Origin of the sequence: Parasphingorhabdus sp., from assembly GCF_048267785.1 — a bacterium.
In the GTDB taxonomy this organism is placed as follows: Bacteria; Pseudomonadota; Alphaproteobacteria; order Sphingomonadales; family Sphingomonadaceae; genus Parasphingorhabdus.
Genome location: NZ_JBLWWU010000001.1, coordinates 1 through 57,671, shown reverse-complemented (window position 1 = coordinate 57,671; position 57,671 = coordinate 1). Strand labels below are relative to the sequence as shown.

The window sequence follows — 57,671 nt, the reverse complement described above, 5'->3', positions numbered from 1 at the left end:
GAATGCCGATGGCTTCATTGCCGTCTATCTCGACAATCTTGAGGACGGTAACTTTGGGGATACCGCCCATTTTGTGGAATGCCCGTCCCGGTGTGCTGTCGATCAGGCCTTCATCGGCCATGTCCTTAAGCAGCGCTTTCAGCGCAATTTTGTCCGATCCCCGTAAACCGAAGGCTTTCGCGATTTCCCGCTTGCCGACCTGCTGATCGGACCGCTCGATAAAATCCAGTATCTGTTTGCGTGTGGGAACCTGCTTCGGTTTGTGGGGTTTTCTCGGACCTGCCATCAATATGCTTTGCCGATGATGATCCGCTCTACTGCTGGTTCACCCGTGAAAATACAGGATCCATTCGCCGGCTCGGCATCCATCGGAACATTGCGGAAAGTCAGCTTCAGTTTTTTCAGGCGCTCTTCGATCGCTTCGAGTTCCTCGCCAGTTGCCTTGCACCACTGGACTTCCAGCCAGCCGGGATATTTCTTATTCTCTTTGTAGAAACGCTCGACATCCGACCAATGTTCGACACCGCGCGTGATATTGCCCTCAAGCCGCTGCCTGGCTTCGGCGTGCAATGCCGACTGGATCTCGGACAGAAGCGCCGGAATTTCCGGAATGAAATCCGCCTTGGCCAGAAATTTCGTGTCGAGCTTGCCACTGTCTTGATAAAGCGCATCCCGCCGGATCATCGCGACCTTGTCGTCGGCCATGTCGCGGGGTCCGATTTCCAGTATGATCGGAGCGCCTTTCTTGATCCATGACCAGCGTTTGGTCTGGGTTTTGGCGCCGCTGATATCCAGCTTCACCCGGACCGGTTCGTCAAAAGCCTTGAGCTTGGCTATGTCCTTGGCGAGCGCCTTGCAATAGTCCAGCACCTGCTCGTCTTCCGGTTTGTCGCGCAGCATCGGCACGATCACCACCTGATAGGGCGCAATCAGAGGCGGGACGCGCATGCCGTCATCATCGCCGTGGGTCATGATGACACCGCCGATCATCCGTGTCGATGTGCCCCAGCTGGTCGTATAGGCAAATTGAAATTCGCCATCCTTGTCCTGATAGCGGATGTTCTGCGCCTTGCTGAAGGTCTGGCCGAGGAAGTGGCTGGTGCCGGCCTGCAGAGCCTTGCCGTCCTGCATCATTGCTTCGATCGAATAGGTCGCGTCGGCACCTGGGAAACGTTCATTTTCCGGCTTCTCTCCGGCGACCACTGGCATCGCCAGCACATCTTCCGCGAATTCCCGGTACATTTCCAGCGCGTTCAGCGTTTCTTCCATTGCCTCGGCTTTGGTGGCGTGGGCCGTGTGGCCTTCCTGCCAGAGAAATTCGGTGGTCCGCAGAAACATCCGGGTGCGCATTTCCCAGCGCACGACATTCGCCCACTGGTTGATCATCACCGGAAGATCGCGCCAGCTTTGCACCCAGCGGGCAAAGGCCGTTCCGATCACGGTTTCCGAGGTCGGCCGTACGACCAGCGGTTCTTCGAGCTTTGCATCCGGATCGACAACCAGTCCGCCATCATCGCCCTTGATCAGTCGATGATGCGTGACAACCGCCATTTCCTTGGCAAAGCCGTCAACATGCTCGGCCTCTTTCGAGAAATAGCTGAGCGGAATGAACAGCGGGAAATAACAGTTCTCATGACCGGATGCCTTGATCCGCTGATCCATCAGATATTGCACCCGCTCCCAGATGCCATAACCCCAGGGGCGCATGATCATGCTGCCGCGCACGCCGGATTCTTCGGCCATGTCGGCTTCTGTAATTACCTGTTGATACCATCCCGCAAAATCCTTTTCACGGGTGATGGATAGGGCATTTTTCTTCACTGAATTTTCCTGCGGATTAAGGGGCCGATGATCAGTTGTCGATCTTGTCAATTTTGGACTGAATATCCGCCAACTGTTTTTTCAGCTCCATAATTTCAATATCCTTGTCGGACAATTGATTTTCCGCTTCACCATCGTTCTGCGTCCGGTCACTCGGGCCGATACTAAATGCCTTTTCGAAAACACCGGCCAGCGGGCTGGCCTTCAGGGCATTTTCAATCGCTTCCTGAAACTGTTTCTGGTTTTTGACCGCCATCTGACCCAGCGGGTTTTTGTTGAGCGCTCCTTCGACCGCTTCCTGAAACTGCTTTTGATTCTTGCGAAAATTATCCATCGAGGCTTCGAGATAGGACGGCATCAACGACTGCATGCTGTTGCCATACATGGATATCAGCTGACGCAGGAATTTGACCGGCAGCATCTGTTTGCCGCTGCTTTCCTCATCGACGATGATCTGGGTCAACACATTATGGGTGATATCGTCTCCCGTTTTCGCATCAACAACGATAAAATCTTCGTCATTGCGGGTCATCTCGGCGAGGAAGTCGAGGGTGATATAATTAGATGTCTGGGTGTTATAGAGACGGCGATTGGCATATTTTTTTATAATTATCGGTCCGTCCTGAATCTTCTTTTTCGACTTGGCCATATAAGCTCCCGACAGGTTAGAAATATTGAAAGTTTCCGAGTTTTCCAACCATCCTTTATTTGCATGTTGCATCAGCACTAAACCTATTTGTGCATTGCCGCAACTTCTGTTGTTATGCAGCATTTTTGCGCAGCATTTATGTTTTGTGCAACTGCGTTGAACTATCGGATTCTAACGCGTCAAGTCCACTGTCTCGTCAGTCGATTGCCGAGTCCGGTAATCAGTTCATATTGCGAAAGGCCCGACTGTGCAGAGGCAACGCCAAGATCATATTCACAATCTACCAGGCTCCCTTCTGTCAGGTCAGGCGCATCAGCAAGATCTATAGCAATCAGATCCATCGAGACGCGGCCAAGTACCGCTAGCCTTTGCCCTTTGTGCAGAAAGCCCCCGCTATTGGAAAAGCCCCGCAAATATCCATCGGCATAGCCCATCGCCAATATCGCAATATCATGGGAGTGTTCTGCAACATATTGTGCGTTATAGCCAAGCTTGTCACCGGCACGGAGCGAGCGGATCTGAATGACTTCTGCTCGCGGGACGGCCACCTGTTTGATGAGGCCTGCCAGCTCGGCACGCTGAACACCGCCATAAAGCGAGATGCCGGGGCGAGTGACATCAAAATGAAAATCGCTGCCCAATGCGATACCGGCGCTGTTGGCCAGACTCGTCCGCTTGCCCGGCACCAATTCCAGTGCCGCCTTGTAACATTTCAACTGATCGCCATTCTGTGGTCCATCGGCGTCGGCGGACGCCAGATGGCTCATCGCAATATCAATGATCATTCCCGCAAATAGATCGTGGTGGAGGTCTTCCAGATCGATCCCCAAACGGTTCATGCCGCTGTTGATCATGATATCGCATGGTCTGCCCGATGACCGCCAGCGAACAAGCTGATCGAGACTGTTAATGACCGGCTTCGCCGCAGATTGCCGTGCAAAAGGCATGTCCAGAGCCCTGACGCCGTTGAGCACGGATACCGATGCTTTGCCCGCGGTGATATCTTCAATTTCCTGCGCTTCCTGCCAATTGGCGACAAAAAAATCGACGCAGCCTGCTGCCATCAGTTTTTGCACGACAGGCCGCACGCCGAGCCCATAGGCATTTGCCTTTACCGCTGCTCCTGCCCTGGCTTTTCCCGACAGCCGGTCGAGCGCGAGCCAGTTCGAGACGAGCGCGTCAGAATCGAGTCTTACGGTCGCAGTAGGCGGGATGATCGGTTTTGCGTCACTCATGAGCCGAGCGATACGGCCTTTATTGCGCTTCGTCGAGAGCCGCTTCGGGATCATTGGGAATGCCCCACCACGCAACGATTACTCCGAACGCGACGACAGCCCACGTGTACCAGAGGCCAGCATAGATATCACCGGACCGGGCCACGATATATCCGGCAATCAACGGCAGGAAACCACCAAGATAACCCGCACCGATATGATAGGGTATGGACATGGAGCTATAGCGGATCTTGGCCGGGAACATTTCCGACAACAACGCAGCAACCGACCCGTAGGTCAGCGCGCTTAGCGCGCCCAGTACCAGGAGGATCGCGACAATGCCCAATATCCTGACCATGCCTGGCTGCTGCTTGGAAAAATCATAGCCATAGGCGGCAAGCGCGTCGCGAATACCGCTGCTGCGGGCGGCGCCGTCTGCCATCCAGTCCGGATTGATCGGAATGCTGCTATTGCCGGCACTGAGTTTCAGCTCGCTGGCGTCGACCAGCGTATAGGAAACGCCTGCGGAGGTCAGCGTTTCCAGTATCTTGCCGCAGTCGCTCTGTTCGCGGCTGAACAGTTCGGCAAAGGGATCGGTGCTGCATGCACTACCCTCGACCCGGACGGGGCTCGCCTGTGCGGCTTCGGTCAGGCCGGGATTGGCGAGCTGGCCCAGCCCCCAGAAGGCGGGGAACAGCAACAGAAGCGAGAGCAGAGCGCCGACGATGATCGGCTTCTTGCGCCCGACCCGGTCCGACCATTTGCCGACCACCAGATAGAATGACATGGCGATCAGGCCGGAGACGAACAATATGATATCGACGGTACGCGCCTCCATGTTCATCGGTCCGCGCAGGAAGGACATGCCGGAGAAAAAGGCCGTGTACCAGATCGTCGTCAACACACCGGTGATGCCGAACAAGGCGACGAAGATACGTTTCTTGTTGCCCGGATAGGTGAAGCTTTCGACAAAAGGATTGCCTGCGGTTTCACCCGCGGCCTTCATCGCCTGGAACACCGGGCTCTCGTTGAGCTTCAGTCGCATCCACAGCGATATCGCCAGCAGGATGATCGACAGCAGAAACGGCACCCGCCAGCCCCAGTCATTAAATTCCTGCTCGGGGATCAGGAAGCGGCAGGCCAATATGACGCCGATCGACAGGACAAAGCCGCCGGCAACGCTGGCCTGGATATAGCTGGTATAATAGCCGCGTTTGTTGGTCGGCGCATGTTCCGCGACATAAATGGCCGCGCCGCCATATTCCCCGCCAAGGGCCAGGCCTTGCAATATCCGCAGGAAAATAACGATCAGAGGTGCCGCCAGTCCGATCATCTCGGCGCTGGGGATCAAACCGACGCCGGCAGTGGCAATGCCCATCAGGGTGACGGTGACAAGGAATGTGTATTTGCGCCCCAGCTTGTCGCCGAGAAAGCCGAAGAGAATGGCACCCACCGGACGGAAACCGAAGCCGATAGCGAAAGTCGCCCATACCATCAGGATCTCGAGCGTCGGATTCCCGCTCGGGAAGAAGGTCGGCCCAATGATGTAGAACAAGGTGCCGTAGATGAAAAAATCATACCATTCGAAAATGGTACCGGCGGAAGATGCTGCTATGACCAGACGGATTTCCTTGATCGTCGGTTCCCGATGGCCGACGATAGCGGCTTCACTGGCCATAGAATGCCCTCCCCTTGGCGATAATTATTCCAGTTCGAGTATCACAGCATCAACGGCAAGACTATCGCCTTGTGCGGCTTCCAGCGATTTTACCACACCATTTTTCTCGGCGCGAAGAATATTCTCCATCTTCATCGCTTCAACGACAGCAAGCGGCTGCCCCTCGACAACCGTCTCGCCTTTTTCGACGTGCAGCGCGACCAGCAGGCCGGGCATCGGGCAGAGCAGGAATTTTGAAAGATCGGGCGGGATTTTCTCGATCATGTGGACAGCATGTTGCGCAACATGGACCGGCAATATCCGCGCTTTATGCGTTGCTCCGTGGCTGTTGAGCGCGAAACCGTCAGCGGTCTTCGCAATCTTCACTGAAAGAGGCTTGCCCCCGATTTCTGCAAGGATCAGACTATCGCCCGGCGTATATTCGGTCGACAGATCGACTTCGGCACCGTCCACCGTGATTTCTTCTTCGGAAACCGACACGGCCATGATCTTGTCGCCGATTTTCACTTCCCATTCGGATGGCGGATCAAGCCGCTTTCCAAGCTGGTTATCGACACGGCGCGCACGATCGGCATGGGCCGTTGCGGCAAAGGCACCGATAGCGGCAAGATTGGCCAGCAGTTCGTCGGATGCCGGCGCGCCGTGAAAACCGTCTGGATATTCCTCGGCAATGAAATTGGTGGTGATATTGCCTTCGCGGAAACGCTCGTGCTGCATCAGCGCCGAGAGAAAATCGATATTATGGCCGGGACCAACCAGCTCGAACCGGTTCAGCGCATCGATCTGGCGGTCAATCGCCTCGATGCGGGTTTCTCCATAAGTAATCAGCTTGGCGATCATCGGATCGTAGAAGATCGAGACCTCGCCGCCTTCGGCTACGCCATCGTCAACGCGGATGCCCTCTTCCGCTGCAGGTGGCCGATATTTCACCAGACGACCTGTCGATGGCAGAAAACCGCGATAGGGATCTTCGGCATAAACACGGTTTTCGACCGCCCAGCCTGTGAGCTTGACCTCATCCTGGGTCAGCGGCAGTTTCTCGCCATAGGCGACGCGGATCATCTGTTCGACCAGATCGAGACCGGTGATATATTCGGTGACCGGATGCTCGACCTGAAGCCTTGTGTTCATTTCGAGGAAATAGAAGCTCTTGTCCGCTCCTACGATCAGCTCGACCGTACCGGCGCTATAATAGCCCACAGCCTGCGACAAAGCGACGGCCTGCTCGCCCATTTTCTTGCGCATTTCCGGATCGACGAAGGGCGATGGTGCTTCCTCGACGACCTTCTGGTGGCGGCGCTGGATCGAGCATTCCCGCTCGCCGAGATAGATGACATTGCCATGCTTGTCGCCAAGCACCTGGATTTCGATATGGCGCGGCTGTTCGATGAATTTCTCGATGAACACGCGGTCGTCGCCAAAGCTGGCCAGACCTTCGCGTTTGGTCGCTTCAAAGCCTTCGCGGACATCATTCTCGTTCCATGCGAGCCGCATACCCTTGCCACCACCGCCAGCGCTGGCTTTCATCATTACCGGATAGCCAATTTCGGTGGAGATTTTTACCGCATGCTCGGTATCGTCAATCTCGCCAATATGACCGGGAACCACACTGACCCCCGCCTTTTCGGCCAGTTTCTTCGATTCGATCTTGTCGCCCATCGCCGCGATGGCATTGGGTGGCGGTCCGATGAAGGCGATATCATTATCCGCCAGTTCCTGTGCGAAACTTGTCCGCTCGGAGAGAAAACCATAACCCGGATGGACCGCTTCGGCGCCGGTATCCTTGCAGGCCTGGATGATCTTGTCGGCGATCAGGTAGGATTCCGCTGCCGGCGAAGGACCGATATGCACCGCTTCATCCGCCAGTTTGACATGGGGGCTGCGCGCATCCGCGTCGGAATAGACGGCGACCGTCTTGATTCCCATTTTCTGGGCAGTGCGAATGACACGGCAGGCGATTTCGCCACGGTTTGCGATCAGGATTTTCTTAAACAAAATATGACTCCAGTAGTTCGTCACCCTGAACTTGTTTCAGGGTCCATCGTGCGAAAAGCACGGACGGTGATTGTTGATAGGTCGATGCTGAAACAAGTTCAGCATGACGAAAATATAAGCTCACTCCGCCGCCTCCAGCTTGCATTCCCGCTGCTCGGCTTCCATCGGAACCAGACCCAGTTTAGCGAACAACGTCTCGTCCGCATCGTCACCGGCATTGCCGGTGGTCAGCAGTTTGTCGCCGGTGAAAATGCTGTTCGCGCCGGCGAGGAAACACAATGCCTGCGTGCTTTCGCTCATGCTTTCGCGGCCAGCGGACAGGCGGACCATCGAGGCGGGCATGGTGATCCGGGCGACCGCAATGGTGCGGACAAATTCGATATCGTCGATCTTCGCCAGCGGCGTGTCGGCAAGCATATCGCCGAGCACCGTGCCCTTGACGGGGACCAACGTGTTGACCGGAACGCTTTCCGGATGTTTCGGCAAAGTCGCCAGCGCGTGAACAAAACCGACCCGGTCTTCGCGGGCCTCGCCCATGCCGACGATGCCGCCGGAACAGACGTTTATGCCGCTGTTGCGGACATTCTCGAGCGTTTCGAGCCGGTCACCAAAGGTGCGCGTAGTGATCACCTTCTCATAATGTTCCGGCGAAGTATCGATATTGTGATTATAATAATCGAGGCCCGCTTCGGACAGCATTTCGGACTGTTCCTTGGTCAGCATGCCCAGCGTCATGCAGGTTTCCATGCCCATCTGCCGGACGCCCTTGATCATCTCGATGATTGCCGGCATGTCGCGGTCCTTGGGGTTGCGCCAGGCGGCGCCCATGCAGAAGCGCGAGGAACCGCGGTCCTTGGCCTGCGCCGCCGATTGCAGCACGGTGCGAACGTCGAGCAGTTTCTCTGCTTTCAGGCCGGATTTCGCGCCCGCCGACTGGTTGCAATAGCCGCAATCCTCGGGGCAGCCGCCGGTCTTGATCGAGAGCAAGGTCGAAAGCTGGACTTCGCCGGGCTTATGATTGGTGCGGTGGACGGTTGCCGCCTGAAAGACCAGCTCGTCGAACGGCAGATCGAACAGCGCCGCGATCTCTTCGCGCGTCCAGTCGTTGCGGACTGTGTTCCCTGCCGTAGGGCAGGGTCCAGAACTGTCCCGAGCAATCGTCTGGGCCCCGCCCTGCGGCGGGGAACTGATATTTTCGTCTAAACTCATTCCGCAGCTTCCTCTTCGGGGGGCATATTATGCCCCAGCAGTCTCAAGATGTCCGCGGCACATTCCACAATATTGCTGCCCGGTCCATAGATTCCGACAACGCCGCTCTTGCGAAGGAATTCATAGTCCTTGGCCGGGATAACGCCGCCGGCAAAAACCTTGATATCGCCGCGCCCGGACTCCTTCAGCAGATTGATCAGCTCAGGGATCAATGTCTTGTGGCCTGCGGCAAGGCTGGACGCGCCGACCGCGTCGACATTTTCCGCCAGAGCCAGATCGCGGGTTTCGCCGGGCGTCTGGAACAGCGGCCCGGAAATCACATCAAAGCCCATATCGGTAAAGGCGCTGGAGACAACATTGGCACCGCGGTCATGACCGTCCTGCCCCATTTTCGCGACCAGAATTTTCGGCTTGCGACCAAGCCGCTGCGAGACCGCGTCAACACCTTCGATCACCATCGCATAGCGGGCATCGCCTTCATAGGCCTTGCCGTAAATGCCCTTCACCGGGGTCGGCTGGGTTTCATAACGGCCAAAGACCGCTTCCATCGCGTCGGATATTTCGCCGAGCGAAGCGCGTTTGCGCGCTGCATCGACGGCCAGCGCCAGTACATTACCGCCGCCTTTTGCGCCATCGGTCAGCGCCTTGAGCGCTGCCTGGCAAGCTGCTTCATCCCGATCGGCGCGCATTTTTTCGAGCCGCGCGATCTGACCCTGGCGAACCTTGGCATTGTCGATGTCCAGCGTTTCCATCGCGTCTTCTTCGGGCAGGCGATATTTATTGACGCCGACGATCACCGCATCACCCTTGTCGACTGCGGCCTGACGACCGGCAGCGGCTTCTTCAATCATCGCTTTCGGCCAGCCATCGGCAACCGCTTTCGCCATACCGCCTTCGGAACCGACGCGTTCGATAATTTCCCATGCTCTATCGACCAGTTCCTCGGTCAGCGCCTCGACATAATAGCTTCCACCAAGCGGATCGACGACCTTGGTAATCCCGGCCTCTTCCTGCAACACGATCTGGGTGTTGCGGGCAATACGGGCGGAAAAATCGGTCGGCAATGCAATGGCTTCGTCTAGCGCGTTGGTGTGCAGCGACTGGGTTCCGCCCAAGGTCGCGGCCATCGCCTCAATCGTCGTGCGGATCACGTTATTATACGGATCCTGCTCGGTCAGCGACACGCCAGACGTCTGGCAATGGGTGCGCAGCATTTTCGACCGTTCGGATTGCGCGCCGAGATCGGTCATCACGCGGTGCCACAGGGTTCGCGCCGCCCGGAGCTTCGCGACTTCCATGAAGAAATTCATGCCGATGCCAAAGAAGAAACTCAGACGACCTGCAAAAGCATCGATATCCAGCCCCGTCGCCATCGCCTGTTTTGCATATTCGCGGCCGTCGGCAATGGTGAAGGCCAGTTCCTGCACCGCCGTCGCGCCGGCTTCGTGCATATGATAGCCGCTGATCGAAATGCTGTTGAACTTCGGCATATGTTCGGACGTATAACCGATAATGTCGGAGATGATCCGCATCGAGGGAGCGGGCGGATAGATATAGGTATTCCGCACCATGAACTCTTTGAGGATATCATTCTGGATCGTGCCGGAAAGTTTGTCCTGAGAAACCCCCTGCTCTTCCGCCGCAATGATATAGAAAGCCAGGCACGGAATCACTGCGCCGTTCATTGTCATCGATACCGACATTTCGTCGAGCGGAATCTGGTCGAACAGGATTTTCATATCCTCGACGCTGTCTATTGCCACACCCGCCTTGCCGACATCGCCAACAACACGCGGATGGTCGCTGTCATAACCGCGGTGGGTGGCAAGATCAAAAGCTACCGAAAGACCTTTTTGTCCCGCCGCCAGATTGCGGCGATAAAATGCGTTGGATTCCTCGGCGGTCGAGAAACCGGCATATTGACGGATGGTCCAGGGCCGTCCGGCATACATTGAAGCTTTGACCCCACGGGTAAACGGACCAAAGCCGGGCAGACCCGGATCGCCGGCATCTTCCGCTGTGTACAACGGTTTGACGGGGATACCCTCGGGTGTTTCCCATGTCAGGTCACGGCCTTTGACTTCCTTGTCGGCCAGTTCCTGCCAGTCTTTGATTGTTGGTTTGTCGGTCATATCTGCCCTGTTTATAAATATTCCAATATTTGAGCCGTTAGTGGCGAGTCCGTTGAACGGCACCACTCGGATGAGTAGTGCCCTTCCACCAGATCAGAGCCAACGGTCTTCATTCACCCTTAAAATCCGTTTTACGTTTTTGCAGAAATGCAATTGCTCCTTCTCGTGCATCCTTGCTGTCGCCAGCGATCCGTTGTCCTTCGGCTTCGCGCACCAGCGCCGAAGCATAGTCACTTTCGAGCGCAGCTACCAAATTCTGACGCATGACACCCAAGGCTACGGTCGGACCATCCGCAAGGCGTTTGGCGAGCAGGTTCGCTTCATCAAGCAACGCAGCATCTTCAACACATTTATAGATCAGACCCCAGTCAGCTGCTTTTTCACCATATATTTTTTCGCCGAGCAGCATCATTTCTGTCGCGCGGGCCTTGCCAACAAGCCGCGTCAACATCCACGAAGCGCCACCGTCTGGCACGAGCCCGATGTTTACGAAGGCCTGCAGAAAATAAGATGATTTTCCCGCAATTGCGAAATCGCTGGCCAATGCGATCGAGCAGCCAATCCCTGCCGCCGGTCCGTTTACGGCCGTAATCGTCGGGATATTCAGCTTGGCAAGCTTCAACATCAGCGGATTATAATGCTTCAGAAGCGCGGCATAGCTGCCCTGCCCACCGGACAAAACGCTATCTTTCTTAGCCTGCAGATCGGCCCCCGCACAAAAGGCGCGGCCTTCGCCCGTAATAACCAGTGCACGCGCGCCATCGAGCTTATCCAGTGCGATGAAGATATCATCCGCCATGCCAAGAGAACAGGCGTTGAGTCGCTCTGGCCGGTTAAGTGTGATCGTTGCTATCTGGTTGGTGATGTCCAGCTTGATATTTTCGAATTCCATATTTGATCCTTTTGAACTGAAACGTCATCCTGAACTTGTTTCAGGAGGTCCTGAAACAAGTTCAGGATGACGATCATTTACCTAATGTCCTTTGGGCGTTTCCATGATCTCGGTTAGCATCCCGCCCATATCCTTGGGATGGACAAAAAAGATAAGCGTGCCGTGCGCGCCAATGCGCGGTTCGCCCAGCACGCGTTTGCCCATCGCTTCGAACTCGGCCTTGGCGGCATGAATATCCGGCACTTCAAAACAGATATGATGCTGGCCGCCGAGCGGGTTTTTCTCCAACCATTTGCCTACTGCGCTATCGGTTTGCGTGGGTTGCAGTAATTCGATCTGGGTACCGACAGTTCCACCATCACCCGGCGTATTGACGAAACAGACGCGCACTTTCTGTGACTCCAGCACGAAGGGCTCGGTTATGTCGGTTGCACCCATCACATCGCGGAAAAAAGCGATCGAGGCGTCGAGATCAGGCGTGGCAACGCCGATATGGTTAAACTTTCCGAGTTTCATTTCAACTTTCCTATTTCGTCCTTCCAGCGAACGCTGGAACCCAATTCAAGCTCCGCGCCACTCTCAATATTGGTGCAGGCCCCAGCCTTCGCCGGAGCGACCCAACGGTCGAGTGAGAAAAGCACAATCAATGTCCTTCTCCATGCGGGATAAACCTGTGCACCAGCGGCGCAATTCCTGCGCCCACAAGGACGCCCAATATGCCCGACAAGAGGGCAAAGGCGATGCCGCCGACCATCAGCTTGGCCGAGGCGGGGAACAGGCCCAGCAAAGGATGCGACAGCCAGTCGATCAGATGTTCCGGACCATGCCAGCCGAGCGCAGCGATATTGTGTACGAGCAATCCGCCACCGACCCAGGCCATGGCCAGGGTGCCGATGATTGAAAGGGCGGCTAGCAGTTTCGGCATCAGCCGCACCAGACCGCAACCAAAAGACCGCAACGCGCCATCATTATTCTGCGCGATATGCAGACCGATATCGTCCATCTTCACGATCAGTGCGACCGCGCCATAGACCGCCACGGTAATCGCTATGCCGATGATCGCCAATATGATCGCCTGCTCCCACCAGACCTGGTCGGTCAGTTCCGACAAGGCAATCGCCATGATCTCGCCGGAAAGGATCAGGTCGGTGCGTATCGCGCCCGAGACCATGTCCTTCTCCCGTCCCGGCCCCTCGATAATGGCGGGCTGCTCATGTTTGGTGGATTCGTCCACGTGGAAAAATTCCAGCACCTTCTCGGCGGCTTCATAACAGAGGAACAATCCGCCGAAAATCAGGATGATCGGTATCAAAAAGGGCGCAAATTGTCCCAAAAGGACCGCTGCCGGTAGCAAAAAGACCAGTTTGTTCTTGAACGATCCCTTGGTGATTTTCCAGATCATCGGCAATTCGCGCGACGGATCGAAACCGGTCACGTAGGTCGGGGTCACCGCCGCATCGTCGATCACCACGCCAGCGGATTTGGTCCCGGCGCGCGCTGCAGCGGCACCGATATCGTCAACCGACGCGGCAGCCACTTTCGCAATGGCTGCGACGTCGTCGAGAAGGGCTACTAATCCGGTGGGCACAATCTATCCCCTACAACGGAATATTGTCATGCTTCTTCCACGGGTTCTCCAGCTGCTTGTTACGCAGTTTCCGTAATCCGAGAGCCACCCGGCGACGGGTCGAATGCGGCATGATCACCTCGTCGACAAAGCCCTTTTGCGCCGCGACAAAAGGATTTGCAAACCGCGCTTCATATTCCGCAGTACGCTCGGCAATTTCTTCCGGGGTCTTGCCGCGGAAGATGATCTCGACCGCACCTTTTGCGCCCATCACGGCGATTTCGGCGGTCGGCCAGGCATAGTTGAGGTCGCCGCGCAGATGCTTGGAGGCCATCACGTCATAGGCGCCGCCATAGGCTTTGCGGGTGATGATGGTGATCTTCGGCACCGTCGCTTCGGCATAGGCGAAGAGCAGCTTGGCGCCATGCTTGATGATGCCGTTATGCTCCTGTGAAGTGCCGGGCAGGAAGCCGGGAACATCGACAAGCGTGACAATCGGAATATTGAACGCATCGCAATAGCGGACAAAGCGTGCCGCTTTCTTGGATGCATTGATGTCGAGACAGCCAGCGAGCACCATCGGCTGGTTGGCGACAACACCGACGGTCGCACCTTCCATCCGGCCAAAGCCGCAGATGATATTGCCCGCATGGGCGGGCTGGACTTCAAAGAAATCTCCTTCGTCGACCATCTTGCGGATGACTTCATGCATGTCATAAGGCTGGTTGGCATTGTCGGGTATCAGCGTATCAAGGCTTTCTTCCAAACGATCCCATGGATCGGCGGTTGGGCGCTCCGGCACCTCTTCGCGATTGGACAATGGCATGAAGTCGATAAAATCGCGCGCTGCAAGCAACGCTTCAATATCGTTTTCATAAGCGACATCGGCGACGCTGGTCTTGGTCGTGTGCGTTACCGCTCCGCCGAGTTCTTCCTGTGTCACGATTTCGTTGGTCACGGTCTTGACCACATCGGGGCCGGTGACGAACATATAGCTGCTATCTTTCACCATGAAGATGAAGTCGGTCATCGCCGGCGAATAGACCGCGCCACCCGCACAAGGCCCCATGATCAGGCTGAGCTGCGGAATGACGCCACTGGCCAGCACATTCTTCTGGAACACGTCGGCATAGCCACCGAGTGAAGCCACGCCTTCCTGGATACGCGCGCCGCCGCTGTCGTTGAGACCGATGACCGGAGCGCCGACTTTCATGGCGTTATCGAGAACCTTGCAGATTTTCTCGGCATGGCGTTCAGATAACGAACCGCCAAAGACCGTAAAATCCTGCGAGAAGACAAAAACCAGTCGTCCATTGATCGTGCCGGAACCCGTAACCACACCGTCGCCGGGAATATGCTGCTGATCCATCCCAAAATCGACGCAATTATGTTCGACATACATGTCGATTTCCTCGAACGAATCCTCGTCGAGCAATATATCAATGCGTTCGCGGGCGGTCAGCTTGCCCTTGGCATGCTGGCTGTCGATCCGCTTTTGTCCGCCACCAAGCATGGCTTCAGCGCGCTTGGCTTCCAATTGTGCAATAATGTCTGACATTCAACCCCCGGCTGTGAATCACTAGATGCGATAAGCCCTAGCCAATGCACAGCCGATTAGGCAATCGTCAATAGTAATTAATCGTACGATTAAATTCCATCTTTGACCGAGCATGCCGTAACGTTTTCTATTTAAACAGGACCAACTCCTCGGCCATGCTGGGATGCAGGGCGACCGTATCATCAAATGCCCGCTTGGTTAAACCGGCTTTCACTGCAATCGCCGCTGCCTGCAAAATTTCCGGCGCGTCGGGACCAATCATATGCAAACCGAGAATTTTTTCGGTTGGATGCTCAACGATCATTTTATAAAGGCTGCGTTCGGGCCGGTCGGCAAAAACATTCCGCATCGCCCGGAAATCAGACGAATAAACCTTGATATTGCCATATTGTTTTCGCGCTTCGCTTTCGGTCAATCCTACTGATGCAATGGGGGGCTGTGAGAATACAGCTGACGGAATATTATCATAATCGACGGTGCTTGGCTTGTCGCCGAAGACGCTGTCGGCAAAGGCCTGCCCCTCGCGAATGGCAATTGGAGTCAGTTGGACGCGATCGGTCACATCGCCGACAGCATAGATATTTTCTATATTGGTCCGGTTATTTTCATCGACCTTTATGGCGCTACGCTCGTTGATTTCAACACCAGCATTTTCCAGGCCAAGACCGTCAATCTTGGGTCGGCGACCGGTCGCTGCCAACACCACATCAGCCTGCACGGGCGCACTCTTCCCGTCCATATAGACGTCGAGAGCGCCATCATCACGCTTTTCGATCTTGTCGAACGTGCAGTTGAATTTGTAATTGATCCCTTTGGCGAGCGAGATTTGGATCAGCCGGTCGCGGACGCTTTCATCGTAGCCGCGCAAGATGATGTCCGAACGGTTCACGATGGTGACGTCGCTGCCCAGACCGTTGAAGATACCGGCAAATTCATTGGCAATATATCCGCCGCCCGCGATAATTATGGTTTCCGGCAATTCGTCGAGATGAAACATGTCGTTCGATGTCGACATATGCTCGCTGCCCGGGAAGTCGGCCACAGCGGGCCATGCGCCAACAGCGATCAGAATATATTTCGCGGTCACGGTCTTGCCGCCAGACAGTTTTATCTCATGCGGCCCGGTCAACTCGGCGTGCTCGAGAATAATGTCGACACCGTGATTTTTCAGCGTATCGGTATAGGCGTTATTGAGGCGGTCAACGTCCTTGAGTACATGGTCGCGGAGAGTTGGCCAGTGGAATTTGGCATTTTCCCAAGTCCAGCCAAAATTCTTGCCGTCTTCCAGTTCTTCTGAAAAATGAGAACCATAGACAAGCAGCTTTTTTGGTACGCAGCCGCGGATGACACAGGTACCGCCAACGCGATATTCCTCTGCCACAGCAACTTTCGCACCGTAAGAAGCAGACACGCGTGCAGCGCGCGTTCCGCCGGAACCTGCGCCGATAACGAACAGGTCATAATCATATTCTGCCATGCAATTTTCCTTATATCAGGTTCCGAATGCCCGCTTTTTCAGTTCTTCGGTCGAAACGTCCAATTGGTTACCATCGTCGCCCGCGAGATCGTTTGCCATTTGTTTGCCCAGTTCCACGCCAAACTGATCGAACGGATTGATATTTAACAACGCTGCATTCACAAATGTCCGATGCTCGTAAAAAGCGAGCAGCGCACCCACTGAACGTGCTTCCAAATCTTCCAATAAGAGGGTGAGCGATGGTCTGTCACCTGGATAGTTTCGATCACTGTCATCGGATTTTTTTCCCGCCATCAAAGCCGCACCTTGGGCGAAGCAATTGAGTAGCAGGCCGTTGTGATGAGCAGGATTGAGCGAATCGCCCGGCTCGATAACTGCAAGGAACTCGACCGGTACCAGATGAGTTCCCTGATGGAGCAACTGGAAAACCGCGTGTTGGGCATCCGTGCCGACACCACCCCAGACGATCGGACTCGACTCAAGTTCGAGCGGCGCGCCATCCAGCGTCACCGATTTGCCGTTGCTCTCCATCTCGAGTTGCTGGAGATAGTCGGGAAGTAGGCTCAAACGCTCGTCATAGGCAAAGACGGCCCGCGTCTCACATCCTCGGACCTGTGTATAATATTGATCGGAAAAGGCCGCAAGTACCGGAATATTCCGATCCCATGGAGTGTCCATAAAATGCTCGTCCATTGCGGCGGCACCGGCCAGCAAGTCTTCAAATACCTCATATCCCAGCGTCAGCGCCACACTGAAACTGATCGACGACCACAGGGAATAGCGCCCGCCAACGGTTTCAGAGAAAGGCAATATCCGGGTTTCATCGATACCCCATTCAACAGCCTGTTCGGGACTGGCGGTCAGGGCAATGACTTGGCCCAACGGATCGGACACGCCCTGTTCGCGCATCCACTCCAGTACCGAGTTAGCGTTGAGCAAAGTTTCGGCGGTAGTGAAAGTTTTGGAGGCAATGACGAGTAATGTTTTCGCTGCATCAAATCGTTCCATCACCGGTTCAAGCGCTACGCCATCGATATTGGACACGACCGCAAGTTCATATTTTTCGTCACCCAGCTTGAGTGCTTGATGCAGCATTTTGGGCCCGAGTGCCGAGCCGCCTATGCCGAGATGAATGATCTGGGTAAAATTGCCGAGAACGCCTGCATCAATCACCTCGATCAGGCTTTTCATACGCTGGTGTAGCGCCTGGGCATTGGCGACGCTCGCCGGATTGCCGGTACCGCGTTCCGCACAATGTTCTGCCGCCCGGCCTTCGCTAACATTGATCGCCTCGCCCGACAGAAACGCAGTCACTTTCGAGGACAATTCCATATCGTCCGCCAATTTTTGAAACGCGTTAACCGCACCCGCGTCGAGATGGGTCTTCGAGAAATCAAAATAGATACCCGACTGCTCCAATCCGAATTTTGCGACTCGCTGGTCATCTTCATCGAAAAGACTGGTCAGGGAAATGTGCGGGAGGGCTTTGATGGTTCGCCACTGGTGTGAAGTCATGCAATCATCCGATCTCTTGATACTCAAGTGCGTGCGGCCGTTGACCTGACCCTGCCCTATCTGCCCGATTAGCCCGTCTCAAGTTGAAAATTTGACTCCTGAGGAAAACGCAAGAAATCTTGACGCAATTGCCAATGTCGGCGAAGGGGCGCCATGGTGCGAAAGAAAGCAGAAAAATCTGAAACGCGGGACTTTGTCGCGTTCCTTGTAAAACTTGCAATATTCATTTTGATTTTGCGTAGTTTCATCATTTCACCGTTCAATATTCCTTCGGAATCGATGCAACCGCGTCTGGTCGTCGGAGACTATTTACTGGTCGCAAAATGGCCATACGGCTTTTCCAAATACAGTCTGCCGTTTAGCGTGCCGCTCATACCTGGTCGGATATTGCCCCATTCGCCAGAACCCGGTGATGTGGTTGTGTTCAAGGCGCCTCCAAGCGCGCGTGATGATTATATCAAGCGGGTCATTGCCCTGTCGGGGGACATAGTCCAGGTCACCAACGGTGTTGTTTCGATCAATGGTGTCGCCGTCGAACGCAAGAGAGTCGAAGATTTCGAACAGCCCGTCACCCCCAATAGCCCCTGCTATCGCGACGAATTTCAATCGCCGGGAGCAAATGGTATCACCATCTGTCGCTATCCACAATTTCAGGAAACCTTGCCTAACGGAGTGACTTATCGCGTTTTGGACATTTATGAAGATTCAGAAGGTGATAATACGCAGGCATTCATCGTACCGGATGGTCATATGTTTCTGATGGGTGACAATAGGGACCGCAGCGCAGACAGTCGCTTTCCTGCTGAAGAAGGTCAGGCCATCGGCATGGTGCCAGAAGAAAATCTGGTCGGTCGCGCCTTGGTTGTGGTATTCTCGACCGATGGGTCCGCGGAATGGATCAAGCCGTGGACATGGTTCACCGCGGCACGATGGGATCGGATTGGAGGAGGGTTTTGAGCCGTCCGGACTTTCTTGAATGGATAACCGAGATCATCGGCAAACCGCCCCTGTCACCAGAATTATATCGAAGAGCCGCAACACACGGGAGCCACGGTGAAAAGGATTATCAGCGACTGGAGTTTCTGGGTGACCGGGTCTTAGGGCTGGTCATCGCCGACCATCTCTACCACCAGTTTCCAAATGAACCGGAAGGACGATTGTCGCAACGTCTCAATGGTCTGGTCTCCGGTCCGGTGTGCGGCGCAGTCGCCAAGCAAATAGGCGTTAGCGATCATATATTGCTTGGAAAACAGGCGCGGGATGATGGTGCGCGCCAAAGTGTGAAGGTTTTGGGCGATGTGATGGAATCGTTAATCGGAGCGGTCTACATTGATCATGGGATGGAAGCCGCGCGAGCCTTTATTCTGCGCCATTGGGAAAACCGGTTTTCGGCCACTATCGCCGACATCCGGCACCCGAAATCCGCTTTGCAGGAATGGGCCGCGGCTCATAATCGAAAGGTTCCCCAATATGAACTGGTCGACAAAAGCGGCCCTCATCATGATTTGAAGTTCACCGTCCGGCTGAGCGTTCGCCATGTCGGCGAGGTTACGGCTACGGCTTCTGCCATTCAAGCCGCTGAAACGGAAGCGGCAAAGAAGTTTTTGGAAAAATTCACATGACACAAAAATGCGGCGTTGTAGCTTTGATTGGTGCGCCCAATGCAGGGAAATCAACCCTGATCAATGCGCTGGTCGGGCAGAAGGTTGCTATCACCAGCTCCAAACCGCAGACCACCCGGACAAGACTGTTGGGCATTGCGATTGAAGAGGATACCCAGCTTCTGCTCGTCGATACTCCGGGTATTTTCGAACCGCATCGTCGCCTTGACAGAGCAATGGTGTCAGCGGCTTGGGAAGGTGCCGAAGATGCCGATATCATCGTGCTTCTGGTCGATGCCCGGGCGGGTCTAGGAACGAAGGTTACCTCGATTGTCGAACGGATCAAGCACCGGTCAGAAAAGACCATTCTGGTAATGAACAAGGTCGATATTGCCGCTAAAGACAAGATGCTCGGCCATGTCGTCAAGCTGCATGAACTCGCCGATTTCGACGAAACCTTTTTTGTCAGTGCCAAGACTGGAGATGGACTGGAAGAATTGAGATCCTATCTGGTAAATGAGATGCCAGAAGGCTCGTGGCATTTTCCCGCCGATCAGGTTTCGGATGCCAGCGAACGCATTCTTGCAGCAGAAATTACCCGTGAACAGGTTTTCCGGCAATTGCATGCTGAACTGCCCTATGCGACAGCCATCGCAATGGAGCAATATAAGGAACGGCCCGACGGGTCGGTCGAGATTCATCAGCAAATTCTCGTTGAGAAAGCCAGTCAGAAAGCGATTATTCTCGGCAAAGGTGGTCACCAGATCAAGGATATTGGCGCCAAAGCCCGCGCTGAGCTTTCCGGAATTTTGGGCAAACCTGTTCATCTCTATCTTCACGTCAAAGTCAGCGCCAACTGGGATGAAGACAAAAGCCTCTATCAGGATATGGGACTGGATTGGGTTAAGTAGACGGTTTCCATCCGGCCGGTGACGCAATCCCATGCAAAGCAGTACGTAGATTCCCTGATATGCGAGCGGAGAGCTTGCGAATAACTGCAAACCCAAGAGGCGGTGGATCGGTTGGCCAATTCGGGTCTAACCCAGCGTAGCTTTAAGAAAATGATTTAATCGCACAAAGGGAATGTAGATGAGCCACGTATTGCACGATCTTCATGCCGAATTTCCAGATGACGGAGACACACTCCATCAGTTGAAGGTTTCAGATCCACATTTCCGCGCGATTTCGGACCGCTATCACGAGATCAACAAGAAGATTCATCGCATTGAAGCGGAAGTTGATGTGGCGTCTGACGAACGAAGCGAGGAACTAAAAAAGCAGCGCCTGCTTATACTCGACGAAGTTGCTGCGATAATTTCGAAAGCCAAAGCGGCTTGAATGCACGCGGGTTCAGCTAGCGATAAATTCGCCATCTGAGGCGTTGAAATAGATTCGCGCCCATATCGGCTCGGGGAAGGATAGGTTTTGGCACCCTTCCCAGCCTGACATATCGATAGCCTATTCGGCTTTCGCTTTTGCTGGTGTTTTCGGTGTCTTTTTTCCCACAGGCTTTTTCTTTGCCGCAGGCTTCTTCTTGGCGGCTGGTTTTTTCTTTGGAGCAGCCTTTTTCTTTGCCCGCTTTTTTGCGGGCCCCTTGGCTGCGCGATCATCGATCAACTGAGCCGCTTCTTCAAGAGTAAGCTGATCCTTGTCCACCGTCTTGGGCAAAGACGCATTGGTCGTTCCGTCGGTGACATAGGGACCATAACGGCCGTCCATCAATTTGATTTCTTCATCGGTCCGCGGATGTTTGCCCATGATCTTTAGGGGCTCCATCTTGCCGCGACCGCGACCACCTCCATTTTTGGCAGCATCGGCCAATTTGGCTACCGCAGCATTCATTCCAATTTCGAAGACTTCCTGCGTATTCTCCAGACGGGCTGATTTCCCGTTATGGCTCAGATAGGGCCCATAGCGTCCGATTTGTGCGGTGACCGGTTCACCGGTTTCTGGATGGATACCGACTTCGCGCGGAAGCGACAGCAGCTTGACCGCCCATTCAAGTCCGAAATCTTCTGCCGGGATATCTTTGGGAATAGATGACCGTTTGGCATCCTTGCCCTCGCCTTTTTCGACATAGGGTCCGAAACGGCCGACCTTTTTGGTGATTTTTTCTTCGCTGTCCGGATCAATACCCAGTTCCTGCGGCCCTTCATCTTCATCACCATTGGTTCCGCCGCCCTGCGCAAAGCGCCGGGTGAATTTGCATTCCGGATAATTTGAACAGGCAACAAAGGCGCCGAAACGTCCACCACGCAAGGCGAGCTTTCCCTCGTTGCAACGCGGGCATAGCCGCGGATCACTGCCATCTTCCTTTTCCGGAAAAAGATAGTCGCTCAGGAAGGTGTCCAGTTCTGCTGTAACTTCCGATGGCAGTTTTTCCATGACTTCAACGGTCTTGGGTTTAAAGTCATGCCAGAAGGCTTCAAGTATGGCCTGCCATTGTGCCCGCCCACCGCTGACTTCGTCGAGTTCGTCTTCGAGCCCGGCGGTATAATCATAGGCAACATAGCGCTCAAAAAACCGCTCGAGGAAACCGATCAGCAGCCGCCCGCTTTCCTCTGCAAAGAACCGGTTCTTCTCAATTCGGACATAGGCGCGATCTTTCAGGGTCTTGATGATCGACGCGTAGGTTGACGGGCGTCCAATCCCCAATTCTTCCATTTTCTTGACCAGACTGGCTTCGCTGTAGCGCGGTGGCGGCTGGGTGAAATGCTGGAGTGCTTCCACGGATTTCTTGGCCGGACTGTCACCCTTGGACATTGCTGGCAGCAAACCGCTGTCCTCGTCCTTGTCGTCATCCCGCCCTTCTTCGTAAAGCGCGAGGAAACCCGGGAATTTAACAACCTGTCCATTGGCCCTGAGACCTGTTTTCCCGGTTCCGTCAAGCATTTCCACGGTAGTGCGTTCTAGCCGGGCGGAAGCCATTTGACTGGCCATCGCGCGTTTCAATATCAGATCATATAATTTGGCATGGTCGCCACTACCCACGGTGCGCGTAGTAAAACTCGTCGGCCGGATTGCTTCATGCGCTTCCTGCGCGTTTTTTGCCTTGGTTTTGTAGATACGCGGATTGTCCGGAACATAACTAGCGTCATAACGATCCGCGATCGCCTTGCGCGCCGCAGAAATGGCACTGCCATCCATCTGGACACCGTCGGTACGCATATAGGTAATTGCACCATCTTCATAAAGCTGCTGGGCAATCCGCATGGTGTGACTGGCAGAATAGCCCAGTTTGCGCGCCGCTTCCTGTTGTAAGGTTGACGTGGTAAAGGGCGGCGGCGGATTGCGGGTAAGCGGCTTGGTTTCGATCGATTCGACCGTGAACAGACCGTTTTCGACCGCGGCCTTGGCCAGCATCGCCTGGCTTTCATTGGCCAGATCCATCTTGCCCAGTTTTTTGCCATCGTGGACCGTCAGCCGCGCAACGAAGGCTTGCCCATCCTGTTCCATCTGCGCGCTAACTGACCAATATTCCTGCGGGACAAATGCCTCGATTTCCCGTTCACGTTCGACGATCAACTTGAGCGAGACCGATTGCACACGGCCAGCAGATTTCGCGCCCGGCAACTTACGCCACAAGACCGGAGACAAGGTAAAGCCGACCAGATAATCGAGCGCCCGCCGCGCACGATAGGCGTCGATCAGATCCTCATCCAGCGCCCGCGGATGAGCCATGGCGTCGGTAACAGCAGCCTTGGTAATCGCATTGAACGTAACCCGGTCGACTTTTTCGGGAAGTGCCTTTTTCTTTCGCAACACTTCCAGAACGTGCCAGCTTATCGCCTCGCCCTCACGATCAGGGTCAGTGGCAAGGATCAGGCGCGTGGCTTTTTTCGATTCGTCCGTAATTGCTTTCAGCTGCTTGGTCTTGTCGGAATAATTCTGCCAGGTCATGGCAAAGCCATCATCCGGATCGACTGAGCCATCCTTGGGCGGTAGATCCCGAATATGGCCGTAGGACGCCAATACCTTGAAATCCGATCCCAGATATTTTTCGATGGTTTTGGCTTTGGCGGGGGACTCGACAATAACTAGCTGCATATGTTCCGATTTTCTTTGTTCTCACGTATACGCGCGAGGCTGTGACAGGGATTGGCTGTAGGTCAAGGCCCTGAATGAAGATTTTTGTCAATGGCGATATAAATTAGTCCGGTGCGCGCCACCTAGTTTCTCAAGCTTACACGAGCGCCGGCATGACGCACGAGTCGTCCTGCGAGTTCCAGTTCAAGCAGCGCAAATTGCACCGAAGACGGGGGAAGGCCCGATTGCCGGACAAGTTCGTCAATAGGCACTGGCGTCACGCTCAGAAAATTTACGAGTGGCGTACGATCAAGCTTCTCAACACTGAAATTGTCGGTTTCGCGGATTGTGGAGATTTTACATTTTTTGGGCATTTCATTGCTGGCATTCATATTTTCCGCCCGATCATCAAAATGACGGATCAGTTCCAGTATGTCATCGGCAGACTGGATCAGCATTGCTCCCTCCCGGATCAGCATATTGCATCCTCTTGATCGTGGATCGATTGGAGATCCCGGCACCGCCATCACCTGACGCCCTGACTCCGCCGCTAATCTAGCTGTGATCAGCGAACCGGAACGTGGAGCTGCTTCGACCACCAGAGTACCTCTTGCCAGTCCAGCGATGATCCGGTTGCGATAAGGAAAATGACGCGCGCGCGGTTCGGTTCTCGGTGGCTGCTCCGCCAGCAGAAGGCCCTGTTCCGCTATCGACCGCTGGATACCCTCATTCTCCGGTGGATAATATACATCCAGTCCGCCAGCAATTACGCCGATCGTTGCTTTCTCCAGCGAACCTTGATGGGCGGCGGTATCGATGCCTCGTGCCAAGCCCGAAACGACAGACACACCTGCCTCAACCAGATCATTGGCCAGATCACGGGCAAAGCGACAAGCCGCAGCCGAGGCGTTTCGTGCACCGACTATCGCAACCACAGGCTTGTCCAGCAGTTCTAATCGGCCTTGCCAAAGTAGCGCCGGTGGAGGATTGCCCAACTCCGCCAACAAGGCTGGATAGCCATGATCACCGAGAAAGAGAAAACGGGCCCCCAAATCGCGTGCCGCTTTGATTTCACGATCGATCTGCTCCTTGTCGGCAATATGGGGCGCCCTTCCACCGCCACGTGCAGCCATTTCGGGAATAGCATCCAGCGCGCGTGTTGCAGAACCAAATCGTTTGATCAATTGCTGGTAGGTAACAGGCCCTATATTTTCGGATCGGATAAGCCGAAGTCGGTCAAACGCTTCTTGGCTTTTCCCCATTCACTTCAGACCTTTTTTGATGCTCCGATTTTAGGTTCTTCACCGGCGATCAGACGCTCTATATTGGAGCGATGTTTCCACAATACCAGCAGCGCCAGACCGACGAACATCGGTATCATGCCGGATTCTCCCAGAACGAAAGCTGCTATCGGCACCGATATGGCTGCAAGCATTCCTCCTACGGATGAATAGCGCCAGAGCGCAAGCGAGCCAAGCCAGGTGACCGCAAATATCAACCCCGCCGCGGGAATCAGGGCGGTTACGACGCCGAGCAGCGTCGCAACGCCCTTGCCACCTTTGAACCGTAGCCATACCGGGTAAAGATGGCCTAGAAAGGCCCCCAATCCGGCAAGAACACCCAGTCCGCCGGAAATCTGCATGGCGAGATAAACTGCCGCAAAGCCCTTTCCCATATCCAGCAGGAGGGTCAGGGCCGCGAGCCCCTTGTTTCCGGAGCGCAACACATTTGTTGCGCCGATATTGCCGGATCCCGTTTTGCGCAGATCGCCGCCGCCTGTTGCTCTGGTCAGCAGAAGTCCAAAGGGAATCGAACCCAGCAAATAGCCGAACAATAACGCCAATATCGGTTCTACCCACATAGACTGCACTGAAATTACCCCTTTTCGGGTCGGCGACTATATTCACCGACGATAATCAGCAAGTCTCAGGGCTGAAAAAACGGCTAAGGTCAAACACATGTCAGACGAACCGAAGCGGTTGCCGTTTCCATGCAATTCTGGCTATGGGCAATGAATGACCAAAACACCGCCTGGCGAATGCCCTCCCCTGTTATTTTTCGACACTGGTGTCGGCGGTCTTTCGGTGTTGCGAGAGTCGATAAAACTGCTGCCCCATGCTTCGATCGTCTATGCAGCAGACTATGCCGGGCTTCCTTACGGGATGAAGTCCGAAGCCGAACTCGCATCGCGTGTACCGGCGTTACTGGGCCGCCTCGTCGAGCGTTACAAGCCGGCAATAGCGACAATTGCCTGCAATACCGCTTCGACGATCGCCCTTGATCATGTCCGTTCGGCATTGAATATTCCGGTTGTCGGCACCGTGCCAGCGATCAAACCGGCAAGCCTCATTACCAGAACCGGGGTGATCGGGCTTCTCGGGACCAAGGCAACTATAAGACAACCCTATGTCGACCGGCTAGCCGCCGATTTTGCTGCCGACAAGATTTTGCTTCGTCATGCATGTCCCGAGCTTGTCTATGCTGCAGAAGCCAAATTGCGTGGAGAAATACCCGATCCGCACGTTATTGAAGAAGCCATAACCGGATTGACGGGGCAGCCGGGCGGGGAGAAGATTGATACGGTCATTCTCGCCTGCACCCATTTTCCACTGGTGCGAGACGAATTGTCCGCAGCAGCGCGACAGCCCATCCAGTTTATCGATGGCGCGCAGGGCATAGCCCGGCGGATCGCCTATCTCACAAAGGATATGAGCTGGTCGGGCACTCGCCAGGACAGCATATTTGTCACTACAGGTGGCTTGACCGATATCGAGCCGTATCGACCAGCAATCCGCCAATATGGCATCGAACGATATGAGACTCTCTAGGCCAGGGGAGAACAACTCTTATTGCGAATGGTTTGCGCTGGAAATTGTTGGAAAAGGCAGCTAAGAGCCATTTCAAGACGACCGCAAGAACAGATTTGACGCAGGATTTGGTGAACAGTGGATTACGATAAAATTTTTTCGCAAGCGATTGACCGGCTGCATGCCGAGGGACGCTATAGGGTATTCATCGACATTCTGCGCAACAAGGGCGCTTTTCCGAATGCCCGCTGTTTTGCGCATCACAACGGACCGCAACCGGTAACCGTCTGGTGCTCTAACGATTATCTCGCGATGGGCCAGCATCCAGATGTCATTGCCGCGATGGAAGAGGCGCTGCACGATGTTGGCGCCGGTTCAGGTGGAACGCGCAATATTGGCGGCAACACCCATTATCATATCGAGCTCGAGCGGGAACTGGCAGACTGGCATAATAAATCCGGCGCGCTACTGTTCACATCCGGCTATGTATCGAACGAAGCGACGCTCTCGACGCTGACCAAAATTCTCCCGGGCTGCATCATTTTTTCCGACGAGCTCAACCATGCCTCGATGATCGCCGGAATCAAGAACAGCGGCTGCGAAAAGCGGGTGTTCCGGCATAATGATCTGGAGCATCTTGAAGAAATGCTGGCTGCCGAAGATCCTGAAGTTCCGAAACTGATTGCCTTCGAAAGTATCTATTCGATGGATGGTGATATCGCGCCGCTCCATGCAATCTGTGATCTCGCCGACAAATATAATGCGTTGACCTATTGTGACGAAGTGCATGCTGTTGGCATGTACGGCGAGCGTGGCGGCGGTATTTCCGAGCGTGATAGTGCGGCGGAAAGAATAACGATCATCGAGGGCACATTGGCCAAGGCGGTTGGTGTCATGGGCGGCTATATCACCGCTGATCAGAAGATTGTTGATGTCATCCGGTCCTATGCGCCGGGCTTTATCTTCACAACCAGCCTGTCTCCTGTGCTGGTCGCCGGTGCGCTGGCCAGTATTCGTCATCTGAAACAGTCAACCGCAGAACGCGATGGCCAGCAGGCCGCCGCGCAGAAGCTCAAGGACCTGTTTGCCGACGCCGGCCTGCCAGTGATGGATTCCTCGACCCATATCGTTCCGCTGCAGGTGGGCGATCCGGTCAAAGCCAAGAAAATCAGCGACGTTCTGCTCGCCGAATATGGCGTCTATGTACAGCCGATCAACTATCCGACCGTCCCGCGTGGCACCGAACGGCTGCGTTTCACGCCCGGTCCAGCGCATAGCGAAGCGATGATGGTCGATCTGACTCAGGCTCTGGTGGAAATCTGGAGTCGGATGGACCTGCAACGCGCGATCGCCGCCTGATTTCCGGATCAGCTTTTTCGCATTGCCATGAAATCATTGGAACAATCTCCCGATTGATTTTCGCTGTTTTCGCCGTGCGATAAAGATCCGCGAGAGCTTTACACAAGCGCGTGCTTGTCTTTTCTGTGACCTTTGGCCCCAGTCAGCAGAATCCCTGCCGTTCTCGTTCTCGCGCTGTTTGCCGAGTGTGGCCTTCCAGACCTGCGTCAAAATGCCGATGGTTTTGCGCGCGGACCGGCAGTGGCGTTATCATCTATCCAAATTGTCAAAGAGCCTGAATCAAAACCGCCTAAAGATATGTCATCAGAACCAATGTAGGAAAGAAGAATCAGGCCCTAGCCACCCGCCATGATGTCCGCGAACCGCTGACGGTCGACATTGCCCCCCGACAGCGTGATGGCGGTCCGGTCGGTCAGTCCGACCTTGCCAGCGAGAAGCGCCGCCAGCGCAACGGCACCGCCCGGTTCAACGACCAAGCGCAATTTCTCGAATGCCACCCGCATCGCGTGATGCACTTCAGCGGTGGAAACGGCGATGCCTGTGGCGTCGCGATCTTTCAGAATATTGAACGTGATTGGCGCAACGCTGAGCGTTTGTAGCGCGTCGCAATCGGTCGCGGGCGGGTTGTCCTCTACCGGCACGATCGCTCCACCTTCCAGCGAGCGTTTCATGTCATCCCAGCCTTCCGGCTCGACGACCATAATTTTGGCGTCAGGGTTGGCCAGAGCGGTTCCACTTGCCAGGCCTCCACCGCCGCAGCAGGCGACAATCTGATCCGGCTCCGATCCGGTTCGGGCCCGCACCTGTTCGCGGATTTCCAGACCGCAGCTACCCTGTCCCTCGACGATCCAGGGATCATCGAAACTGGGAACAACCACGGCTCCGCTTTTCTGCGATAGATCGGCTGCCAATTGTTCCCGATTACCGCCCATCCTGTCATAGGTGATGACCTTGGCGCCCAATGCCTTTGTATTCTCCAGTTTCGCCCTGGGAGCGTCCTCAGGCATGATGATCGTCGCAGGTATGTTCAGCCTGTGAGCAGCCCATGCAACGCCCTGTGCATGATTTCCGCTGGAAAAGGCAATGACACCCCGCTGGCCCTGATCATCGTTCAGATCGGTCAAACGGTGCCAGCCACCCCGTATTTTGAACGCGCCAATCGGTTGCAGGCATTCTGCCTTGCACCAGACTGTCTTGCCATCAATTTCCAAAGGCAACAGCGGTGTCGCCGGCAGTATGTCAGCAACTTTTCTTGCCGCTCGTTCAACCCCTGCAAGTGTTGGTTTGCGCTCAGGGTCCATCAGGTCTTGCTCTGTCATGACCTCTCCCTATATGCGGGGCTAACATTTCTCCAGCATTTAGAGTGGAAATCATGGGCAAAATATTGGTGATCGGCGCAGGTGGCGTCAGTTCGGTAGCTGTGCACAAAATGGCTCAGCTGATAGCGGCAGGCAGCGGGCCTTTCAGCGAAATTCTACTGGCCAGTCGGACTTTATCAAAATGCGAAGCGATTGCCGAGTCGGTCAAGCAGCGGACCGGTGTGGCGATATCCACTTCCCAGATTGATGCCGACGATGTTCCGGCACTGAGCGCGCTGATCGAGCGGGAAAAGCCCGATCTGGTGGTCAATCTGGCGCTGCCCTATCAGGATCTGCCGATCATGGATGCGTGCCTCGCGACCAGGACGGACTATCTCGATACCGCCAATTACGAACCGCGCGACGAAGCCAAGTTCGAATATAAATGGCAGTGGGACTATCAGGACCGGTTCCAGAATGCCGGGATCATGGCGCTGCTCGGCTCCGGCTTTGATCCGGGCGTGACCAGCGTGTTCACCTGCTGGCTGAAGAAGCATCATTTCGACCGGATCGACACGCTCGACATTCTCGACTGCAACGGCGGCGATCACGGCCAGCATTTTGCCACCAATTTCAATCCCGAGATCAACATCCGGGAAGTCACCGCCAATTCGCGGCATTGGGAGAATGGCCAGTGGGTCGAGGGACCGGCGCTGACCCAGAAGCAGGAATTTGATTTCGAGGCCGTTGGTCCGAAGAATATGTATCTGATGTATCACGAGGAAATCGAGTCGCTGAAGACGCATCTGCCGGAAATCCAGCGCATCCGCTTCTGGATGACCTTTGGCGATGCCTATCTCACCCATCTCGAAGTACTTCAAAATGTTGGCATGACGCGGATTGACCCGGTGATGTATGAAGGACGCGAGATCATTCCGCTCCAGTTCCTGAAAGCGGTACTGCCGGAACCGGCCAGCCTGGGCGAAACGACCAAGGGCAATACCAATATCGGCGTGATTGCCACCGGCATGAAGGATGGCGTCGAGAAGACGCTCTACGTCAAGAATATCTGCAGTCATGAAGCGGCGTTCGAGGAAACCGGCAACCAGGGTGTCAGCTATACCACCGGCGTTCCGGCGATGATCGGCGCGGCTATGATGCTGTCCGGCCAGTGGAAGGGCGATGGCGTGTTCAATATGGAAGAGTTCGATCCGGACCCGTTCATGGCGATGCTGAACCAGCATGGCCTGCCATGGAAATTGGAAGAATTGGAAGCACCTTTGGCTTTCTAGGATGGAGACCAAGGCAGGCGATCCCGGCGCTTTTGCGCATTTCGATCTGGGCCGCGTGCCCTCGCCCGCCTTTGTCGTGGATGAGGCTGCTGTGCGGCGGAATCTGGCGATATTGGCGGATATCAGGGAACGATCCGGTGCCAAGGTCCTGCTGGCGCTGAAGGCCTTTTCCATGTGGTCTCTGGCGCCGCTGATCGATGAATATCTTGATGGCTATTGCGCTTCAGGTCTTTGGGAGGCGCGGCTTGCGAAGGAACATTTCCGCGGGCCGATCAGCACCTATTCTCCTGCTTATAAAGCTGACGATCTGGCCGAACTAAGCCAGATTTTGGAACATATTACGTTCAACAATCCGTCGCAGATTGAGCGATGGAAAAGTGATTCCAATCAGGATATTGCACTCGATAGTTTAGAAATTGGATTAAGAATCAATCCGCAAATCCCGCTGGGCGAGACGGAGAAATATGATCCGAGCCAGCCGCACAGCCGGCTGGGCTTTCCGATCAGCCAGTTAAAGCCCGAGCATTTCCAGCATCTGTCCGGCATCCACTTTCACAATCTTTGCGAACAGGGTTTTGATGCGCTGCAGTCGACCTGGGAGAAGGTGGAGCCGTTTATCGCGCCGCATTTCGCCTCGCTCAAATGGATCAATCTGGGTGGCGGGCACCATATCACGCGCGATGATTATGATCGCGAGGCGCTGGTGGGTTTCTTGAAAGATCTGAAAGCGCGGTCGGGCTGCGACATCTATCTCGAACCCGGTGAGGCCGTGGCGCTGGATGCCGGGATATTGGTCGGCGAGATACTGGATGTCTTCGACAATGGCATGCCAGTCGCGATCACCGATATCTCGGCGACCTGCCATATACCGGACGTGATCGAGGCGCCTTATCGCCCGGCCATGCTGGGTGAGCGCAGCGACGGCACGGCCGTTCGTCTCGGTGGCCCCAGCTGTCTTGCAGGCGACATCATCGGTGATTATATCCTGCCCGTTGAGCCGCATGTCGGGCAGCGGATCGCCTTTCTCGATCAGGCGCATTATTCGATGGTCAAGACGAACACGTTCAATGGCGTTCCCCTGCCCTCGATCTGGCTGTGGAACAGTGAAAATGACGAGCTGAAATGTGTCAAAAACTTCGACTGGTCGACATTTCGTGACCGTTTGAGCTAGAAAATTGACCTGTTGTGGCAAATTCTGTAAATGCAGGTCTTTACAGATTAATCCAGCGGCCATATAGCCGCGCTTCGCTGCCCCATGGCCGCTTGCGAATCCGCAAGGCAGCTCAATCGATCTTAGCCGATAGGGGGTCCCTTGAGTTGCACTATTACCATGATGCTGAGGAGCTAACGAGGGCTCTCAGCCCCGATATTCCAGTTTTGCTAAACCGGCCACACGCAGCCCGTCGTGCTGCGCGCTATTTCGTAGAGCAATTTCCCGGCAAGTCGCTCTATGCTGTGAAGGCGAATCCCTCGCCCACATTGCTGCAATTGCTGTGGGAAGAAGGCGTGACCCACTTCGACGTGGCGTCGATTGATGAAGTTCGCATCGTTCGCGCGGCGCTGCCAGACGCGACACTCTGCTACATGAATCCGGTCAAGCAACTGGCATCGGTACGCGAAGCCTATCACGAACATGGTGTGCGGATTTTCTCGCTCGACAGTATCGAGGAGTTGGAGAAGATCGAGCTTGGCACCGGCAATGCCGAGGACCTGACGCTCTGCGTCCGGATTCGCGTGGCTTCGGAATTTGCCGAAATCAGCCTCGCGTCCAAATTTGGAATCGATGTAGATGAATCGGCAGAATTGCTCCAGCGCGCGCGGCAGCGGGCCGATTGCCTCGGCATCTGCTTCCACGTCGGCAGCCAGGCGATGACGCCGCTCGCCTATGTCCATGCTCTGGAGCGGGTCCGCACCGCGATTGTCGGCGCATCAGTCACCGTAGACATCGTCAATGTCGGTGGTGGTTTTCCGTCCATCTATCCCGATCTGGCGCCGGTTTCGCTCAATCATTATTTCTCCGCGATCGACCGCACGTTCGAGGATCTGCCGATCAGCTATTCAGCCGAACTCTGGTGCGAACCGGGCCGTGCCCTTTCGGCCGAATATAGTTCGCTGGTGGTCAAGGTCGAACGCCGCCGCGGTAACGAACTGTTTATCAACGACGGTGCCTATGGCACGTTGTTTGACGCCGCCCATATCGGATGGCGGTTTCCGGTTCGCCAGGTCGGTGCAGATAGTGAAAACGGAACGACCAGCGGGTTCAGCTTCTACGGCCCGACCTGCGATGACATGGATTTCATGGCCGGGCCATTTGTCCTGCCGGACGACGTCAAGGCGGGTGACTATATCGAGATCGGTATGATCGGCGCTTATGGTTCCGCGATGCGGACCAAATTCAACGGCTATGGCAGCAGCGACGAATATGATGTCACGGACGAACCGATGGCCAGCCTCTATGTCGGCGATAATCTGGATCGGTCTGATCGCGACAATGTGGTTTCTTTCCCGAGCGCATAGCCGCCAATATAGGTTGCAATTGACAATCGGTTACAGTTGACGCAGTTTCTCCCTGTTTCGGGAGGACAAGAATCATGGATATTGCAATATTGGCACCGGCGGCGGTGCTGGTTTTATGGTCTCTGATCATGCTGCTCTGGATGGCCGGAACAAGATTTCCCGCCATGGCAAAATCCGGTCAAGATCTGGCCAATGCGAAGCCCGGTGGCCGGGGGATCGATCTTGAAGGCGTGATCCCGGACAAGGTGAACTGGAAATCCCACAATTACACCCATTTGATGGAGCAGCCGACGCTATTTTACGCCACGGTTGTAATCCTTGCGCTCACCAATGCCGGGCACGGCCTGAACCTTTATCTTGCCTGGGCCTATGTGGCCATCCGGATCGTTCACAGCATCTGGCAGGCGACCGTCAATCTGGTCAAGGTCCGCTTTCTGCTGTTCGTGGTAGCGACCATCTGTCTGCTGATCATGGCGATCAATGCCGTCTGGGTCACGCTGTTCTAAAGCGACAAAAGCTTGAATATCGAATAATTTAACGGGAGGAATAATGATGGACAATAGCGCTTTGCTGCAACCGATGGTTGCGCTGATTTTATGGACGATGCTGATCTGGCTGTGGATGTATATCACGAGAATTCCGGCGATGAACAAGGCCAAGATCGACACCGCCAATCTGGTTGGTGGCAAGGGTGGTGATCTGGACGAATTGCTGCCACCGGAAGTGCAGTGGAAAGCGCATAATTATAACCATTTGCTGACAGAACCGACCCTGTTTTACGCCATTTGCGTCGTCTTGATCTTTGCCGGGCAGGATTTCGGGCTAAATCTGACCATCGCATGGATCTATGTCGGCTTGCGCGTGCTCCACAGCCTTATTCAGGTCACCAGCAACCGGGTATTATATCGATTCTCTGTATTTGCATTGTCCAGCCTTTGCATCATCGCGCTGGCAATCCACGCAGCGATCGCGGTTTTTTAGCAATCAGAATATCCCGCGCAGGGCGATCCCTGCGCGGGTGTTCAATCGCGGGTAAAACTCGACACCAGTTCGACATGGGTCGACCATAGAAACTGGCCGACGGGCCACACCTGCCGGAGCGTGTATCCGGCATCGCAAAGCTGTTTGGCATCCCGCGCGAAACTCGCCGGATTGCAGCTGATATAGCAGATATTCGCAACCTCCGATTGGGCGAGCTGAATGATCTGTTCGCGCGCGCCCGCCCGTGGCGGGTCAAGGATAACGGCGTTGAACCGGTTCAGTTCGTCGACGCTCAGCGGTCGCCGAAAAAGATCGCGGTGCTCGCAGAATATCTGACGGGTGGAATGGTTTGCGGCCAACTTCAGAGAGCCAATGGCATCGCGGGCCCCTTCGGCAGCATAGACTTTCTGATTCTCGCCAAGCGCCAGGGCAAATGTGCCCAATCCGGCAAACAGATCGGCAACAAGGCGTGCATCTCCGACGGTCTCCAGCATTGCCGACACGAGCGCTTGCTGCCCGTCTCGGGTGGGTTGGAGAAAACAGCTATGGGGAAAATTGATGGCCGTGCCACCGAGTGTAACCGTCACCGGTTCCGGTTCCCACTGGGTTTCCGGACCATAGCCACCATCAACCGAAAGGCGGGCCAACCCATTGACCTTGGCGAAATCTGACAAGGCTTCGCGCTGCTCCAGTCCCTCCGGTTCGTAATTACCGATCAGCAGGTCGATACCCTGATCGACCAGCGTCATTTCAATATTCATGTCATGCTTGCGGCGGGCCGCGTTTTTGAGAAATTGGCGGAGCGGCGCGACAAGGGCGAACAGTTCAGGTGCCATGATCTCGCATTGTTGCAGATCGACAATCCGGTGACTGCCAGCGCCGCTGAAGCCAAGTTTGAATTGATCACCGAGTTTTGCGGCGCGCAAGCTGGCGCGAATCCGGGTTTTGGGTTGAGATATATGGGGCGGGTGCTGCAATTCTGCCTTCAGCCCCTGCCCTTCCAGCGCATAGGCCACTCGCTCGGACAGAAACCGGGCATAGCTTTCATCATCCAGATGTTGCAGACTGCAACCACCGCAGGACTGAAAATGCTGGCACGGGGCCTCTACATGATGCGGCCCCTTGATCAGTCCTCCGTCTTCATTCAACCGGTCGAGCGGCGCGGAAAAAGCGACATGGCGACCGTCGGAGGTCACGCCATCACCCTTTGCAGCGACACGAAGGATCAGATCGGGATCGGAAGTCGCGGTCATAAACATTCCTGCAATGCGGCGGGGAGGTGGTCGATGAGCATTTCCGGCGTAAAAGCGGGACCAGCCAATATCGCCGCCCTGCTGTGTAGCCATTGACCCTCATATGCTGCCCTATAGCCGCTGACTCCCGTTGCCAAGCGACTTGCGATAACCCCGGCCAACACATCGCCGGTCCCTGCGGTGGATAGCCATGGACAGGATTGCGCCGATATCGATGCTTTGCCGTCCGGGCTGACGATCACGGTATCGGAGCCTTTCAGCAAAATGGAACATCCGGCTTGCCCGGCAAGTTTGCGGCTATCCTCGAGTTTATGGTGCAAAGCGTCCGGCATCAGACCGGAAAACTCTCCCGCATGGGGTGTTGCGATCGTCTCGGCAGCGCGGCCCTTCACCAGATCCATAAATTGCGCTCCGGCAACAGTCAGCGCATCGGCATCCAGAACAAGCGGCGCATCTGCGGCGAGCGCGGTGGTCAATATTTCCCTAGCCCGTTCCTCCCTGCCCAGACCGGGACCCAGGACAATGGCGGAGATACGCTGATCGGAAAGCTTGTGTCGAAGTTCTGCCACGTTGCTCAGCGTCTCTACAACAATGCTGGGATGCGGCGCGACAAAGCCGGCGGGTGCAAAGATTTTAACGTAGCCAGCACCCGATTTCTGGGCAGCCATGGCAGTGAGCTTTGCTGCGCCGGGCATCGCGCCCGCGACCACCGCCACCAGACCGCGGCTATATTTATGATCGTGCGACGTTGGACCGGAAATCCGCGGCCTCGGGAGAATCACGAGATCGCTCTGCGCTGCAATGCCAATATCGATCCCGACCAGATCACCCATTTTCGATCGGGCCGGCTCCAGAAAGTGCGACGGTTTGAAGGCCCCCAGAGCGATGGTGGTATCGAATATAGGAACATCATTGAAACAGGTTCCGTGATCCGATTCTATTCCGCTCGGCATATCGATGGCCACCCGCCGTTTGGCACCCGCAAACAAACGCGACCAATGGTTGAACCAGTCGTCGCCGACGGCACGGGCCAGCCCGGTCCCGAACAGACAGTCGACAAATTGCGCGGAGGGCTTTGCATCGGCCAGTGCCAGTGTTTTTCCGCGCCACAGCGATTTCGCATGCTGTGCCGCTTCGGTCTGCGGATCGAGCGGCGCTGCGACTGAAACATCAACCCCTTTGTCATGCAGCCATTGCGCAATAACATAACCATCACCGCCGTTATTGCCCGGACCGCACAGCACCAGAGTGGGCATATGGGCGGAAATCCGCCAGATTATCTGCGCCGCACCCTGCCCTGCCCGGCGCATCAATTGGTCAACCGAGACACCACTGTCGATCAACCGCTGTTCCGCCAGCTTCATTTCCGCGGCGGTCAGTATTTTTCCGTCGTTCAGCAAGCGTACCTCTAGTTTCCGGCTTGTGCCGGATCTTTATCTGCGGCGGGAGAAACCTCTGCCGACGCTTTGCTTTTCGCGCCGGGTTTAATCTGAGCCGGCAACAGATATCGGTCGGGACCGACACTGACCAGAATCTTTCCGTCTTCGACAATCGATATCTGCGCCTTGTCGAAACCGTCGGCGGCTTCGAGGCCGTGACCGTCGGTCAGGACATTGAAACGGCGAAACCCGCCATCGGGATGGCGAATGATCATCGTAACACCACCCTCACCACTCAGCCGTTCAGTGAAACATTCCCGGGCGAAATCACTGTCGCCATCAATCGCGCATTCGATGTTGCCATCATCACCCGCACGCTCCGCCGCCCGCTCTTCGGCATCGGCCAGCACTGCATTGTCCGGCCTGTTCTCACAGGCGGTCAGCAATATGGTGAGAGCGATGACTCTAGATATCCGCATAGACATGTTTTTCCGCTTTGGCCCCGGGATGGGTTACGGCACCCTTGTAGGCGGGGCCGACGTTTTGCGCATAGCGCCACAACGCACCGGAACCATAATCGGTTTCACGTTGTGTAAAATTCTTCCGGCGCTCTTCCAGTACGGTTTCATCAACTTCCAGATCAATCACGCCCTTTTCAGCGTCGATATTGATCATGTCGCCTTCCTCGATCAGGCCGATAGGGCCGCCGGCGGCGGCTTCCGGACCGACATGACCGATGCAGAAACCACGGGTGGCACCGGAGAAACGACCGTCGGTGATCAGCGCGACTTTCTCGCCCATGCCCTGTCCATAAAGCGCAGCGGTGGTGGCCAGCATTTCGCGCATGCCGGGACCGCCTTTCGGTCCCTCGTTGCGGATAACGACAACCGCGCCCTCCTTGATTTCCCGTTTTTCAACCGCTTCGAACGCATCTTCCTCGCATTCGAAAACCTGAGCCGGTCCGCGGAATTGCAGACGGGCCATGCCGGCGACTTTGACGATAGCGCCTTCTGGTGCCAGTGAGCCGCGCAGCCCGACAACACCGCCGGTTTTGGTTATCGCATGCTGGACATCGTAGATAACCTTCTGGTCGGGATTCCAGGTGATTTTCTCGATATTCTCACCCAATGTCTTCTCGGTGACGGTGATACAGTCGCCATTGATCAGGCCATTGTCCATCATCGTCTTCATCAGCATATAGACACCGCCAGCAGCGTGCATGTCCTTGGCAACATATTTGCCGCCCGGTTTCAGATCGGCGAGATAAGGCGTTGTTTTGAAGATTTCAGCGACGTCGAAAAGATCGAAATCGATCCCGGCTTCGCTCGCCATGGCGGGCAGGTGAAGCGCAGCATTGGTAGAACCGCCGGTGGCGGCCACGACGCGGGCAGCATTGATGAATGCGTCTCTGGTGCAAATGTCACGCGGGCGCAGATTGCTGCCGATCAGGTTCATGATCTGACGGCCAGCGGCCCGGGCCATGTCATCGCGTGTTTCATAGGGTGCCGGTGCCATATTGCTGTTCGGCAGCGACAGGCCAATCGCTTCGGCAACGCAGGCCATGGTGTTGGCGGTGAACTGGCCACCGCAAGCGCCGTGACCGGGACAAGCGACTTTTTCGAGTTCAATCAGTTCCTGCAAGGGGCAATTGCCAGAGCTATGCTGGCCCACTGCCTCGAACACGTCGACGACGGTGACATCATGATCGTGAAACCGTCCCGGAAGGATGGAGCCGCCATAGACAAAAATCGAAGGCACATTGAGCCGCAGCATCGCCATCATCATGCCCGGGAGGCTCTTGTCGCAACCGGCATAGCCGATAACCGCGTCATAGCAGTGGCCGCGAACACTCAGTTCAACGCTGTCGGCAATCACCTCGCGCGAAACCAGAGAGGATTTCATCCCCTGATGCCCCATGGCGATACCATCGGTAACCGTGATCGTGTTGAACCGTCGCGGGGTACCGCCAGCCTCGATAACGCCTTCCCGCGCGGTATCTGCCTGAACGTCCAGCAAGGTGTTGCACGGTGCGCTGTCGTTCCCCGCCGATGCGATACCGACAAATGGTTTTGCAATATCTTCTTCCGTCATTCCCATGGCGTAATAATAGCTGCGCTGAGGAGCGCGTTCCGGGCCAACACTGACATGGCGGCTCGGCAAACGGGACTTATCAAATTTTTCGGTCATTTCGGGTTCCATTATTGCAATTTCCGGATCGTCCTTCCAAAAATTCTGCCGGTTACGCAAGCGCCGTTCTTACTTTATCGCAAGTACGCAATAAAATATCGGCAAATCGACGCTGCCCGGCCTCTTCCATGATTTGATCCTGTCGAATTTCCACGCCAATATAGGGTTGGCCAATGGCTTCGCAGTGCCGGTTCATCGTCGCATTCAGATCCTTACCCGAATAGGGCATCTGATCACCGACCTTGAGAACCCCTTCCTCTTCGAGGAACTGGATCGCGAGTCGCGGTGCCACCGTATATTCATTATACATGATCCCCATATCCCATGGCCGCTTTAATTGCGGGTCTGACCGCAGGGCCGGAGAGAAACTGTGCAGGGAGGCAACCAGAGCGGGCTTTAAATCCGCGATCAATTCGCCGACCCGATCATGATAGGGGGTAAAAAAGCGATCCAGCCTGGACTGTTTTTCCTCTTCCGAAATCCTGTTTCCCGGAATCTCGACACCGTCGCTGCTTTCGACAATGACAGCGGCTTCGTCGGGATAGCGATTGAGATCGACAATCAGCCGGGAAGCGGTGCTGAGAATGGCAAGATATCCGCTGGTCTGGGTCATCAGGCGGGCAATCGGTGCGATACCCGGATCAAAGGCGATATGGTCTTGCAGATATTGCGGGGAGATACCCAGATCAATGTCATCGGGTACATGGCTGGATGCGTGATCCACCACGAGCAGCACGCCCCCTTCCGAGGGGATACCGGATATTTCAAAAGCCTCTGTCATAGAAAACTCCCAATCATCGTCCACGCTCCGGACATTTGTTGCAGACAGTGTCGTTCGGCCTCTTTTGCGTCTGCCGCATTCCAGAACAATGCAAAACAGGTCGCGCCCGAGCCTGACATTCGGGCCAATATCGGCTTCTGTTCCTCAAGCATTTGCAGCAGGTCGGTCAGGACCGGTACCAGCGCTATGGCTGGGGCCTCCAAATCATTTCGTCCATTCCGGGAAACGGACAGAATGTCACCCTCCCCCAGGCCACCACGATCCCGACCATCCCAGGCAGCAAAAATTTCCGCTGTGGAGACCGGGACCATCGGGTTGATCAGCAATATGCTGCAGGACCGCAGACCATCGTCCGGTATCACTGTGAGATCATGGCCTATTCCGGTCCCGCTACACGTCTGGCTCAGCACGCAGGCAGGAACATCAGCACCCAACGGTTTTGCGAGATCGGCCAGGGCGGCAACGGAATGGTCCAGTCTCCAGAACCGGTTCAGTAACCGCAACGTGGCGGCGGCATCCGCCGACCCGCCGCCAATACCCGATGCAACCGGCAACCGCTTGTCAAGATGAAGGCGTGCACCGTGCGGCACGTGAGACATTTCGGCAAGCCGACGGGCAGCCTGCAGGACAAGATTATCCCTAGTGCTCAGCCCTTCGCCAAAAGGCCCGCCGATGGTCAGACCCAGACCCTCACCCGCCTCAACCGAGAGTTGATCGCCCTGGTTGAGAAAAGCGAAGATTGTTTCGATTCGATGATAGCCATCGGGTAGTCTTCTGCGAACGTGGAGGGCCAGATTTATCTTTGCATAAGCTGTTTCGCTGTTCGTCATACCCGGAACTGGATGAGGCATCAGGGCGATACAAGGTCGGGGGTCAGGCCGATGTCAATTTTTTGGGCGAGACGCTGTAAATCCTCGTCTTCTGCAAATAGTTTCGCCGATCTCCAGGCGTAGCGCGCTTCATAGAGACGTCCGACGGCCCAATAAGCGTCTCCGAGATGTTCGTTGATCGTCGGATCCGCTGGTTCGCCTTCGAGGGCGCTCTCCAGATAGCTAACGGCCCGGTCATGGTCACCGGTGATGAAATAGGCCCAACCGAGGGAGTCCGTGATCGCCGGCGATGTCGAGCGCATTTCGTGCGCCTGCTTGATCGCCGCAATCGCCTTTTCCTCATTCTCCCGGCGTTCAAGCTGCGCATAGCCAAGATAGTTCAGGATCGTCGGCGAATTCGGCAATAATTCATTCGCCTTCTCCAAGGATTGCAAACCCTCCGGCCAAATCCCCGCCTGTTCCTGTGCGCTGCCCAAAGCAAGCCAGTAACCGGCCAAAGTCAGATTGGACAGCTGCAGCCTTTCACCCAGCGATACGGCGGATTCAAATGATTTTGCCGCTCCCGTATAATTTCCCTGTGCCTGCTGCGACTGGCCCTTCAAAATGTAAAGTTCAGGAGCATCAGGACTATATTGCAACGCTCTGTCGAGCTGAGCGAGGGCCCGATCATAATGCCTGTCGCCGACGAGGCTAGCGATCTGTGAACTTAATGCCACCAGATAATAGGGGCTTTCAACGGGGATCCGCGCAAATTCGGCTACCGCCAGATCATGGTTCCCTGCCCCGGCATAGGCCCGGCCAAGTGTCAGATATGCATAGTCCGACTTGCCCGCGATCCGTGCGCCCGCCTGTGCCATGACCTGGGACAGAAAATCGGCGCGCTGGTCTATCAGATCGTTTGCTAGTCGCTCAAAAAGAAAGGCAAGACCGAGCGATGGCGTGATTTTTTGTGCGACCCCCTTTTTTTGACCGGCGTCAATCTGCTGCAGCAATTTCCGTTCCGGTCCCGTTGATTCGGACTCCAGGATTTTTTTCGCCGTTTCCGGGTCATTATTCGCCCAGAAATGCCGGGCTGCCGCAACCCGTAGCGGCCCCATCCGGACTTCATCCCGTTGAACGAGTCCAGCCAGCAGGCTGATCGCTTCCCGTTCCTGACGGTTCGCAAGCCTGTTCAATATGGCCTGTTCTTCAAGATAATATTTGGCGGTCATGTCGGTCTGCGCCAGAGAGAGCCTCTCACCAGCATCCCGCCCTCGTGCGGTTGCAAGCCAAGCCTCCAGAAAGGGTTGCATGAACGCGAAATTCTTGAGCGCTTCCAGTTCGACGATCGCAAGATCGGCGCTGTTCCAGTCGCGCTGTGCAAAGGCCGCAGCAAATGGCACCAGTGGCATTTCCGGATCCGCTTTGCCTCGCAACTGCAGCGTCCGGACGGCTTTCACCGCGAGATCAAAATCGCCTGCGTTGATGGCGCTGACAAAGGCTTTGCCGGCGAGCAATTCGTTGTCGGGTTGCTCTTTCAGGCTTTCCGCATAAATCGCGGCAGCGGCCTGCGATTCATGCGATGATTCAGCGAGCCGCGCCGCGACGAAACGGTTGAGGGCCGAGGCACTATCGCCCCGGTTGGCAATCGCTGGCGAAACGGTCAGGCAAGCAACAAGCAGTGCACAAGCACCAAGATTACATATTCGGATAATTTGGACCTCCGCCCCCTTCTGGAACAACCCAGTTGATATTCTGGGACGGGTCCTTGATATCACAGGTTTTGCAGTGAACGCAATTTTGTGCGTTGATCTGGAACTTAGGGTTGCCAGATTCATCCTCAATAAATTCGTAGACACCCGCAGGGCAATATCGGGCCGAGGGTCCAGCGAAAACAGGCAAATTCACCTCGACCGGGATATTGGGGTCTTTCAACTGAAGATGGACCGGCTGATCTTCTTCATGATTGGTATTGGATAGGAATACCGAAGACAGGCGATCAAAGGTAATCACCCCGTCCGGCTTCGGATATTCGATCTTCACGCAATGTTCGGCGCGCTTCAGTCGCGACCAGTCGGGGTGCAATTTCATAGTGAACGGCATTTTGATCTTCAGATGCTCCGCCCACATGTTGATCCCGGAAATGATCGTTCCGAGGAAATCACCATATTTCTCGACCGCCGGCAGAACATTGCGGACAACGCGCAATTCTTCACGGACCCAGCTATTCTCATAAGCGGTACCATAAGCGGCCAGTTCGTCGCTCGTGCGGTCTGCAACAATCGCGTCATAAGCGGCTTCTGCGGCCATCATCCCGGTCTTCATAGCGGTATGCGTGCCCTTGATCCGCGGAACATTTACAAAACCGGCAGAGCAGCCGATCAACGCACCGCCCGGGAAATATAATTTGGGAACGGCCTGGAATCCGCCATCGTTGATCGCGCGGGCACCATAAGACACCCGTTTGCCGCCTTCGAGAATTTCGCGAATTTCGGGATGCAGCTTCCAGCGCTGCATTTCCTCAAATGGCGAGAGATAGGGATTTTCATAGTTGAGCCAGGTTACAAAACCGAGCGCGACCTGATTGTCGGCCTGATGATAAAGAAAACCGCCGCCGTTTGCGCCGTCGCTGAGCGGCCAGCCTTGGGTGTGAATGACCCGGCCCAGCTTGTGCTTGGCGGGGTCAATATCCCACAATTCCTTTACGCCCAGACCATAAATCTGGGGCTCGCTCTCTGCATCGAGCGCAAACTGGTTTTTCAATATTTTGGTCAGGTGGCCACGAGCGCCCTCGGCAAAGAAAGTATATTTGGCATGCAATTCGAGGCCAGGCTGGTAATCCGGTTTGTGGCTGCCATCGCGGGCCACACCCATATCACCGGTAGCGACACCCTTTACCGATCCATCGTCATTGTACAAAATCTCAGCGGCCGCAAAACCGGGAAAAATCTCGACGCCCATATTCTCGGCGCGCTCGGCCAGCCATCGACACAAATTGCCGAGCGAACCCGTATAGGTGCCCTTATTGTGCATGAATGACGGTGTCATGATATGTGGAAACGAGATCTTCTTCTTCTTGGTCAGGATCCAGTGGTGATTCTCGGTTACCGGGCTCTGTGCCAGCGGACAGTCCTCGTCGCGCCAGTCAGGGAACAGTTCATCCAGCCCTTTGGGATCAATCACCGCGCCGGAGAGAATATGCGCGCCGATTTCGGAGCCTTTCTCCAATATGCATACCGAGAGGTCCTTGCCTGCCTCATCAGCCAGTTGCTTGAATCGTATAGCGGCACTGAGACCTGCGGGGCCACCCCCCACTATCACCAGGTCATAAGGCATTGACTCTCGTTCACTCATGTCGCTTTTCCTACATTTCGCACATTTATTCTCATCTACATTCGGTCTGTCGCAAACCGCAACCCTTTGGGCAGAAACCTGCTTTCCCGTCAATTGACCTATTCGTCAACTCATGACTCTATGCATAAATGAATTTAATGACCCCACCAACAGCAAATCCGTCCGCTGATTCGATGATCCAAAGCTTGCAAAACTGGTGGTCCCTTGCTGGTGTCGAGCTGGATTATGCCGACCAACCATCGCCGCTTTTGACTCCCGTTGCAGAAACCCCGGTGATCGCCAGTTCCCCCGTGACTTCCGTTACGACACGCGAACGCGAAGAACCAAAAATTCCGGTTCGGGACAAACCACTCCCCGAGACTTATGACGATTTTCTCGACTGGTTATCCAACAGCAATGATCTGATCGAAGCAAATTGGTCGAAGCGCAGAGTGTTGCCCCAGGGCGTTCTGGAACCGGAAATCATGACCATTTCTGCGCTCCCCGAAAAAAACCGCAATGGCGACGTTCACCTGTTCAATTCCGACAATCAGAAGCTTCTGAACAAGATGCTGGCCGCAATCGGGTGTGATTCGGAAAAATCCTATTCGGCCACCATTTCGGTATCGGCATCCGTCGATGGCAGAATCGACGATCAGTATTGGAATGCGCTGAAAACAAGGATTTTTCATCATATTACACTGGTTCGTCCCAAGCGGATAATCTGTTTTGGTGACCTTGCTGCGAAGATTGTTTTTGGCGAGGATTTACTGTCGGCGCGGAAAAATAAGCAATTTATTAACCATGACTCCTCAAAAACAGAGACGATCGTAACCTTCCATCCACGGATTTTGATCGAGCGGCCATTGTTCAAGGCCGAAGCGTGGAGGGATTTGCAAATGCTGACAAGGATTTCTGCCCCGTGAAACTCAAATTTGCACTGATTGCATCGCTTTTGACCCCTATGGCATCGCCGGCCCTCGCCGATGACGGAGCGGTGCTCTACAATAGTGCGTCGATCGCCAAGGATATTCCGTCACAATTGAAGCGGCAACAATCCGACCATTATCGAGCGCTTTTTTCGGCGATGAGCGCCAATCAGTGGGACACCGCGAAAAACCTGCTGGACACGGCGCCGAACGGACCGCTCAAATCGATCGCACAGGCAGAATTTTTTCTTGCGGCCAACAGTCCGCGCGCAGAGCTCGGCCCCTTGCTGACTCTGGTCAACGAGGCGCCGCAGATACCACAAGCCGCCCAATTGGGCCGTCTGGCGGAAAAACGCGGCGCGCAGCTGCTCCCCAGCCTGCCACAGCGCCGGAATCTTTCATGGGTGCCCGGCCCTCCTATCCGGTCAAAGCCGGATGAGGTGAGATCGGACAGCGCTGCCAATGGCGTGCGCGGCCGGATCATAGATTTTATCAAACATGACAATCCCCAGGGCGCAGAATCACTGCTGAATGCCAGCGCGATGAACATGACGCCCGAAGGCCTTACGGAACTACAACAGCGCATCGCCTGGTCCTATTATATCGAAAATGATGACGGATCCGCCTTGCGTTTGGCTCAGCAGGCACAGAATGGCGCAGGCGAGTGGGTCGGTCATGCCCACTGGGTTGCAGGACTGGCTGCCTGGCGGCTTAACGATTGTCAGTCGGCGAGCCGCTCTTTCGAACAAGTCGGACGGTCCGCTGCCAATGTCGACCTGAAAGCAACCGGACTCTACTGGAGCGCACGGGCCGATCTGAAATGTGGCCAGCCGCAAAAGGTACAGGGCAAATTGCAGGCCGCAGCGCGTTACGACGAAAGCTTTTATGGCATGCTTGCCGCACAGACTCTGGGAATGGAACCAGCTCAGTCGGAACAGACGAAGCTGTTCGAGAAATCGGATTGGCGGACGCTGGAGCGGCATGAAAATGTCCGCGCGGCCATCGCGCTGGTGGAGATTGGCGAAGAGCGGCTGGCCGATGAAGTGCTGCGGCATCAGGCCACCATCGGTCCGGATGCCGATCACCCTGCCCTGATCAAGCTCGCGCGCGAACTGGATCTGCCGCGAACCCAGTTGTGGCTCGCGCATAATGCGCCACGCGGCATGAAACCCGACGCCCAGGCGCGTTTTCCGGCTCCGAAGTGGAAACCCGATGGCGGATGGCGGGTCGATCCGGCACTCATCTATGCCCATACATTGCAGGAATCCGGATTTCGCAGCCAGGTGGTCAGCCCCGCCAATGCCATCGGATTGATGCAGGTGCGGCCGGGAACCGCCGGCGATATCGCCAGAGCCAACGGCATGCATTTCAGCGAAGCCGATCTCTACAAACCCTCTACCAATCTGGAATATGGCCAGTCCTATCTCGAATATCTCGGAAAATCATCGATCACCGGCGGCAAGCTGCCAAAGATTGCGGCGGCCTATAATGCCGGCCCGGGCGCAGTTCAGCGCTGGAACACGGAAATACGGGACAATGACGATCCGCTATTGTTCATGGAAAGCATCCCCTATGTAGAGACCCGTGGCTATGTCTCGATCATCCTGCGCAACTACTGGATGTACGAAAAACAAGCCGGTATCCAGTCCGTCAGCGCCCGTGCGCTATCCCAAAATCACTGGCCTGAGTTTCCCGGCCATCCGGACGGTCACAAAATCCAGTTTACTTCTCGCTAGGCTCCCGGTCCCAAACTCCAGACAGCAAAAAGCCGGACCGTGATTCTCACACTGCCCGGCTTTTCATTTCAGAATATCTTGTCGCCTAGTAGCGATAATGGTCCGGCTTGAACGGACCTTCGACCGGAACGCCGATATAATCGGCCTGTTCCTGGCTAAGCTTGTCCAGTTTCACGCCGAGTTTCGCAAGATGGAGTTCCGCGACCTTCTCATCAAGATGTTTCGGCAGGACATAGACGTCATTTTCATATTGCTCGGGACGCAGCCACAGTTCGATCTGCGCCAGCACCTGGTTGGTGAAGCTTGCCGACATGACAAAGCTCGGGTGACCGGTTGCGCAGCCCAGATTGACCAAACGGCCTTGGGCAAGAACGATCAGTTTCTTGCCATCCGGGAATTTGACTTCATCGACCTGCGGCTTGATTTCGGTCCATTCCATATTCTTCAACGCACCGATCTGGATCTCGCTGTCGAAATGGCCGATGTTACAAACGATCGCACGGTCTTTCATGGCGCGCATGTGATCAACCGTGATGACGTCCTTGTTGCCGGTTGTGGTGACGAAAATATCGCCGCGCTTGGTGCCTTCTTCCATGGTGACGACTTCAAAGCCCTCCATGGCTGCCTGCAGCGCGCAGATTGGATCGATTTCGGTTACGAGCACGCGGGCGCCGCCGTTGCGCAGCGACTGGGCCGAGCCCTTGCCAACGTCACCGAAACCGGCGACGACCGCAACCTTGCCCGCTAGCATGACGTCGGTTGCACGGCGGATCGCGTCGACCAGCGACTCTTTGCAGCCGTAGAGATTGTCGAACTTGGACTTGGTCACACTATCGTTGACGTTGATCGCCGGGAAAGGAAGCTTGCCGATTTTGGCCAGTTCGTAGAGCCGGTGAACACCGGTAGTGGTTTCCTCCGAAACGCCCTTGATATTTTCAACCGTCTTGGTCAGATAGCCGGGACGTTCGGCAAGAAAACGGGTCAGGGTGGCGACGAAGACTTCTTCTTCTTCATTGCCTGGTGTGAACAATTTTTCACCCGCTTCAACCCGCGCTCCCCAGAGAGCAAACATCGTGGCGTCGCCGCCATCATCGAGGATCAGATTGCAGGTCTGTTCCGTCCCCCAATCGAAAATTCGTTCAACATAAGCCCAATATTCTTCCAGCGTTTCGCCCTTGATTGCAAAAACCGGCGTTCCACCGTCTGCAATCGCTGCTGCGGCGTGATCCTGGGTCGAGAAAATATTGCACGATGCCCAGCGCACTTCCGCGCCGAGATGGAGCAGCGTTTCGATCAACACGGCGGTCTGGATGGTCATGTGCAGCGAACCGGTGATCCGGGCGCCTTTCAAAGGTTGGTCTGCGCCAAATTCTTCGCGCAAAGCCATCAGACCCGGCATTTCGGTTTCGGCTATTTCAATCTCTTTGCGACCGAAATCGGCGAGGGAAATATCCTTGATTACATAATCCTGGGTTGCGGTGGCCACGTCGTATCTCCTTGAAAAACGAAATGCCGCACGGGCGATCCTGTGCGGCAACATGGCATTTCAATAACGCCTTGCGGCCAGTGAAGCAAATATAAAGATCTCTTTATATTTGATATTTTGTGACGCTGGATTCCCGCATACCGCAACAATCAAAAGGTCAGGCGCTACCAAATCCGTTGGACAGCTTCGACGGATCAATGCCCAGAGCTTTCCAGGCCATCAGCCATTTATCACCCGAACTCGTCTCATACAGCCAATCGGGAGACCCCTCGGCGATTGTCCAGCCATTCTGGGTCAATTCGCTTTCCAGCTGTCCTTCGCCCCATCCGGAATAGCCAAGTGCGATGATCCAATGTTTCGGACCTCGACCCTGGGCAATTGCATTGAGCATGTCGACAGAGCTGCTCAGTCCCCAACAATCCCCCACCTGGAGCGTATCGGACATATTGATATCGAGACTGTGGAGAATGAAACCGCGCTGTGTTTCCATCGGGCCACCCAGAAAGACATCGCAGTTTGGCGCTTTGGCTGTGTCGATATCAAACTGCCCGAGGATATCGTGGAAACTGATACCCTCTACCGTCTCGCTGATGTTGATGCCCAAAGCGCCATTTTCATCATGGGAACAGATCGCCACCACTGATCGGGCAAACCGTGGATCCGCCATTCCGGGCGTGGCAAGAAGAAATTGTCCGGAGAAAAAGACGGGATCATGCATTGGCAACAGCATAGCAATGCAATTATCCGCTGCCCATCGTAAAGTTACCCTGATTTCATTTCGCTCATTTGGCTGGCTGATTTGTTTGCGAGCTTGGCTTGCAATTTCATGCGGTTGTCACCACTAATGACAATAGAGGCAAGCATTCTTATCCCAATCAAAACAAGGAGCAGAAGATGATCAACAAAGGCGATAAAATTCCCGAAGTGAAACTGGTCAAGGCGACCGCAGACGGCCCGCAGCAAGTGAATTCCAGCGAATATTTCGCCGGCAAGAAAGTGGCGCTGTTTTCTGTTCCTGGCGCATTCACGCCAACCTGCTCCGCGAAGCATCTTCCCGGCTATGTCGAAAAAGCGGCCGATCTGAAAGCCAAAGGCGTGGACGAAATCGCCTGCACCGCCGTCAACGATGCGTTTGTTATGGGCGCTTGGAACAAGGCAGCCGGTTCCGAAGACGTCACCATGCTGGCCGATGGCAATGGAGAATTTGCCCAAGCGGTTGGCCTGACCATGGACGGTTCCGGCTTTGGCCTGGGCCAGCGCGGCCAGCGTTTCTCGATGATCGTCAATGACGGTGTGGTAGAAGAACTGAACGTCGAAGCACCGGGCGATTTCAAGGTCAGCGCAGCGGAATATATGCTCGACCAGCTTTAAGCCAAATTAATCAAATGAAAAGCCGGCGGGAACATGGGTTCCCGCCGGCTTTTTCATGCTTACCATCCGCAGATTTTGCCCTTATTTTCTTCCTGCAACCAGTCCATCAACGGCGCAAAATAACTGATCATTGCCGATCCATCCATTTCCCGTTTGCCGGTAAAGGCTTCCAATGCATCGGGCCACGGCTTGGATGCCCCCATTTCCAGCATCGCGTTCAGCTTCGCACCAACCTGCTTGTTGCCGTAGAAGGAACAGCGGTGCAGCGGACCTTTCCATCCAGCCTCATCACAGGCGGCCTTGTAAAACTGGAATTGCAATATGCGGGCGAGGAAATAACGCGAATAGGGTGTATTGCCCGGGATGTGATATTTTGCGCCGGGGTCAAACGCATCGGCGGGTCGATCAACCGGCGGGGTAATACCCTGATATTCGAGCTTCAACCCGTGCCATGCGGTTGTGTAATCCGCCGGCTTGATGCTGCCCTCGAAAACGCCCCAGCGCCATTTGTCGACCAGCAAGCCGAATGGCAGGAAGGCAACCTTGTCCATCGCCTGACGCAGCAACAGGCCGATGTCCTTGTCCGCGCTCGGCACTTTTTCGGCATCCAGCAAGCCGACCTGAACCAGATATTCCGGTGTGATCGACAGTGCGACCATATCGCCGATCGCTTCGTGGAAGCCGTCATTGGCTCCGTCGAGATGGAGATAGCTCTGCTTGTTATAGGCGCGCTGGTAATAATTGTGGCCCAGTTCGTGGTGGATGGTGGTGAAGTCATCACCATTGACCTTGATGCACATTTTGATCCGGATATCGTCGACATTGTCGATATCCCACGCGCTTGCATGGCAGACGACTTCGCGGTCAGCCGGTTTTGTGAACAATGATCTTTTGTAGAAGGTATCCGGAAGGGGATCGAAACCAAGCGAAGAGAAGAAGCCCTCGCCTGCCTTGACCATCTTCATCGCGTCATAATCTTTCGCGACCAGCAATTCGGTCGTGTCGAAGCCGATGTCACCGGCTCCCTCCGGTGCGACGATATCATAGATATTGCCCCATTCCTGCGCCCACATATTGCCAAGAAGATCGGCGCGGATCGGGCCGGTTTCCGGCTGCACCGCGTCACCATATTTTTCATTCAGCTTGTCGCGCGTGTAGCAATGGAGCTGGTCATAAAGCGGTTTGACCTGCGCCCATAGCTTGTCGGTCAGCTTGGCAAAATCATCCGCCGGCATGTCATAGCCCGACCGCCACATCGCGCCGACATCGGCAAAACCGAGTTCCTTTGCGCCTTCGTTCGCGATCTCGACCATGCGGGCATAGTCATCCTTCATCGGCGCGCCGACATTGTCGTGCCAGCTTTCCCACATTTCGGCGAGTTCTTCGGGGTTGCGATTCGTACCCATTGCCGCTTCGATGTCGGAACCGTTGATCGGCTCCCCGTTGAGAGTGCCTTTGCCCTTGCCATATGCCGAGTTCAGCTTGGTGGCGATTTCGTTCAACTCGGTCGCTGCGCCCTCCGTCGTTGGCGCCGGGAGAACAATTCCGCCACGCAGTTTGTTCAACTTGCGACGGGTGACGGCATCAAGACCGTCAACGTCGTTGAATTTGGCAGCTTCAATCGCGGCTTCCACCGACATGGTCGTACCTTGCGCCCCCACCTTGGCGGCGAGCGCGTCCGTGTCATCGGTAATAAAATTTGAATTGATCCAGTAGGTGCGAGCGGCATCTATCGAAAAATCGAACAACTCTTTTTCGGTTTGTGCGACAAATTCCTTGGCATCTGCGGCTGTTGGCGCGGCGGTTTCTTCCATGCCATCATTTTCATGATGCTTGGCCAGTGCCGGCGTGGACAGGGCCATGGTGGCGATTGCGACGATCGAAGCTGCGGTTTTCATATTGTCATCCTCAACAGTGGTTATTTTGGTTGGAATTGAAACTTTCTTGGCGGTCGGTCAAGTCCGCGTTTCGCGCCATCGCCAGACAAGCCCGACCACCATCATAACGGTGCCAACAATCCAGGCGACGACCTTCACCGGTTTTACCAGCGCCGCGGTGGCGGCGAGCATGTCGCTACCCTGGCCACGAACAAGCTGGATCAGTTGGCTGACGGTTTCAATATAATCGGTCAGGCCAAAGAGAAAATAGACCAAAACGCAGAACAGACCGACTTTCTTCAGCGTCGGCGATTTGGCACTCTGCCATAGGAGCCGTCCGCCGATAATCCCGCCTGACATATACAAGGTGATGAAGATAAGGTCGGCGATCATGCCCCAGCGAGCGAGATCGAGCACGCCGGCATCGGCCCAGCTTTGCTGGATCGCGTTCACGCGCAGCGCTGTTGCGGCGCTTTGGTGATCAAGAATCCCATCGGGAGCAACATCCGTCGCCAGCACTCCGCCCGATAGGACAAGATAGATGAACAAAGCCATCCCACCGCCCCAGAATATCCAGAAATTCCGCCAGCTATACAATGTCGCCATGTTTCCTCCTATTCGATCAGAAAGCGTAGCATCTCCTGACCCATTTCTGTTTTGGTAACACTACTCATGTGCGTGCCGGGAATGGCCACATGTCGCCCCCTGGCCAGAAGCGCGGTCAACTTCTCCGGGTCCCCATTGTCACGATCATCCGACCCGCAGAGCACCAGAACCGGCATTTCAATAGCCGACAACTGCTCCGCTTCCAAATCAGCGAAGGTCTTGAGCAATTGGGAAGCCGCGACCGGATCGATCTTCTGGCTTTTCATGAACTGGATCGCCATCCAGTGGGGGTCGCCGCGTTTGGCCGTGTCCCTGAGCCGGATAGCTTCCTGAAAAAACTCCTGACGCCGTTCCCATCCGGACAGCCCTTCCAGCCCCATGCCTGCCAAGATCGCCTTGGCCGGCTTTGCACCGGTTACGAGCAGCTTGGCCGTCGTCCGGGCACCGAGCGAAAAACCGCCCAGATCATAATCTTCCAAGTGCAGATAGGCGATCAATGCACGCACATCCCTGACCAGAACATCTGGGGGGTAAGCCGCCGGATCATGCGGGGATTCGCTGTCGCCATGGGCGCGCAGATCGGGCATGATGACCCTGAACCCCGCATCCGCCAGCACCTGCGCATGACCGAATTTGATCCAATTGGTATGGGCGTTGGAAAACAGGCCATGGAGCAGGATGACCGGGCGATTGCCTTTTTCGGCTTCGCCCATTTCATGGATTTTGAGATTTACTCCGTCAAAGGATGAAAAGTCCCAGTTTTTTGCGTTCATCAATTGGCTTTCATCATCCAAAGTTCATCAAAGTTCAGGCCAAGGAAAGGTTTTTTGGTAACGCCCATTTTGATCCGATAGGGTGGCCATGAACAGAATAGGCTGCCAGCAAATAATTGTCAGCCGTAAGCCCAGCTTAGTGTTTTAACCCGAAGTAGGAAAGGGCCAAAAAACTAGCGTTTTTCCAGGCCCTTCTGCTTCATCCGCCAGACCGCCAGTTCAATCCGGTCCTGCCCGAAAAAGGGTTCTCCCTCGAACACCAGCGTCGGCACGCCCCAATGGCCTGCTGCTTCCAGTGCAGCCTGATTCTCGGCAATTTCCGCATCCAGTCCTTCGGCCTGGGTTGAGGCTTCGACCTGCAATTCGGTCAGATCCAGTCCGGCGCGCTCCGCCGCCTTTTCCAGATGGTCGCCTTCATGCCAGCCAGCAGTCCCGCCCCAAATCAACTGGGACACCTCATTGGCAAATTCGAGTCCCTTGCCACGCCGGGAAGCCGCCTGCCCCATCCGGGTCAGTTCGAAAATATAGGGCTGTTCGGCGGCAATCTTGCGGGTCGCGATATCCTGCACTATCGGATCGGGATTGGGCGGTGCCAACGGGATGCCCATAAATTGCGCGACGCGAAATATATCCTTGAATACATAGCCGAGCCAGTTGGGATGATTCTTCTCGAAAAAATCCGGCTCGCGGATCGCCAGCGGATAAACGAACCGTTGGTTGATCTGCAGATCATATTCCTGGGTTAGGGCTACATAACGCCGCGTCGCGAGATAGCTGTAAGGCGAGCGGAAGGACCAATAAACGTCTGCTTTCAATGTCATGACGATATCGTACCCTAGATTGCATTCTTCGCAAGTCTAATTGTTTGCGATTAGTAAGCATTGCTATTATATCGGTGCTTATGAGTGAAACGATCGGTTTTCTGATTCACGACACGGCACGTATGTTCCGCAGGGAACTGAACGAGCGCATGCGCCATAGCGGCATAACCGGGATGCAATGGCGCCTGCTTGCCTATCTGGCCCGTAACGAGGGCTCCAACCAGAGCAAGCTCGCGGAATTTCTGGAAGTCGAACCGATAACCCTGTCCCGGATGATCGATCGTCTCGTCGACGCTGGCATGCTCAGCCGCCGCCGGGACCCCGATGACCGCCGTGCGTGGTGCCTGTATCTTGAGGCGAAAGCATTGCCGCTAATCGATGAACTGCGCGCGGCATCCGCACTTCTGGCCAATGAAGCGCAGGACGGGCTGAGCGCGGATGAACGCACACAACTGGCCGGGCTGGTAGAACGCATACGCCAGAATTTGTCGCGCAAGGCATGTGATACAAAACAACCGGAGCAGGGAGCCTGATGGACATGCTAGAATCCCGGAATATAGCCGAACAGGACGATTCCCCGGAAGCCCTGACCGACGATGATCAGGACGGGGTCGCCAACGGTGACAACCTTCCCGCCCGGGCGAAGCGTCGCTGGGCACGCTGGCTGGTCATGGCGAGCGTGCCACTGGCCCTGATCGCTATCGCCGCATATTTCTGGCTGACCAGCGGAATGAGCGTGTCGACCGATAACGCCTATGTCCAGCAAGACCAGGTGTCGGTTGCGGCCGAAGTGGGTGGCCGGATCATCGAGGTCAATGTCGGCGAAAATGACATCGTCAAGGAAGGCGACATCCTGTTTCGGATCGACCCTGCCCCCTTCGAGATTGCCCTTGCACAGGCCAATGCGGCCATCGCAAGCGCGGAAGTGCAGGTCGCGGCCTTGCGAACCAGCGCCGCGGGAAGCAATGTCGACATTTCCGCTGCGCGGGAAAATATCGGATTTGCGGAGGTCACCCTTGAGCGCCAGCGCGCACTGATGGCGCGTGGCTTCACCACCAAAGCCGCCTATGATGCCGCCGAGCATGCTGTCCGACAGGCACGCGAGGAACTGCGTCAGGCCCAGGCAGACGCGGCGGAAGCCCACAGTCTGGCGGCCAATGCCCGTTCCATGCCGGGCGAGAATCCCGCAATCGCAGCAGCGCGAGTCCAGCGCGAACAAGCCCAGTTGAACCTGTCTCGTACTATCGTTCGGGCGCCATCCTCCGGACGCGTGGCCCAGGCGGATCGTTTGCAGATCGGACAGATGATGGTCAGCGGACTCCCTGCTCTCACTATTGTTGCGGACCAGAAAAGCCGGGTCGAAGCCAATTTCAAGGAAACCGACCTTACCGAGATGGAAGTGGGCCAAAAGGCCGAAATAACATTTGATGCTTATCCGGATATCAAACTGAAGGGCCATGTCGAAAGCATCGGAGCCGGCACAGGCAGCGAGTTTTCGGTACTCCCGGCACAAAATGCAACCGGCAACTGGGTCAAGGTAACCCAACGGGTACCGGTGCGAATTGCGATTGATGATCCCTCTCCCCGTCCGCTGATCGCAGGGCTCTCCGCCGAAGTGACCGTCGATATCCGCTCCAAGGGCAAATAAATGGCCTCCGCCGCCGCTGCTGCCGACGATTTCAGGCCGGAAATCAGCATCACGCCCCTCAACCGCGCGCTTTTGACCGTTGCGGTTATGGGCGCTTCGATCATTCAGATTCTCGACTCTACGATCGCCAATGTTGCGCTGCCGCATATGCAAAACAGTCTCAGCGCGTCACTGGACACGGTAACCTGGGTCCTCACCAGCTATATTATCGCTTCCGCTATTGCCATGCCGATCACCGGCTGGCTCGCGGACCGGATCGGCGGGCGGCAGCTTTTTCTGATCTCGGTTAGCGGTTTTGTTCTCGCATCTATGCTCTGCGGACTGGCCACCAGTCTGGAAGAAATGGTTGTCTTCCGCGTCTTGCAAGGCATCAGTGGCGCCTTCATTGCGCCGCTGGCGCAGACGGTCATGCTCGACATCAATCCACCGGAACGGCATGCCCGTGCGATGGCGATATGGGGCATGGGAATCATGATTGGACCGATCATGGGACCGATTATCGGTGGATGGCTGACGGAAAATTATAGCTGGCGTTGGTGCTTTTACGTCAATGTGCCGATCGGTGCAGCGACTATCGCAGCGCTATGGGCACTATTGCCCGAAAAGCCGGTGTTCCGACGAAAGTTCGATCATCTCGGCTTCTGGGCGCTGGCCGTCGGACTCGGCAGTCTCCAGCTTCTGCTCGACCGGGGCACCCAGCTTGACTGGTTTGACAGTTGGGAAATCCGTATTGAAACGGCGATTGCCATCGCTGCATTCTGGGTTTTCGCGGTGCAAATGGCGACGTCCAAGACCGCCCTGTTCGCAAAAGAAATGCTGACCAACCGCAGCTTTGCCACCAGCCTTTTCTTCATGATCGTCATTGGCGTTGTGATGTTTGCCAACATGGCGTTGCTGCCGCCGATGATACAGAATCTGTACGACTATCCGGTGATCGACACAGGACTTCTTTTGGCACCCCGGGGTGTCGGCATCCTGCTCAGCATGGCAGTCGCTGGCAGGCTGGTCGGGAAAGTTGATGCCCGTCTGCTCGTCGGCACCGGATTTTCAATTGCCGCATTTTCGATGTGGCAAATGAGTCAATGGTCGATGGAGATGGACTGGCGTCCATTTGTGATCAGCGGCCTCGTGCAGGGGCTTGGCATGGGACTGGTCTTCATTCCGTTGAACACACTGGCCTTTGCCTCATTGCCACCGCATCTGCGTACCGACGGGTCTAGTCTGCTTAACCTGTTTCGGAGCATCGGTGCGTCGGTTGGCATTTCGATCGCATCCGCAATGCTGGGCCGAAATATCCAGACCAGCCACAGCGATCTTGCCTCCCACCTCACCGGCTCGTCCATCAACAATGTTGATGCCAGCACCGCCGACCGGTTTCAGGGCCTGGGCGACCAGGCACTGATGATGGTCGACGCACTGGTCAACAAACAGGCGGCCATGATCGCCTATCTCGACGATTTCTGGGCGATGATGTGGGTCACCATCGCGGTCATTCCGCTGGTTCTGCTGTTGCAGAAACCCAAGCCGGGAGCGGAAGCCGGACCGTTGATGGAATAACTAGCCTTTTTTAAGATGCTTGCGGCCGAGCAATTCCGCGATCTGCACCGCATTGAGCGCCGCACCCTTGCGGAGATTGTCACTGACACACCAGATGTTCAGGCCGTTTTCAACCGTCGGATCTTCACGCACGCGGCTGATGAAGGTTGCGCCGTCGCCGACACATTCGACCGGGGTGACATAGCCTTCGTCCTCGCGTTTATCGACCAGCATGATGCCGGGAGCATCGCGGAGGATTTTCTGTGCGTCTTTGGCGGACAATTCGTTTTCAAACTCAATATTGATCGACTCGCTGTGACCGACGAATACCGGCACGCGAACACAGGTAGCGGACAGCTTGATCTTCGAATCGAGGATTTTTTTGGTCTCAACGACCATTTTCCACTCTTCCTTGGTCGAGCCGTCGTCCAAAAACACGTCAATATGCGGGATCACGTTAAAGGCGATCTGCTTGGTGAAGACATGGTTTTCCTTGGGGTCACCGACAAAGATAGCACGGGACTGTTCGAACAGTTCGTCCATACCGCCCTTGCCCGCACCGGAAACCGACTGATAGGTGGATACGACCACCCTCTTGATCGTCGCCGCATCGTGCAATGGCTTAAGCGCGACAACCATCTGTGCGGTCGAGCAATTGGGATTGGCGATGATATTGCGCTTGGTATAGCTGCTGATCGCCTCTGGGTTCACTTCAGGCACGATCAGGGGAACATCCGGATCCATGCGATAGAGCGAGCTGTTGTCGATCACCACGCAACCGGCGGCCGCAGCCTTGGGCGCATATTCCTTGGTCGGGCCCGAACCGGCTGCGAACAGAGCAATATCCCATCCCGCAAAATCGAAATGCTCGATATTCTGCACCTTGACCATCTTGCCTGTGTCACCGATTTCAATTTCGCTACCCTGCGAGCGGGATGAAGCGACGGCGGCAAGCTCATCATAAGGAAATTCACGCTCAACCAATATATTGAGCATTTCGCGCCCGACATTGCCTGTGGCCCCGACAACTACAACTTTGTAACCCATGAAACTTTTCCTGTTGCTGATATTAAAACAGCCGGTTTTCCTGTGGGAGAACCGGCTGTTTGAAACTTTTATGAAGCGTTGGTTATTTTGCTTCAGTGCCTTTCGCAGGCTGGTTCAAACGGCGCTCCGCAATACGGGCCCGTTTACCAGTCCGCCCGCGCAGATAGTAAAGTTTCGCACGACGCACGATACCGCGGCGAACCACGGTAATGCTTTCGATGTTCGGGGAATAAAGCGGAAACACACGCTCTACGCCTTCGCCGAACGACATTTTGCGTACGGTGAAGTTTGAGCCCATCCCGCGATTGGTCCGTGCGATGCACACACCTTCAAAATTCTGGGTACGAACGCGCTCGCCTTCGACGACGCGGACACCGATCCGCAGCGTATCGCCAGCGCGGAATTCGGGGATTTCTTTTGATGCTGCAAAAGATTCTACAGCTTCTTTTTCCAATGTCTGAATCAGGTTCATGACCTATTCCTTATCTTTATCTTTTTCCTGCGCACCAGA

The 57,671-nt window shown here is 55.4% G+C and carries 51 protein-coding genes (1 of these 51 running past the window's edge); 17 read left to right on the top strand and 34 right to left on the bottom strand.

Features of this window, described 5'->3' with window-relative positions:
• From rnr to pgi, 14 genes are all read right to left on the bottom strand, one after another.
• Nucleotides 1-286: the 5' end (the start) of a ribonuclease R gene (rnr, locus tag ACN0VD_RS00255; protein WP_417590387.1), read on the bottom strand. 2,012 nt of this gene lie to the left of the window's left edge; 286 of the gene's 2,298 nt are visible here — the first part of the coding sequence; it begins with the start codon at nt 284-286; its stop codon lies beyond the left edge, outside the window.
• Nucleotides 286-1,821, bottom strand: coding sequence for a proline--tRNA ligase (gene proS / locus ACN0VD_RS00250; protein ID WP_417590385.1), 1,536 nt, complete (start codon nt 1,819-1,821; stop codon nt 286-288). Before proS ends, rnr begins: the two co-directional genes overlap by 1 nt.
• A gap of 31 nt (nt 1,822-1,852) precedes the next feature.
• Nucleotides 1,853-2,470: a polyhydroxyalkanoate synthesis repressor PhaR gene (phaR, locus tag ACN0VD_RS00245; RefSeq protein WP_417590383.1), complete on the bottom strand. Its 618-nt coding sequence runs from the start codon at nt 2,468-2,470 to the stop codon at nt 1,853-1,855.
• 179 nt (nt 2,471-2,649) lie between these two features.
• Nucleotides 2,650-3,705, bottom strand: coding sequence for an alanine racemase (gene alr, locus ACN0VD_RS00240; RefSeq protein WP_417590381.1), 1,056 nt, complete (start codon nt 3,703-3,705; stop codon nt 2,650-2,652).
• A gap of 19 nt (nt 3,706-3,724) precedes the next feature.
• Entirely contained in the window at nt 3,725-5,362 is a 1,638-nt protein-coding gene (locus ACN0VD_RS00235; protein ID WP_417590379.1) for an MFS transporter, read from the bottom strand.
• Between the two features lie 24 nt (nt 5,363-5,386).
• Nucleotides 5,387-7,360 (bottom strand): acetyl-CoA carboxylase biotin carboxylase subunit, encoded by a 1,974-nt coding sequence (locus ACN0VD_RS00230; RefSeq protein WP_417591059.1) that lies wholly within the window; start codon nt 7,358-7,360, stop codon nt 5,387-5,389.
• A gap of 117 nt (nt 7,361-7,477) precedes the next feature.
• Nucleotides 7,478-8,566 (bottom strand): biotin synthase BioB, encoded by a 1,089-nt coding sequence (gene bioB, locus ACN0VD_RS00225; RefSeq protein WP_417590377.1) that lies wholly within the window; start codon nt 8,564-8,566, stop codon nt 7,478-7,480.
• Nucleotides 8,563-10,698, bottom strand: a complete 2,136-nt coding sequence (gene scpA, locus ACN0VD_RS00220; RefSeq protein WP_417590375.1) for a methylmalonyl-CoA mutase — start codon at nt 10,696-10,698, stop codon at nt 8,563-8,565. Before scpA ends, bioB begins: the two co-directional genes overlap by 4 nt.
• 109 nt (nt 10,699-10,807) lie before the next feature.
• Complete coding sequence (locus ACN0VD_RS00215) at nt 10,808-11,590, bottom strand: enoyl-CoA hydratase-related protein (RefSeq protein WP_417590373.1); 783 nt, start codon at nt 11,588-11,590, stop codon at nt 10,808-10,810.
• Between the two features lie 81 nt (nt 11,591-11,671).
• Nucleotides 11,672-12,106, bottom strand: coding sequence for a methylmalonyl-CoA epimerase (gene mce / locus ACN0VD_RS00210; RefSeq protein ID WP_417590371.1), 435 nt, complete (start codon nt 12,104-12,106; stop codon nt 11,672-11,674).
• 127 nt (nt 12,107-12,233) lie between these two features.
• Nucleotides 12,234-13,178, bottom strand: coding sequence for a DUF808 domain-containing protein (locus ACN0VD_RS00205; protein WP_417590369.1), 945 nt, complete (start codon nt 13,176-13,178; stop codon nt 12,234-12,236).
• A gap of 10 nt (nt 13,179-13,188) precedes the next feature.
• A complete protein-coding gene (locus ACN0VD_RS00200; RefSeq protein ID WP_417590367.1) occupies nt 13,189-14,715 on the bottom strand; it encodes an acyl-CoA carboxylase subunit beta in 1,527 nt (508 codons plus the stop codon).
• A gap of 127 nt (nt 14,716-14,842) precedes the next feature.
• Entirely contained in the window at nt 14,843-16,192 is a 1,350-nt protein-coding gene (gene gorA, locus ACN0VD_RS00195) for a glutathione-disulfide reductase (RefSeq protein WP_417590365.1), read from the bottom strand.
• Between the two features lie 15 nt (nt 16,193-16,207).
• Nucleotides 16,208-17,707 (bottom strand): glucose-6-phosphate isomerase, encoded by a 1,500-nt coding sequence (pgi, locus tag ACN0VD_RS00190; protein WP_417590363.1) that lies wholly within the window; start codon nt 17,705-17,707, stop codon nt 16,208-16,210.
• Between the two features lie 153 nt (nt 17,708-17,860).
• On the opposite strand from pgi, the gene lepB reads away from it, so the two are divergent.
• The 4 genes from lepB (at nt 17,861) to ACN0VD_RS00170 (ending at nt 20,646) form a co-directional block, all read left to right on the top strand.
• Nucleotides 17,861-18,664 (top strand): signal peptidase I, encoded by an 804-nt coding sequence (gene lepB, locus ACN0VD_RS00185; RefSeq protein WP_417590361.1) that lies wholly within the window; start codon nt 17,861-17,863, stop codon nt 18,662-18,664.
• Entirely contained in the window at nt 18,637-19,329 is a 693-nt protein-coding gene (rnc, locus tag ACN0VD_RS00180) for a ribonuclease III (RefSeq protein ID WP_417591057.1), read from the top strand. Before lepB ends, rnc begins: the two co-directional genes overlap by 28 nt.
• Entirely contained in the window at nt 19,326-20,219 is an 894-nt protein-coding gene (gene era / locus ACN0VD_RS00175; protein WP_417590359.1) for a GTPase Era, read from the top strand. The genes rnc and era overlap by 4 nt, the downstream gene beginning before the upstream one ends.
• A gap of 178 nt (nt 20,220-20,397) precedes the next feature.
• Nucleotides 20,398-20,646, top strand: coding sequence for a YdcH family protein (locus ACN0VD_RS00170; RefSeq protein ID WP_417590357.1), 249 nt, complete (start codon nt 20,398-20,400; stop codon nt 20,644-20,646).
• Between the two features lie 120 nt (nt 20,647-20,766).
• Here the strand turns inward: ACN0VD_RS00170 and topA are convergent, their stop codons facing one another.
• From topA to plsY, 3 genes are all read right to left on the bottom strand, one after another.
• Nucleotides 20,767-23,355: a type I DNA topoisomerase gene (topA, locus tag ACN0VD_RS00165; protein ID WP_417590355.1), complete on the bottom strand. Its 2,589-nt coding sequence runs from the start codon at nt 23,353-23,355 to the stop codon at nt 20,767-20,769.
• A 122-nt stretch (nt 23,356-23,477) separates the two neighbouring features.
• The gene (gene dprA, locus ACN0VD_RS00160) at nt 23,478-24,596 is read right to left on the bottom strand and encodes a DNA-processing protein DprA (RefSeq protein ID WP_417590353.1); all 1,119 of its coding nucleotides are present in this window, start codon (nt 24,594-24,596) and stop codon (nt 23,478-23,480) included.
• Between the two features lie 5 nt (nt 24,597-24,601).
• Nucleotides 24,602-25,195, bottom strand: coding sequence for a glycerol-3-phosphate 1-O-acyltransferase PlsY (plsY, locus tag ACN0VD_RS00155; RefSeq protein ID WP_417591055.1), 594 nt, complete (start codon nt 25,193-25,195; stop codon nt 24,602-24,604).
• A 154-nt stretch (nt 25,196-25,349) separates the two neighbouring features.
• Here plsY and murI point away from each other — a divergent pair, with 154 nt between their 5' ends.
• Together murI and hemA are read left to right on the top strand one after the other, a co-directional pair.
• On the top strand, nt 25,350-26,162 hold the full coding sequence (murI, locus tag ACN0VD_RS00150) for a glutamate racemase (protein ID WP_417590351.1): 813 nt from the start codon (nt 25,350-25,352) through the stop codon (nt 26,160-26,162).
• A gap of 117 nt (nt 26,163-26,279) precedes the next feature.
• Nucleotides 26,280-27,500, top strand: coding sequence for a 5-aminolevulinate synthase (hemA, locus tag ACN0VD_RS00145; RefSeq protein ID WP_417590349.1), 1,221 nt, complete (start codon nt 26,280-26,282; stop codon nt 27,498-27,500).
• 335 nt (nt 27,501-27,835) lie between these two features.
• Here the strand turns inward: hemA and ACN0VD_RS00140 are convergent, their stop codons facing one another.
• Entirely contained in the window at nt 27,836-28,819 is a 984-nt protein-coding gene (locus ACN0VD_RS00140) for a threonine ammonia-lyase (protein ID WP_417590347.1), read from the bottom strand.
• A gap of 53 nt (nt 28,820-28,872) precedes the next feature.
• Here ACN0VD_RS00140 and ACN0VD_RS00135 point away from each other — a divergent pair, with 53 nt between their 5' ends.
• The 5 genes from ACN0VD_RS00135 (at nt 28,873) to ACN0VD_RS00115 (ending at nt 33,588) form a co-directional block, all read left to right on the top strand.
• Nucleotides 28,873-30,090 carry a saccharopine dehydrogenase C-terminal domain-containing protein gene (locus ACN0VD_RS00135; RefSeq protein ID WP_417590345.1) on the top strand — a complete coding sequence of 406 codons (1,218 nt, stop codon included), beginning with the start codon at nt 28,873-28,875 and terminating at the stop codon, nt 30,088-30,090.
• 1 nt (nt 30,091) lies between these two features.
• Nucleotides 30,092-31,261 (top strand): carboxynorspermidine decarboxylase, encoded by a 1,170-nt coding sequence (locus tag ACN0VD_RS00130; protein WP_417590343.1) that lies wholly within the window; start codon nt 30,092-30,094, stop codon nt 31,259-31,261.
• Between the two features lie 146 nt (nt 31,262-31,407).
• Nucleotides 31,408-32,607: a type III PLP-dependent enzyme gene (locus ACN0VD_RS00125; protein WP_417590341.1), complete on the top strand. Its 1,200-nt coding sequence runs from the start codon at nt 31,408-31,410 to the stop codon at nt 32,605-32,607.
• 74 nt (nt 32,608-32,681) lie between these two features.
• Entirely contained in the window at nt 32,682-33,113 is a 432-nt protein-coding gene (locus tag ACN0VD_RS00120; protein WP_417590339.1) for an MAPEG family protein, read from the top strand.
• A gap of 43 nt (nt 33,114-33,156) precedes the next feature.
• Nucleotides 33,157-33,588, top strand: a complete 432-nt coding sequence (locus ACN0VD_RS00115) for an MAPEG family protein (RefSeq protein WP_417590337.1) — start codon at nt 33,157-33,159, stop codon at nt 33,586-33,588.
• 41 nt (nt 33,589-33,629) lie between these two features.
• On the opposite strand, the gene ACN0VD_RS00110 is transcribed toward ACN0VD_RS00115, so the two are convergent.
• From ACN0VD_RS00110 to ACN0VD_RS00075, 8 genes are read right to left on the bottom strand one after another with little or no spacing between them, the layout of a single operon-like run.
• A complete protein-coding gene (locus ACN0VD_RS00110) occupies nt 33,630-34,841 on the bottom strand; it encodes a class I SAM-dependent RNA methyltransferase (protein ID WP_417590335.1) in 1,212 nt (403 codons plus the stop codon).
• Nucleotides 34,838-36,241: an NAD(P)H-hydrate dehydratase gene (locus tag ACN0VD_RS00105; RefSeq protein WP_417590333.1), complete on the bottom strand. Its 1,404-nt coding sequence runs from the start codon at nt 36,239-36,241 to the stop codon at nt 34,838-34,840. The genes ACN0VD_RS00110 and ACN0VD_RS00105 overlap by 4 nt, the downstream gene beginning before the upstream one ends.
• 8 nt (nt 36,242-36,249) lie before the next feature.
• Nucleotides 36,250-36,699, bottom strand: a complete 450-nt coding sequence (locus tag ACN0VD_RS00100; RefSeq protein ID WP_417590331.1) for a hypothetical protein — start codon at nt 36,697-36,699, stop codon at nt 36,250-36,252.
• Nucleotides 36,686-38,407: a dihydroxy-acid dehydratase gene (gene ilvD / locus ACN0VD_RS00095; protein ID WP_417590329.1), complete on the bottom strand. Its 1,722-nt coding sequence runs from the start codon at nt 38,405-38,407 to the stop codon at nt 36,686-36,688. Before ilvD ends, ACN0VD_RS00100 begins: the two co-directional genes overlap by 14 nt.
• A 52-nt stretch (nt 38,408-38,459) precedes the next feature.
• A complete protein-coding gene (locus ACN0VD_RS00090; RefSeq protein WP_417590327.1) occupies nt 38,460-39,188 on the bottom strand; it encodes an N-formylglutamate amidohydrolase in 729 nt (242 codons plus the stop codon).
• A complete protein-coding gene (locus ACN0VD_RS00085) occupies nt 39,185-40,018 on the bottom strand; it encodes a 4-(cytidine 5'-diphospho)-2-C-methyl-D-erythritol kinase (RefSeq protein ID WP_417590325.1) in 834 nt (277 codons plus the stop codon). Before ACN0VD_RS00085 ends, ACN0VD_RS00090 begins: the two co-directional genes overlap by 4 nt.
• 20 nt (nt 40,019-40,038) lie before the next feature.
• The gene (locus ACN0VD_RS00080) at nt 40,039-41,739 is read right to left on the bottom strand and encodes a tetratricopeptide repeat protein (RefSeq protein WP_417590323.1); all 1,701 of its coding nucleotides are present in this window, start codon (nt 41,737-41,739) and stop codon (nt 40,039-40,041) included.
• Nucleotides 41,696-43,351 carry an electron transfer flavoprotein-ubiquinone oxidoreductase gene (locus ACN0VD_RS00075; RefSeq protein ID WP_417590321.1) on the bottom strand — a complete coding sequence of 552 codons (1,656 nt, stop codon included), beginning with the start codon at nt 43,349-43,351 and terminating at the stop codon, nt 41,696-41,698. Before ACN0VD_RS00075 ends, ACN0VD_RS00080 begins: the two co-directional genes overlap by 44 nt.
• A 137-nt stretch (nt 43,352-43,488) precedes the next feature.
• Here ACN0VD_RS00075 and ACN0VD_RS00070 point away from each other — a divergent pair, with 137 nt between their 5' ends.
• Nucleotides 43,489-44,256 carry a uracil-DNA glycosylase family protein gene (locus ACN0VD_RS00070; RefSeq protein ID WP_417590319.1) on the top strand — a complete coding sequence of 256 codons (768 nt, stop codon included), beginning with the start codon at nt 43,489-43,491 and terminating at the stop codon, nt 44,254-44,256.
• Nucleotides 44,253-45,995, top strand: a complete 1,743-nt coding sequence (locus ACN0VD_RS00065; RefSeq protein ID WP_417590317.1) for a lytic transglycosylase domain-containing protein — start codon at nt 44,253-44,255, stop codon at nt 45,993-45,995. Before ACN0VD_RS00070 ends, ACN0VD_RS00065 begins: the two co-directional genes overlap by 4 nt.
• An 85-nt stretch (nt 45,996-46,080) precedes the next feature.
• Here ACN0VD_RS00065 and ahcY read toward each other — a convergent pair whose 3' ends face one another.
• Together ahcY and ACN0VD_RS00055 are read right to left on the bottom strand one after the other, a co-directional pair.
• Entirely contained in the window at nt 46,081-47,535 is a 1,455-nt protein-coding gene (gene ahcY / locus ACN0VD_RS00060; protein WP_417590315.1) for an adenosylhomocysteinase, read from the bottom strand.
• 103 nt (nt 47,536-47,638) lie between these two features.
• On the bottom strand, nt 47,639-48,199 hold the full coding sequence (locus ACN0VD_RS00055; RefSeq protein ID WP_417590313.1) for a YqgE/AlgH family protein: 561 nt from the start codon (nt 48,197-48,199) through the stop codon (nt 47,639-47,641).
• A 176-nt stretch (nt 48,200-48,375) separates the two neighbouring features.
• Here ACN0VD_RS00055 and ACN0VD_RS00050 point away from each other — a divergent pair, with 176 nt between their 5' ends.
• On the top strand, nt 48,376-48,852 hold the full coding sequence (locus tag ACN0VD_RS00050; RefSeq protein ID WP_417590311.1) for a peroxiredoxin: 477 nt from the start codon (nt 48,376-48,378) through the stop codon (nt 48,850-48,852).
• Nucleotides 48,853-48,911: 59 nt separating this feature from the next.
• On the opposite strand, the gene ACN0VD_RS00045 is transcribed toward ACN0VD_RS00050, so the two are convergent.
• The 4 genes from ACN0VD_RS00045 to ACN0VD_RS00030 all read right to left on the bottom strand — a co-directional run bounded on the left by ACN0VD_RS00045 (nt 48,912) and on the right by ACN0VD_RS00030 (nt 52,929).
• Entirely contained in the window at nt 48,912-50,750 is a 1,839-nt protein-coding gene (locus tag ACN0VD_RS00045; protein ID WP_417590309.1) for a M2 family metallopeptidase, read from the bottom strand.
• 57 nt (nt 50,751-50,807) lie between these two features.
• Nucleotides 50,808-51,335 (bottom strand): hypothetical protein, encoded by a 528-nt coding sequence (locus tag ACN0VD_RS00040; protein ID WP_417590307.1) that lies wholly within the window; start codon nt 51,333-51,335, stop codon nt 50,808-50,810.
• Between the two features lie 8 nt (nt 51,336-51,343).
• A complete protein-coding gene (locus ACN0VD_RS00035) occupies nt 51,344-52,108 on the bottom strand; it encodes an alpha/beta fold hydrolase (RefSeq protein ID WP_417590305.1) in 765 nt (254 codons plus the stop codon).
• Nucleotides 52,109-52,281: 173 nt separating this feature from the next.
• A complete protein-coding gene (locus ACN0VD_RS00030; protein WP_417590303.1) occupies nt 52,282-52,929 on the bottom strand; it encodes a 2-hydroxychromene-2-carboxylate isomerase in 648 nt (215 codons plus the stop codon).
• Nucleotides 52,930-53,009: 80 nt separating this feature from the next.
• Between ACN0VD_RS00030 and ACN0VD_RS00025 the strand changes: the two genes are divergently transcribed.
• Genes ACN0VD_RS00025 through ACN0VD_RS00015 form a run of 3 tightly spaced genes read left to right on the top strand, consistent with a single transcriptional unit; the run spans nt 53,010 to nt 56,134 of the window.
• Nucleotides 53,010-53,462, top strand: coding sequence for a MarR family winged helix-turn-helix transcriptional regulator (locus ACN0VD_RS00025; RefSeq protein ID WP_417590301.1), 453 nt, complete (start codon nt 53,010-53,012; stop codon nt 53,460-53,462).
• Nucleotides 53,463-53,467: 5 nt separating this feature from the next.
• Nucleotides 53,468-54,577, top strand: coding sequence for an HlyD family secretion protein (locus ACN0VD_RS00020; protein ID WP_417590299.1), 1,110 nt, complete (start codon nt 53,468-53,470; stop codon nt 54,575-54,577).
• On the top strand, nt 54,578-56,134 hold the full coding sequence (locus ACN0VD_RS00015; protein ID WP_417590297.1) for a DHA2 family efflux MFS transporter permease subunit: 1,557 nt from the start codon (nt 54,578-54,580) through the stop codon (nt 56,132-56,134).
• Here ACN0VD_RS00015 and ACN0VD_RS00010 read toward each other — a convergent pair whose 3' ends face one another.
• Together ACN0VD_RS00010 and rplS are read right to left on the bottom strand one after the other, a co-directional pair.
• Nucleotides 56,135-57,160 (bottom strand): aspartate-semialdehyde dehydrogenase, encoded by a 1,026-nt coding sequence (locus ACN0VD_RS00010; RefSeq protein WP_417590295.1) that lies wholly within the window; start codon nt 57,158-57,160, stop codon nt 56,135-56,137.
• Nucleotides 57,161-57,242: 82 nt separating this feature from the next.
• Entirely contained in the window at nt 57,243-57,632 is a 390-nt protein-coding gene (gene rplS, locus ACN0VD_RS00005; protein ID WP_417590293.1) for a 50S ribosomal protein L19, read from the bottom strand.
• Between the last annotated feature and the right edge of the window lie 39 nt (nt 57,633-57,671).

Bases quoted from the DNA above. Each gene is read 5' to 3' on its own strand.
- ACN0VD_RS00010 (WP_417590295.1), bottom strand. From the start codon at position 57,160: ATGGGTTACAAAGTTGTAGTTGTCGGGGCCACAGGCAATGTCGGGCGC.
- plsY (WP_417591055.1), bottom strand. From the start codon at position 25,195: ATGTGGGTAGAACCGATATTGGCGTTATTGTTCGGCTATTTGCTGGGT.
- ACN0VD_RS00120 (WP_417590339.1), top strand. From the start codon at position 32,682: ATGGATATTGCAATATTGGCACCGGCGGCGGTGCTGGTTTTATGGTCT.
- ACN0VD_RS00045 (WP_417590309.1), bottom strand. From the start codon at position 50,750: ATGAAAACCGCAGCTTCGATCGTCGCAATCGCCACCATGGCCCTGTCC.
- dprA (WP_417590353.1), bottom strand. From the start codon at position 24,596: ATGGGGAAAAGCCAAGAAGCGTTTGACCGACTTCGGCTTATCCGATCC.
- ACN0VD_RS00140 (WP_417590347.1), bottom strand. From the start codon at position 28,819: ATGACAGAGCAAGACCTGATGGACCCTGAGCGCAAACCAACACTTGCA.
- mce (WP_417590371.1), bottom strand. From the start codon at position 12,106: ATGAAACTCGGAAAGTTTAACCATATCGGCGTTGCCACGCCTGATCTC.
- ACN0VD_RS00040 (WP_417590307.1), bottom strand. From the start codon at position 51,335: ATGGCGACATTGTATAGCTGGCGGAATTTCTGGATATTCTGGGGCGGT.
- phaR (WP_417590383.1), bottom strand. From the start codon at position 2,470: ATGGCCAAGTCGAAAAAGAAGATTCAGGACGGACCGATAATTATAAAA.
- ACN0VD_RS00035 (WP_417590305.1), bottom strand. From the start codon at position 52,108: ATGAACGCAAAAAACTGGGACTTTTCATCCTTTGACGGAGTAAATCTC.
- ACN0VD_RS00200 (WP_417590367.1), bottom strand. From the start codon at position 14,715: ATGTCAGACATTATTGCACAATTGGAAGCCAAGCGCGCTGAAGCCATG.
- ACN0VD_RS00090 (WP_417590327.1), bottom strand. From the start codon at position 39,188: ATGACAGAGGCTTTTGAAATATCCGGTATCCCCTCGGAAGGGGGCGTG.
- ACN0VD_RS00130 (WP_417590343.1), top strand. From the start codon at position 30,092: ATGGAGACCAAGGCAGGCGATCCCGGCGCTTTTGCGCATTTCGATCTG.
- ilvD (WP_417590329.1), bottom strand. From the start codon at position 38,407: ATGACCGAAAAATTTGATAAGTCCCGTTTGCCGAGCCGCCATGTCAGT.
- ACN0VD_RS00110 (WP_417590335.1), bottom strand. From the start codon at position 34,841: ATGACCGCGACTTCCGATCCCGATCTGATCCTTCGTGTCGCTGCAAAG.
- era (WP_417590359.1), top strand. From the start codon at position 19,326: ATGACACAAAAATGCGGCGTTGTAGCTTTGATTGGTGCGCCCAATGCA.
- lepB (WP_417590361.1), top strand. From the start codon at position 17,861: ATGGTGCGAAAGAAAGCAGAAAAATCTGAAACGCGGGACTTTGTCGCG.
- rplS (WP_417590293.1), bottom strand. From the start codon at position 57,632: ATGAACCTGATTCAGACATTGGAAAAAGAAGCTGTAGAATCTTTTGCA.
- ACN0VD_RS00075 (WP_417590321.1), bottom strand. From the start codon at position 43,351: ATGAGTGAACGAGAGTCAATGCCTTATGACCTGGTGATAGTGGGGGGT.
- ahcY (WP_417590315.1), bottom strand. From the start codon at position 47,535: ATGTTGCCGCACAGGATCGCCCGTGCGGCATTTCGTTTTTCAAGGAGA.
- ACN0VD_RS00215 (WP_417590373.1), bottom strand. From the start codon at position 11,590: ATGGAATTCGAAAATATCAAGCTGGACATCACCAACCAGATAGCAACG.
- ACN0VD_RS00135 (WP_417590345.1), top strand. From the start codon at position 28,873: ATGGGCAAAATATTGGTGATCGGCGCAGGTGGCGTCAGTTCGGTAGCT.
- ACN0VD_RS00015 (WP_417590297.1), top strand. From the start codon at position 54,578: ATGGCCTCCGCCGCCGCTGCTGCCGACGATTTCAGGCCGGAAATCAGC.
- ACN0VD_RS00025 (WP_417590301.1), top strand. From the start codon at position 53,010: ATGAGTGAAACGATCGGTTTTCTGATTCACGACACGGCACGTATGTTC.
- gorA (WP_417590365.1), bottom strand. From the start codon at position 16,192: ATGGCAGAATATGATTATGACCTGTTCGTTATCGGCGCAGGTTCCGGC.
- scpA (WP_417590375.1), bottom strand. From the start codon at position 10,698: ATGACCGACAAACCAACAATCAAAGACTGGCAGGAACTGGCCGACAAG.
- ACN0VD_RS00050 (WP_417590311.1), top strand. From the start codon at position 48,376: ATGATCAACAAAGGCGATAAAATTCCCGAAGTGAAACTGGTCAAGGCG.
- ACN0VD_RS00085 (WP_417590325.1), bottom strand. From the start codon at position 40,018: ATGACGAACAGCGAAACAGCTTATGCAAAGATAAATCTGGCCCTCCAC.
- bioB (WP_417590377.1), bottom strand. From the start codon at position 8,566: ATGAGTTTAGACGAAAATATCAGTTCCCCGCCGCAGGGCGGGGCCCAG.
- ACN0VD_RS00100 (WP_417590331.1), bottom strand. From the start codon at position 36,699: ATGCGGATATCTAGAGTCATCGCTCTCACCATATTGCTGACCGCCTGT.
- ACN0VD_RS00170 (WP_417590357.1), top strand. From the start codon at position 20,398: ATGAGCCACGTATTGCACGATCTTCATGCCGAATTTCCAGATGACGGA.
- ACN0VD_RS00235 (WP_417590379.1), bottom strand. From the start codon at position 5,362: ATGGCCAGTGAAGCCGCTATCGTCGGCCATCGGGAACCGACGATCAAG.
- topA (WP_417590355.1), bottom strand. From the start codon at position 23,355: ATGCAGCTAGTTATTGTCGAGTCCCCCGCCAAAGCCAAAACCATCGAA.
- alr (WP_417590381.1), bottom strand. From the start codon at position 3,705: ATGAGTGACGCAAAACCGATCATCCCGCCTACTGCGACCGTAAGACTC.
- ACN0VD_RS00055 (WP_417590313.1), bottom strand. From the start codon at position 48,199: ATGCATGATCCCGTCTTTTTCTCCGGACAATTTCTTCTTGCCACGCCC.
- murI (WP_417590351.1), top strand. From the start codon at position 25,350: ATGACCAAAACACCGCCTGGCGAATGCCCTCCCCTGTTATTTTTCGAC.
- ACN0VD_RS00115 (WP_417590337.1), top strand. From the start codon at position 33,157: ATGATGGACAATAGCGCTTTGCTGCAACCGATGGTTGCGCTGATTTTA.
- ACN0VD_RS00030 (WP_417590303.1), bottom strand. From the start codon at position 52,929: ATGACATTGAAAGCAGACGTTTATTGGTCCTTCCGCTCGCCTTACAGC.
- ACN0VD_RS00070 (WP_417590319.1), top strand. From the start codon at position 43,489: ATGACCCCACCAACAGCAAATCCGTCCGCTGATTCGATGATCCAAAGC.
- ACN0VD_RS00020 (WP_417590299.1), top strand. From the start codon at position 53,468: ATGCTAGAATCCCGGAATATAGCCGAACAGGACGATTCCCCGGAAGCC.
- pgi (WP_417590363.1), bottom strand. From the start codon at position 17,707: ATGACTTCACACCAGTGGCGAACCATCAAAGCCCTCCCGCACATTTCC.
- rnc (WP_417591057.1), top strand. From the start codon at position 18,637: ATGGGATCGGATTGGAGGAGGGTTTTGAGCCGTCCGGACTTTCTTGAA.